Genomic DNA, 56,086 nt, shown 5'->3' with positions numbered 1-56,086 from the left:
TGGCCGGCGCCGGCAACGGCGCCGCCGCGCTGTCGGCCGCCGGCACGCCGTCCGTCACGGTGGCTGCGGTTTCAGGCATCGGTGATCTCTGCCCAGCAATTCGGGGTTTCATGCAGCACCAGCTTGTGCAGGTGCAGGCCGGTGCCGAAACGGTCCTTGTAGGCCGCCTTCAGGATGTCGAACGCGACCTGGGCCAGGTTCTCCACGGTCGGAATACGGTCGATCACCACCGTCTTGTGGTTGGGCAGCGTGGCCAGGAAGTCGCGCACGGCCGCATCCTTCTCGTAGACCAGGAAGGAGTGGTCCCACACGTCGACCAGGTGTTCCTTGGCCAGCGACTTGATGTCGGAGAAGTCCATGATCATGCCGTTGTCGGAATTGCCTTCGACGGAGATGACCTTGCCGGTCAGCGTGATTTCCAGCGTGTAGCGGTGGCCGTGCAGGTTGCGGCACTGGCTCTTGTGGTCGGGGATACGGTGGCCTGCGTCGAATTCGAGCTTGCGGGTAATGGTCAGCATTGTTATGGTATTTGTAAGAGTTTATGGGTTTGCAGGCTCAGTTTCCATTTCGGACGGCGCTTGCAGGTGTCAATCGCGAGCTTGGTGTTGAACTCGGCCAGCGGGCCATCCATGGGCTGCACGAAGAAGTGGTCGAACGCCAATCCTTCGTAGGCCGCCAGGTCCTGGTCCGTCTGCGGTATCACCACCTTGATTTCATTGCCCCGCTGCACGGCCAGCTGCGAGCCCATCTTGGGGCTGACGCAGATCCAGTCCACGCCCGGCGGCACCGGGATGGTGCCGTTGGTTTCGATGGCGATCTCGAATCCGGCCGCATGCATGGCGGCGATCAGCGGCCCGTCGAGCTGCAACAGCGGTTCGCCGCCCGTGAACACGACGTATTTGCTGGACGGATAGCTGGCCGGCCACAGGGCGTCAATGGCGCCGGCCAGGGCCGCCGGGGTGGCGAACTTGCCGCCGCCCTCGCCGTCCGTGCCCACGAAGTCCGTGTCGCAGAACTGGCACACGGCACTGGCCCGGTCGCTTTCGCGGCCCGTCCACAGGTTGCAGCCCGAAAAGCGGCAGAAAACGGCTGGCCGCCCCGCATGGGCGCCCTCGCCCTGCAGGGTATAAAAGATTTCTTTGATGCTGTAAGTCACAACGTTTCCTCGACTGACCGGCTGCGTACGGCGCGCAAACTCCGGTTGACAACCCTCCATTATAAGCGAGCCTGAGGCCGCGCAGGAATTTACCGGCACCACCCCTGATTTCGCTTTCCTCCCCGCAAGAATTTGACTTTTCACAACGCCCGCCGGCGACAGCCGCGATATGTTGTAGCGGTGCACCAGCCAAATCCCCGCTGCTACACCCGCATGGAGAATTGCACCCTATGAAATACGCTGCACAGTCCCTGCATGTAGACCTGATCGCCGCCGGCGCGGTCATGCTCACCCTCATCGCATTGGCCCTGCTATGGCGCCAGCAGCGCCAGCGCGCCACGCTGACCCGGCTGGAACAAGCCCTGGCGGCCGAACAGGGGGCGCGGGCCAGGGCCGACCAGGCCGCCTTCGAACAGCGCACCCGCGTATGCCAGTTGCTGGCCCAGCAGGACAGCGCGCTGGAGACGGAACGCCAGCGCATCGCCCGCGACATCCACGACGACCTGGGCCAGAACCTGCTGGCCCTGAAAATGGACATCGCCGTCCTCAGCCGCGGCCAGCCCCGCCTGCAAGCCCAGTTGCACCAGATCGAAGCCCACATCGGCGCCAGCATCCGCTCGCTGCGCACCATCATCCACGACTTGCGGCCCGAGGCGCTCGACGACGGCCTGCGCAGCGCCGTCGAAAGCCAGGTGACCCAGTTTTCGCGCCTGAGCGGCATCCAGTGCCGGCTCGACGCCGACCAGCAAGTCTACAACGCCGCGCCCGGCGCCAAGGTGGACGCCGTGCTGTACCGCGTCCTGCAGGAATCGCTGAGCAACATCGCCCGCCACGCCAACGCGACCCGGGTCGACATCGCCCTGTGCCGCCACCCCAGCAGCCTGACCCTGACCGTGTGCGACAACGGCATCGGCCTGCCCGCCAAGCCGCCCCGGGGCAGCAACGGCCTGAGCGGCATCGCCGACCGCGTGGCCCGGGCCGGCGGCAAGTTCCACGTGGCCAGCCGGCCCGGCCAGGGCACGGCGCTGTCCATGTCGTTCCCGCTCGCGCTTGTGCAGCATCAAACGGAAGACGCCGTACACGAAGCAAAATGACAACCCTCTTCACCGCGCCAGCCACCATGACAACATTACAGGCACACCCCGCACAAGGATCGCCCATGAACAACATCCAGAAAATCCAGCACGTCATGGAATTCCCGCAAGCCGACCAGCAGCACGGCTTTGCGCTCAAGCTGATGGAATTGCTGGTCATCCCCACCTTCGTGATCGACGCCAACTGCAAGGTGCTGATCTGGAACCGGGCCTGCGAACGGCTGACGGGCGTGCCGGCCTACGAAGTGCTGGGCACGTCCGACCACTGGCGCAGCTTCTACAACGAGCGCCGCCCCACACTGGCCGACCTGGTGATCCAGGGCCGCACGGGCGAAGTGCACACGCTGTACGACCAGCACGCCCACCGCAGCGAGGGTGGCGACAACCTGTGCGCGGAAAACTGGTGCGAAATGCCGCGCGTGGGCAAGCGGCGCTACCTGGCCGTGGACGCCAGCCCCATCTACGACGCCGAAGGCCGGCTGGTGGCCGTGGTGGAAACGTTGCGCGACATGACGGATGAAAAACGGGCCCAGGTGGCGCTGGAACAGCTGGCCACGCGCGACGGCCTGACGGGCCTGGCCAACCGCCGCTGCTTCGACGATACGCTCGCGGCCGAGTGGCAGCGCGCCCTGCGCCAGCAGCAGCCCTTGTCGCTGCTGATGGTCGACGTCGACAACTTCAAGCAATACAACGATGCCTACGGCCACCTGGGCGGCGACGAATGCCTGCAGCGCATCGCCAACGCGGTGGCCAGCGAAATGCGGGCCAACGACCTGGTGGCCCGCTACGGCGGCGAGGAATTCGCCGTGATCCTGCCCAACCAGGCCCTGAAGGGCGCGGCCATCGTGGCCGAGCGCATCCGCTGCCGGGTCGAGCAGCTGCACTTGCCCAACCTGGGCAGCGACGCCCACGTGGTCACCGTCAGCATCGGCGCGGCCACCGCCCTGCCCTCCGTGGACACCGACCCCAGCCAGCTGGTGGCGACGGCCGACTCGGCCCTGTACCGGGCCAAGCACATGGGTCGCAACCGCATCAGCCTGCCGCTGCAGGAGCAACAGGACCCGGCCGTGGGCCGGGCCTGATCAGCCGAAGGGGTTGGCGACCGTTTTCACGTCCGGCGGCGGCAAGCTGGCGGGCAAGTCCTGCGCCTCCAGCCGCGCCACGATGTCGCCCAGCAACTGGTGCAGGGCGCGCGCGTCGCGCAGGCCGGCCTGGTCGGCCGTCAGGTCCACGTCGCCGCTGAGGGTGATGCGGTCGAGCCGGTTTTCTATGCAGAGGTGGCCGATGTGCAGCACATCGGCTTCGTTGGCGTAGGGAACAAATTTAGGCATCACAGGCTCCAGTCTTCACGTTTATCCTTGCGCGGCTTGACCTTGGGCAGGCGCAGCATGGCTTCCTTCTCGCCGGCCGACAGCGAGGGCAGCAGGTTGATACCCACCCGTCTCTCCAGCTCGGCAATGGTCAGCGTCTCATAATCGTTGGTCGACGCGTTGGCAATGAAATAGGCCGCGCCGGCCCGCTGGCGCGGGCTGTAGACCAGCTTGTACAGGTGCGTAGGCACCAGCACGTTGCCGATCTTTTGCAGGTTACCACCGAGGAAGGCCGGGCCCGTAATCACGTACAGGTCGCCCTCCTTTTTCGCCATCTTGCGCACGGCGCCTTCGATACCTGCCCACACATGACGGTTATTGTCGCCGTTTTGCGGCACCATGTTCGCCAGCGTGAAGCTTTCGTGCTGGGTTTCGCGGTCCGGCATGTCGCCGTTGGGCGACATGTGGCCACGGTCGTAGCCGCTGCGCGCGTAGTCCGACAATTCGGCCCGCTGGCTGACGGGCAATTGCGGCTCGGCGTGGAAGGAATTCTCGCGCGACAGGCTCTGCGCGGCCGCGATATTGTCGGCCGTCAGGTGCTCGGCCGACCACAGCGGCGTACGCGTGAGGCCAGAATGCATGACGCCGAACACACCGTAGCACAGCTCGCGGGTGGCGGCGCCCATCTTTTCGTTGCGGATTTCCGGCAGCCGGCCATCGACATAGTGGGCGGGACAGGCGCCGGCCAAGGCGAAGCTGGCGGCGAAGGTGCCGCAAGCCAAAATGGCGGCGGCCAGGGTTTTCTGGAGCAGACTAGGGTGTTGCATGGTTCCTTCTGGAATGGGCGAAAAAGTTCAAGTTGCCGCATTCTATAAGACGGTGGCCATTTGCAACAAACGCCTGGCGTGCGCGGCCAATTCATCGCGCAGCCGGGGCGGATCGACGATCTCCAGGCCGAACGGCACGCCGGCCAGCTGGCGGGCCAGCCAGGCCAGGTCGTCGGACTGGTTATGCAGCAGCACGCCATCGGCACGCTGCTCGAAGAGGCCGATGGTTTCCATCAAGGCGCGGCGGGCCGTTGCCAGGTCCGTCTTCAACAACACGGTGGCCGAGAAGGCGCGCGGCAAGGAAGCGACGGACAGGCGCAAATGGGCCAGCGCATCGAAATCGGCGGGACGCTCGAACCGCCCCGGCGCCGGCACTGCCGCCAGGATGCGGTCGAGGCGGAAGGTGCGCATGCCGCCGCGCAGATGGCACCAGCCCACGGCATACCAGAAACCCAGGTAATAGGCCAGGCCATAGGTATCGACATCGCGCGCCGAGTCCGCGTCGCCGGACCGGTAGTGCAGGTGGACGCGCTGGCCGCGCTGGGCCGCTGCGCTCAGCACGACCAGCGCCCCGTTGTCGCGCGGGGCCATGCCGTCGGCCAGGTCGAGCCGCACCGTTTCGTCCAGCGCACTGACGCGCTGTTTGAGTCCATCGGGCATGATGCGGGCCAGCTTGGCCTGGGCGCTGGCCACGGCCGGTGCCGCTTCGGCCAGGCCCAGGCTGCGGGCCGCCAGCAGGCCCAGCGACAGTGCCAGGGCCTCGTCTTCCGTGAACATCATCGGCGGCAGCTTGAAACCGGGCACCAGCGCATAGCCGCCATGCCGGCCCCGTTCGCTGGTGATGGGGATGCCGATCTGCTCCAGCATCACGATGTAGCGGCGCAAGGTGCGGCCATCGACCTGCAGCCGGCGCGCCATGTCGGCGCCGCTGAGGCGGCCATGGGTTTGCAGCAGTTCCAGCACTGCCAGGACGCGGGTGGTGGGATGGTACATTTCACAAAGATAACAGATTATCAGGGCGGAATCTGTCCTATATGAGATTTACAGTGCCATATCGCCGTAGCGGACGGCCGAAATCTTTCATCGGGAGCAAAGACATGACGCAAACTGGCTATCTCTGGCTGTATTTTCTGGTCGTATTCGGCGTGGTCCTGTTGCCGGGGCTGGACATGGCCTTCGTCATGGGCAGCTCGCTGCTGGGCGGCAGGCGCAGCGGGATGGCGGCCGTGGGCGGCATCATCGCCGGGGGATTCTGCCATCTGTTGATGGGTGCGCTGGGTGTGGCCGTTGTGCTGCAATGGTGGCCTGGCCTGTTCCGCGCCATGCTGCTGGGCGGCGCCGTCTACATCGCCTGGATAGGCTGGACTTTACTGGGCAGCAACAGCATCCTGCTGCCGGCGGCGAACCAGGAGCGCGCGCCGGAACGCATCATATTCCGCCGCGCCATGGTCACCAGCCTGCTCAATCCCAAGGCCTACCTGTTCATGCTGGCCATCTTCCCCCAGTTCCTGCGCCCGGGGCTGGGGCCGCTTTGGGTGCAATCGGGCGTGCTGGGCGCGATCACGGCGCTGACCCAGGCCGGCGTGTACGGCGCCGTGGCGTTGGCGGCCAGCGGCGCCAGTGGCTGGTTCAACCGTCATCCGGCTGCCGCGATCGTGGTAGCCCGCGTCATGGGAATGCTACTGCTGGCGACGGCCATGCTCAGCGCCTACCAGGCCTGGCATACAGCTTAACGGCTCAAGAGCGAGGAAAAAAATGGGGACGTACCCCATTTTCCCCCAGCCTGACCCAAAAACCGTATTACGTCCCGGGTTTTGGAAAAAGGGGGACGTCCCCATTTTCACATGCGGTCTGACGGCTCACAAAGAATGGGGACGTACCCCATTTTTTCGAAAAGGGGTACGTCCCCATTTTTTTAATAAAAAAGGGCCGGACGCGAAGGATCGCGGCCGGCCCATACTTTTTTTATTATTGGGAGTGCAGGTGACGCCGGTCACGGGAACCGGGCCAACCTTTGTTTTTCTTGTTATGCGGTACAACGCTTTCCAGCTTGTAATAGAGCAAACAGCATTGGCTGGAGAACAAGTTATCGGAGTTAGTTTAGCGCGCTTTCGACCTGAACTGTAACGAATTCTCTCAGTTTGTTCCAAACAACAACAGTCGGCCGTGCGCCGCCCCCGGCGCTTATTTCCTGCGTTATAGGCAATCTTGCCTGTGGCGAAACGGCCATAAAGGAGGATAATGCGGGCACCCCCACTTCATTCACAACAAGCGGATAACCATGAAACACAACTATATCAACGGCGCATGGGTCGAAGGAGCGAGCTCTGCTGCCAACATCAATCCCTCCAACACGGACGACGTCATCGGCCATTATGCCCAGGCCGACGCCCAGCAGGCGCAGCTGGCCATCGCGGCCGCGGCGGCCGCAGCACCGGGCTGGGCCCTGTCCAACGTCCAGATGCGCGCCGATGCACTCGACAGGATAGGCAGTGAAATCCTGGCCCGCAAGGAGGAACTGGGCATCCTGCTGTCGCGCGAAGAAGGCAAGACCAAGCCCGAAGGCATAGGCGAGGCGGCCCGCGCCGGCGCCATCTTCAAGTTCTTCGCCCAGGAATGCCTGCGCCTGCGCGGCGACAAACTGCCGTCCGTACGCCCCAACCTGGAGGTGGAAGTCACGCGCGAACCGGTCGGCGTGGTCGGCATCATCGCCCCCTGGAATTTCCCCATCGCCATCCCCGCCTGGAAGATCGCGCCGGCCCTGGCCTATGGCAACTGCGTGCTGCTCAAGCCGGCCGAACTGGTGCCGGGCAGCGCCTGGGCCCTGGCCGAGATCATCAGCCGCGCCGGCTTGCCGCCTGGCGTATTCAACCTCGTGATGGGCCGCGGCAGCGTGGTCGGCCAGGCTTTCCTGAACGACCGGCGCGTCAACGCCATCAGTTTCACGGGCTCGGTGGCCACCGGCGCCAAGGTGGCCCAGGCCGCCATGACCCGCATGGCCAAGGTGCAGATTGAAATGGGCGGCAAGAATCCGCTTGTGGTGCTCAACGACGCCGACCTGGCCACGGCCGTCAACTGCGCCGTCCAGGGCTCGTTCTACTCCACGGGCCAGCGCTGCACCGCGTCGAGCCGCCTGATCGTGGAAAAAGGCATCTACCCGGCCTTCGTGGCGGCCGTGAAGGAAAAGCTGGCCGCCCTCACCATCGGCGACGCGCTGGCGGCCGGCACCGACATCGGCCCCGTGGTGGACGCCAGCCAGCTGGAACAGGACCTGGAATACATCCATATCGGCCAGGACGAAGGCGCCACCCTGGCCTTCGGCGGCGAGCGCGTGACGTGCGCCACCCCCGGCTTCTTCCTGCGCCCCGCCCTGTTCACGGACTGCAGCAACGACATGCGCATCAGCCGCGAGGAAATCTTCGGCCCCGTGGCCAGCGTGATCCCGGCCGACAGCTATGAACACGCACTGGCCCTGGCCAACGATACGGAGTTCGGCCTGTCGAGCGGTATCTGCACCACCTCGCTCAAGTATGCCACCCACTTCAAACGCCACGCGCAGGCCGGCATGGTGATGCTGAACGTCCCGACGGCCGGGGTGGACTACCACGTGCCGTTCGGCGGCACCAAGGGTTCCAGCTACGGTTCGCGCGAACAGGGCACGTACGCGGCCGAGTTCTTCACGACCGTCAAGACGACCTACTGCGGCGTATAAGACCGACACCGCATGCCATGGCGGCTGCGCCGCCATGGCTAACACATCCGTGCGGGACGCGTCGCCGAACAAGCTCCAGTGTTTGTTACATATGCTTACCCAGGAAACGTCTTTCCTACATCCCATTCTTGATTTCAACCGTTATTGGTTCAACAGCGCAAAGTCAGCGCCATACCGGAGAATGAAAATGGAAACCACCGCTACCCCGAATCGTATCCACCCACTGATGGCCACTGCCGCTGTGTCGTTGACCTTGGTCAGCCTGGTCGGCGCCGCCGCGATTGCGGGACTTTTACCTAACTCCCGCGGCGCCGTTGCAACCACTCCTGCAGCGGCAATGACGAACCTCGGTAGCGCCCCACTTGCGCAGCAGTCGACGCCCGCACCGGCCGTGCGGGAGGTGGTGCGATACAAAACCATCGTTCACCACGAATATCCCCGTCGTAGCCCAACAGCCTATGGCGACCGTCCGCAACTGGCTCAGGCTGAACATGCCCGCGACTATCGACCGGCACCCGCATATCCGCAGCCCGCTCCGGCCGCCCAGAACAGTCCTCTTGGCATCGGCATTGGCGCCCTGGTCGGCGGTCTGGTGGGCAGTCAAGTGGGTGGCGGCAACGGCCGCACCCTGGCAGCAATCGCAGGCGCCGTCGGTGGCGGCTACGTGGGCAACGAAATCGCCAAGCGTAACCAGGTCGTGGGCCAGCAATAACATCACCCGAATTCAGGGAGCACGTAAGGACCTTGGAAATGGCCACACTGCGGCGACTGCCGTTGGCGCACTAGCGGGCGCTATGCTCGGCGAACGTCTCTCGCTTCGGCCAGGCAACTACACGCATTGGCCGACGCCGATGTCTATCCGTCTCAACCCGGCGCCGACATCAAGAAATTTCCCATAAACTATCGGGACTATGACTCAACAAGACTGTACCGAAGTTCCGGAGAAGCCAAAGCCAACCTCCACGGGCGACGACTGTAACGCTGCCAGTGGAGGACCAAACCAGGCAGCCCAAAACATCGGGGCGCTACTGGATTACTATGCGCAGGAAGAAGGGAAAATTACCTGGCCACAGCATATCATCGAAGCCATTGGCAATTTCATCGGCCGGCCTGCTTTTCCATTCCTCATTCTCATCTTTGTCTTCTGCTGGATACTGGCCAACATGGCGTTGCGCTTCGCTGGCAAGCCGCCATTTGACCCTGCGCCTTTTTTTGAGCTACAAGGCTTACTCTGTCTTGGCGCGTTATTAACCAGCACGATTGTGCTTACCAAGCAAAACCGCATGGCAAAGCTTGCCGAGCAGCGTGCCCATCTCGATTTGCGCATCACACTACTGACCGAACAAAAGGCGGCCAAACTTATCGACTTACTCGAGGAGCTGCGCAGGGACTTGCCGAATGTGACGAATCGAGACGATCTTGAGGCCAGCGCATTGGGCCAGGCAATGAACCCCGAGGCAGTACGCGCAGCGTTGGATGAGCATAGGGAAACCGGCGCCGCAGTTGCACCTCATACCATCGACTGAAATGCCCCTGGCACGTGAAGAAGCCCCCGAACGCAACAGCTATCCCAGCCTGGCGTCGAGTTCTTCCAGTATCCCTTTGCGCTTCTTGTGCCGCGCCTCGTGCCGGCGCACGCGCCGCAACTCGGACAGCGACAGCTGGTCGAGCCGGCGCAGCACCTGCTCGGCCGTCAGTTCCTCGTAATTGGCGATGGGCAGGCTGCGTTCAGGGGCGGTGGCGCGATGCGCCTGCTCCTCCTCCGTCTCGCCGGACGCGGCCCGCTGCTTGTTGACGATGCGGGCCGCCACCTCCTCCTCCCGCCCGGCATAGCGGCCTTCCTGCTTGAACTTGCGCTCCAGTTCCTTGTATTCGCGTTCGCGCTTCGGACTAGCACCTTTAGGCATGATGCACCTCCACGATGTACCGGGAAATGCCCATGCTAGCGTATCGTCAAGCCGGCCGGCGCACACCTGGGCGCGCCGGCGCGGCGATCACAGCTGCCCTATCCAGGCCGCCAGCTGGGGTGCGCCGAAACTGGCGTCGGCCACGGTCAGCTGGCAGCGCAGCACGGAGCCGTCGGCCGTCAGCTGCATGGCATGGCCGCGCCGCCCCAGCCACAGCAGGCAGGCCAGCCAGTAGGCGTGGGCGGTGGACGGCGCGGCCTGGGTCGGCAGCGCCAGGAATTCCATCAGCATGGCCGGTTGCAGGAACATGCCGCCGGCGCCGCCGGTCGCCTCGAACGTGGGGCCGAAGTGCTCCGCCAGCAGCAGCAAGGCTTGCTCCGCTTCCTGGCCGGGACAGCGCTGCTCGATCCGGACCAGGTGGGCGCGCACGGCGTCGCCCAGGGCGGCGCAACGCATCACTTCCGATCCCGTCAGGTCGGCGTAGTCGTACATGAGCCAGTCCGGCTCCATCCCTTCCAGGCCGGCGCACATGGCCGCGCCCAGGCTGGCCTCGACCGCCACATGGGCGCCCCGCTCGCTCAGTCCCGAGCACAGCGTGTACAGCATGGCGGCCCGGTTGGCGATGGTCTGCTTTTGCCGCACCAGCAGCTTTTCGCGCAGCAGCTGGTTGTGGTCCTTGCGCAGCGAGGCCAGGTCCAGCGCCTGCTTGAGCTCCATGCGCAGGGCCGAAATATCCCATGGCTTCTGGATGTAGCGGTGGATCTGGCCCTGGTTGACCGCTTCCACCGTATGCTCGAGTTCCGAATACGCCGTGGTCAGGATGCGCACGATGTGCGGATGCCGGTCCCACGCATAGAACAGCAGCTCGTTGCCATTGGCGCCAGGCATGCGCTGGTCGGACACCAGCACGGCCAGCGTGTCGGCATGGGCGTCGAGCAGGCGCTTGCCCTCTTCCACCGACTCGGCCGTGATGACGTTGGCCAGCGCACCCAAGGCGCGCTGGAAATATTTGAGGGCGGTCGCTTCATCGTCGACATACAGAATGGTCGGTGCCTGCGCTGCGGGATCGCTCATACAAGTTCCTTTTCGATTGCTGGGAAGTTCAAAGTGACGGTGGTGTAGCGTCCGGGTTTGGATTGCACCATGATGTTGCCGCCAAACGACTGCATAATACGCTGGCAAAAGATCAAACCCCAACCATTACCGCCATTGTGGGCGTGCGTGGTGACGGGATCGACCAGCAGCCGCGCCAGGATGTCGGGCGGAATGCCGGGACCGTTGTCGCTGATGCTGATCTGGGGCGTGCCGTCCACCAGCACGGAAAAGCGCAGCGCGCCGTCGGCCTGGCCGTCGAGCGCGCGCAGCGCGTTGCTCATGATGGACGACAGCACCAGCGCCACGCAGTTGGGCAGGGCCCGCACGGCAAAGTCCTGCTGCACGTCGGTGCAGATCATCTGGCGCTGGCTGGCCGTGAGCGGATAGGCGTCCAGCAGCGCCGACAGCAATTGCTCGGCGCTGTGGCCGCTGCGCCCGGCCGGCTCGGGCAAGGTGCCGTGGGCCAGCTTGACCGATTCGACGAAGCTGCTCAGCACCGACAGGCAGTAGCGCGCATTGTCCTGCATCAGGGCGGCCGCGTGGCCGATCTCCTCGAGCTGCTGGACCGGGTCGGCGCCGGCCGCGCGGCGGGCAATGCCGCGCGCGAAGTTGCCTATCGTGGCCAGCGGCGTATTCAGTTCGTGGGCCAGGAAGGCCAGCGTCTCCTCGATCGCCAGCAGGTTGTCGCGCCGCGACTGGCGCTCGCGCGCCCGCTCGCTGGCCTGGCGCAGGGCCAGGCGCAGCTGGTACAGGTCGAGCGGCTTTTCCAGCACCCGGAACACTTCGGCCCCGTTGATGCTGTCGAGCAGAACTTCCTTGTCCGCGTACGCCGTCACCAGCAGGCACACCATGTGGGGAAAATGCTGGTTCACGTAGCGCAGCAGGATGCTGCCGACCCGGCCCGGCATGCGGTAGTCCGTCACCAGCACGCCGATGCCGTGGCCCGGTTCGGCCAGGATGGCCATGGCCTGGTCCACGCCGCCGGCCGTCACCACCTGGTAGTCGTCGGCCATGGCCCGTTCGAAATACTTGCAGGCCAGTTCCTCGTCGTCCACGTACAGCACGCTGGCGGCCGGATGGGGGGCTTGCCGCATCATCGCTTCTCCGTTTCTGCCCGCGGCAAGTCGAAGATCATCTTGGTCCACTCGCCGACCACGCTCTCGGCCAGCAGCACCCCGCCGTGCCGCTCGATCACGCGGTAGCTGATGCTCAGCCCCAGGCCCAGTCCCTGCCCCACTTCACGGGTGGTGAAGAACGGCTCGAACACACGCGCCAGCTGCTCGGCCGGGATGCCGGGGCCGTTGTCGCACACCGTCACCTGCAGGCGCTGGGCCTGCCAGAGGGCCGTGATCTTGAGCGCATAGGGCGTCTTGCCGGCCTTGCGCATGGCCAGGATGGCGTTGCTGAACAGGTTGATCAGCACGCCGATGATGGCCGCCTCGTCGCCGCGCACCAGGGTGTCGTCCGGCAGCTCGCGCTCCACCTGCACGTCCTTCAGTTCGTGGCCGATCAGGCGGATGGCCGAGCCGAGCGCCCGCTCGAACAGGAAGTGCGCGCTCAGCAGGTCGGTGCCGTGCTTGCGGTAGGCGAAGGTCTTCAGGTCCGATACGATGTGCTGCACCCGCTGCATGCCCTGGCGGGCGTCGGCCAGGCACTCCGAGAGCAGCGGACTGGCCTGCGCGACGGGATCCTCGGCCGCCAGGTCGATCGCCATCAGGCAGAAATTGACGGGATTGTTCACTTCGTGCATGAGGCCGGCGGCCAGCGTGCCCAGCGCCGCCATCTTTTCCTGCTGCAGCATCTGGCCCTTGATTTCAGCCAGGCTGCTGTTGGTCAGTTCCAGTTCGCGGTTCTTCTGCGCCACCTGGGCCTTGAGCTGGAACAGCAGGAAGCGGGCCCGCTCGTTGTAGACGGTGAACACGGCGCTGATGGTGGCCGACATCAGCAGGAACATGGAATTGACGACGAACGGCCCGTGCAGCTCGAAGCTGACGGGATGGTGCGCGCAGGCCAGTGCATACAGCAGGTAGCTGACGCCGCCGAACACGATGTTCTGCCACAGCCCGAAGGCCAGCACGATGCCCGACGAGTAGACGGCCAGCGTCAATCCCGCGTAATAGATGGAGGCGGCCCCTTCGGTGGCGGCGATCATGGCGGCGATCATCAGCTGGGGCAGCAACAGCCAGCCGAATGTGAGCCACTGGATGTTGCGCTGGCCCCAGGCCGTGCCCATCAGGCCCAGCATGGCGCCCATCAGGGCCGAGGCCAGCAGGCGCCAGCCGGCGAATGTGGCCTGCCATTCCGGATACATGGCGTGGTCCAGCCCCACCCCCAGCAACACCAGGATGATGCCGGTGCGCACCCCGGCCCGGCTGAATTCCAGGCGGAAGTGGCGCAGCGCCGTCTCGTAGCTCTCTTCGGGCGCCAGTATCACACCGTCCGGCAGGCGGGCCGTCATGCGATGCGCACTTCCGCGAACAGGTTCACGCCCGTGGCGTCGACATAGATCTTGCGCTCGCGCGCCTGGGGCGGCAGCAGTTTTTCCAGTCCCGCCTCGTTACGGTAGATCAAATGCCATTCCAGCAAATGCTCCATGCCGAACTTGCCGGGATTGTCGGAGTGGACGTTGGTCACCAGCAGCTTGCCGCCGGGACGGATACGGCTGGCGAAATGGGCCATCAGGCGCGCGCACACCTTGTCGGACAGGTAGTCGAACAGGCCGGCGCAGTAGACGGCGTCGAATTCGGCCGTGCGTTCGCCGGCCGGACCGGCGCGGCGCTTGAGCAGCTGGTGCACGGAATCCTGCACGTAGCTGATCTCCACCGGCCGGGCGCTGCGGGCGGCCCGCTGCGACAGCTGGGCGCGCGTCCAGTCCAGCGTCTCGGCGCTGAAGTCGAGCAGCTCGAATTGCAGCAGGTGGGGTTCCGGATAGCTGTCGAGGAAGCGCTGCACCTCGACGGCCGGGCCGCAACCGATGTTGAGGATGCGCACCGGCCGCCCCAGCTGGCGCGCCTCGTCGGCCAGCCCCTTGAGGAAGCCGACCAGGATATCGATGCGGTTGCGGTGGGCCGCCGCCACGGCCGCCTGCAGGAAGGCCGTATTGACGATCTGGAAATAGGTATTCGGGCCCTGGCGCGGGTCGTCCAGGATCTGGTTCACCATCTGGTAGTCGCCCGCGTAGCCGAGCGGCTTGGTGTAGGTGCGGAACACGAACGGCGCCCGCAGGATCAGCGGGTGCAGGGCCGACTGGGCGAAGGCGCGGTGCGCCGGCGCCAGTTCCGGCTCGATGATGGCGGCCTCGTTCTCCAGCCGTTCCAGGTAGGTCAGGGTCTTGTCCATGACCGGACTGGCCAGCTCGTAGAACAGATCTTCGCGCAGCATGCCGTCCACCTTGGGCAAGTTGCCGGCCAGGTCCACCTGGTCCACCCAGCGCGACACGTCCGACAAGAAGGCCCGCATCTCGTTGACCACGGCCTGGTAGTCGCGGCCGATGCGATAGCGTTCGCTCCATTCGCGCACGAAGCCGGCCGCCTCGGCGCCCACGGCGCCCGGCACCAGCATCAGGTCGCCCAGCTCGCACCATTCATCGACCAGCGTCAGCGAGACGACGGCCGTGAGGCCGGTATTGACCATGCTGACCACCAGCGCCCGGCCACAGTAGGCGGTACGGGTGCCGATGCGCACGGTCAGCTCGCTGAGCACCTCACTTACTTGCATGATGAAATCTGGATTGTAGATTTCCATCACCAGCGCCTTGCGCTGGACGTTGACGAGCGTGCCGCGCACGGCCTCGCCTTGCGAATTACGGAAACTGACCAACGGATCGATTTGCGATTGTGAATACACGGTTCGGCGTCTTCAAATGGCCGGCGGGCCGTAACGGCAAGCCAGCGGGGTTAAAGCCAGGCCGGCACCGGCAACGCCACCGGCCACCCGCCGCTCTTTTCTTTCGCGCACCTTAACACGCACTGCAAATGCACTGCGTGTCGAGTGTACATGGCAGTGAAATATTCGGCAACATTTCATTCCCACCAGATATGTTGTTTTTCTATCTTTTAGTACTGTGATTCTAATAAGAAATATTTCTCGATTCGCAAAGCAGTCGCTGCTACACTGCCCGCAGCCGGAGGAGACGCCGGCCTTGATCAACCGCACCCGACAGCGGACGTTCGCAGCCCGCCGCCGGGGACAGAAAACAAAAAAGACGGCCTATGAATATCGCAAACATCAAGATCGGCCATCGGCTGACGATAGCCTTTTCCCTCACCACCGTCATGCTGGCGGTGGTGGTTGCCCTGGGGGCCAGCGCACTGCGCACGACGGCGGCGGAAATCGAGCGCAGCGCCAACGAACGCCATGCCCAGATCGGCCTGCAGCAGCCGATCAAGGACGACGCGGCCCGCCAGGCCAGCGCCGACGCGGCGCACGACGCCCGCCTGGCCAGCAACATCATGATCGCCCTGGGCCTGGCCGGCGGCGTACTGAGCCTGCTGACGGCCTGGTACATCACGCGCGGCATCGTGGGACCGATCAATCACGCCGTCAAGGTGGCGCGCACGGTGGCCGGGGGCGACCTCAGCTCGCGCATCGACGTGCGCAGCACCGACGAGATCGGCCAGCTGTCGGCCGCGCTCAAGGAAATGAACCACAGCCTGGTCGGCATCGTGCAGGAAGTACGGGGCAGCACGGACGCCATCGCCACCGCCTCGGCCGAAATCGCGGCCGGCAACCTGGACCTGTCGGAGCGCACCGAGCGCCAGGCCGGCGCCCTGGAGGAGACGGCATCGTCGATGGAGCAGCTGACCTCCACCGTCAAGCAGAACGCCGACCACGCCCGGCAAGCCAACGCGCTGGCCCAGTCGGCCTCGGACGTGGCCGGCCAGGGCGGCGCCGTGGTGGCGCAGGTGGTCGACACCATGGCTTCGATCAACGAATCGGCCCGCAAGATCGTCGACATCATCAGCGTCATCGACAGCATCGCTTTCCAGACCAACATCCTGGCCCTGAACGCGGCCGTGGAAGCGGCCCGCGCCGGCGAACAGGGGCGCGGCTTTGCCGTGGTGGCCAACGAGGTGCGCAACCTGGCCCAGCGCTCGGCGGCGGCGGCGCGCGAGATCAAGGCCCTGATCGGCGACTCGGTCGGCAAGGTCGACGCCGGCGCCCGCCTGGTCGACGAGGCCGGCCACACCATGGGCGAGATCGTGGCCAGCGTGCGCCGCTTGACCGACATCATGCGCGACATCGCCGCCGCCAGCCAGGAACAGCTGGACGGCATCGAGCACATCAACGAAGCCGTCACCCAGATGGACCAGGGCACGCAGCAGAACGCGGCGCTGGTGGAGCAGGCTTCGGCGGCGGCGGCTACCATGCAGGAACGGGCGGCCCACCTGTCGGATGCCGTCGGCCTGTTCCGCCTGTCCGGCGCGGCGCCGGCCGGCACGGCCGCGCCCACGGCCAGCGTGCGCGCCATGCCGCGCCGGCGCGCGGCGCCCAAGCGCATCGCGGCGCCCCTGCCGCCCCCCGCCACGGGTGAAGCGACCAGCCGCAAGGTGGCCAACGGCGCCGACGAGGATCAGTGGATGGAGTTCTGAGCGGCGCTCAGGCGGACGGCGCCAGCAGCAATTCCAGCTCCGCCTGCAGCTGGGCCATGGTGTCGACCACGCGGTAGGCGCCGGGAAAACTGTGGTGGCGGGTGAGCGTATGGCGCAGCACGATGCAGCGGATGCCGGCCGCCACGGCGGCCTGCAGGCCCCGCGGCGAGTCCTCGACTACCACGCACTGATCCGCAGGCAAGCCCAGCCGTTCCAGGCCCAGCAGATACGGTTCGGGCGAAGGCTTGCTGTCGGCGTAGGATTCGCCCGTCAGCACGAAATCGAAATGGCGCAGCAGGTCGAGCCGGCCGTGAATGATGTGGAAATGGTCAGCATTGGAACTGGTCACCACGCCCATGCGCACGCGCGGCGCCAGCGCCGCCAGCAGCGCGGCCACGCCATCCATGGCGGGAATAGCCTCGTCGGCCAGGCGCCGCGCGTAGGCCCGGTTGCGCTCCTCGCGCAGCGCCGCGATCCGCTCGGGCCCGGGTACCGGGTCCATCAAGTGCCAGGCACCGCAATTATCGGCCAGATACCAGTCGAAGAAATGCTGCGCGTCCAGCGCCACGCCATGGCGCTGGAACAGGTCCCGGTTGGCCTCGTAAAACAGGCGCTCGGTATCGACCAGCACCCCGTCGTTGTCCCACAATATACCTTGTAACATGCTACCTCTGTCGCGATGCGGGCCCTCCCGCAGCGGCAATTGTACCCGGGCCGGGCCCGCCGCTTGGCCATGTATGTCCGTGTGTGCAATACTCTGCCTGTACCCCACCTCCGATGTCCTATGCCCGCCAACGTGCCCCTGATCCGCAGCCTCAAATTCCGCATGACGGCCGTGGTGGTGGCGCTCGTGCTGGCCGCCACGGTGATCGTCACGTCGCTGGCGCTGCTACTGGCCGAGCGCGACATGGAGGCCGTGATCGGCGACCAGCAATATGCGCTGCTGTCGGCCGCCGCCGCCAACATCGAATCGCAGCTCGAGGCCAAGCGTACGCTGCTGGCCAGCCTGGCCGACAGCCTGCCGCCCGAGGTGGGCGCCCATCCCGAGCGGATGCAGCAATTCGTCGAACACCATCCCACGGTGCGTGCGGCCTTCCTCAACCTGGTCACCTACGATCGCAACGGCGTGCTGCGCCACACGAGCCGCGACGGCATCGCCACCCTGCAGCTGTCCGAATGGGCCCACCAGTTCTTCGAGCAGGCCATGGCCAGCCGCGCCAGCATCATCTCGGAACCGTTCAAGAGCCGCGTCACCGACCTGCCGGTGGTGCTCATCACCCAACCGGTGCTGGACGATGAGGGCAAGGTGGCGATGGTACTGGCCGGCAGCATCGACCTGGCCAACGCTTCGTTCCTCACGCCGATCAACGCCCAAAAGCCCGGCAAGACCGGCTTCATGTACATCATGACCAGCAAGGGCATCCTGGTGAACCACCCCACCCGCTCCCGCCTGCTGCAGCACATCAATGCCCGGCCCGGCGTCAACCGCGCCACGCAAATGGCACTGCAGGGTTTCGAGGGCTGGACCACGGCCGCCAACAAGGATGGCAGCGAAGGCATCTACGCCTACAAACGGATTCCGGCCACCGACTGGATCGTGGGCGCCCGCTTCCCCACCGAAGAAGCGTTCGCGCCCATGATCGTGATGCGGCGCCATGCCGTGCTGGCCTCGACCCTGTTCGCGGCGCTGGCCGGCGCCATCGGCTGGGGCGCCATCCTGGCGTTGCTGCGCCCGCTAGGCCGCCTGCGCCGCCACATTGCCGACATCCGCAGCGGCAACGCTGGCATCGACGTGCTGCAGCGCCGCCGGCGCGACGAGATCGGCGAGCTCAGTTCCGCCTTCCACGTCCTGATGGCCGAGCGCGAGGCAGCCCAGGCCAGTACGCTCGACAGCGAATCGCTGGTGCGCAACATCCTGGAACAGGCCCCGGACGCCTTCATCAGCTGCACCGCCGGCGGCATCATCACGGAATGGAACGCCCAGGCCGAGAAGAGCTTCGGCTGGAGCCGCGCCGAGGCCGTGGGCCGCGACGTGGCCGAGCTCATTATTCCGCCCGCCATGCGCGACGAGCACCGGGCCGGCATGGCCCGCTTTGCCCTGGGCGGCGGCGGACCGGTACTCAATTCGCGGGTGCGGGTGGCCGCGTTGCACCGCGACGGCCACGAAGTGCCGGTCGAGCTGTCGGTGCGGGCCCTGCGCCACGGCAGCAACCACTACGCCACCGCCTTCCTGCACGACATCACGGAACGGCTGCTGTACGAGCGCCAGATCGCCGCCAGCGAGAAACGGGTGCGCATGATCGCCGATAACATGCCGGCCATGATCGCCTATGTGGACGACCAGCTGCACTACCGCTTCACCAACGAGCATTTCCGCCAACTGATGGGCATCGAACCGAACTCGCTGCTGGGCAAGACCTTCGGCGACACCTTCGGCAGCGAGTTCCGCCAGCGCCTGCGCCCCTACTACGAGGCGGCGCTGCGGGGCGAACGCGTGCATTACGAACGCGAGGGCCGCGAAACAGGCCGCGCCATCCAGCTGATGGTGGACATGATACCGGACCTGCGCAGCGACGGCAGCGTGGCCGGTTTCTACCTGATGGCGCTCGACATCACCGAGCGCAAGACCGCCGAACTGACGCAGGCCGCCAGCGAAAAGCGCCTCAAGCTGCTGACCGACAACCTGCCGGTGCTGATCTCGTATGCGGACCGCGAGCGCCGCATCCAGTTCGTCAACGCCACCTTCCAGCACTGGTTCGGCATCGCCCCGGAGCGCATGGTGGGCCACACCCTGGCCGAAAGCATAGGCCAGGACCACTACCGCAATGCCGAGCCGCACCTGGAGCGGGCCTACCAGGGCCATATCGTCACGTACGAACTGAAGGCGCGCATCAATGGCAGCATCCACACGCTGGAGACCACCTTCGTGCCCGAGGTGCAGGCCGACGGCAGCGTGGCCGGGGTCTATTCGCTCACCCACGACACCACGCGCATGAAGGAGATCGAGGAACGGCTGACCCACCTGGCCCGCATCGACACCCTGACCGGCATCGCCAACCGCCTCATGTTCGAGGAATTGCTGCAGCTGGCCATAGGCCGGGCGCGCCGCAACCGCCAGCCCATGGCGCTGGCCTACCTGGACGTGGACAACTTCAAGTCCATCAACGACAGCATGGGGCATGGCGGCGGCGACACCGTGCTCAAGGAATTTGCCGCGCGCCTGGTAGGCAACGTACGCGCCACCGACACCGTGGCCCGGCTGGCCGGCGACGAATTCGTCATCATCCTCGAGCAGGTCAACGACCCCGAGGAGGCGGGACGGCTGGCGGCCAAGATCGTCGAGGCGATCCGCCCCAGCTTCATGGTGGCTGGCCAGGCGCTGGAGGTCAGCACCAGCATCGGCGTGGCGCTGCACCAGTGCGGCGACCAGACGCCGGCCGAACTGGTGGCGCGCGCCGACGGCGCCCTGTATGCGGCCAAGCGGCGCGGGCGCGACCGCTACGTGGTGGCGCAGTAAGGACGCCGCGCGCCGTCAGCGCGCCATCGGATTGGGGGTCGGCTCGGCCACCTTGACCAGCAGGTTGCGGTCCATGTGGTGGAACGGTTCATCCTTGCCGCGGATCTGCATCACCGTATCCTCTTCGTAGCCCCAGGTCCCGTCGTCGTTGATGGTGACCTTGATGCGGTATTCCGTCGTCTTGAAACCGTATTCGAGGAAGGGGTTGGAGCAGATGCCGTAGGTATCCTGCTCGCGCTGCGCCACCAGTTCGAAACTGCGGTCGCCGGGGGCCGCCTTGCCCGATGCCATTGCAATCTGGCCGCGCGGGATGGCCAGGGTCTGGATCACGGTGCCGGTGGCCGGCTCCCACAACCAGTAGCCCACCTGCTCGTGGTAAGTCTTGACCTGTTCCGGCTTGGTGATGAGGATCAGGTAGCGCAGGCCGTAGAACAGCTGGGGGCCGTTGGTGACCGGGTCGATTGGCTGCAGCTCGATGCGTTCGACAAAGGCCTGCTTGCGCGGACCGTCCGCCTTGGGCTTGATGTCCAGCCCCCGTTTGCCTTCCCACACACCGGCCATGGGCCGCAACGGCCCCAGGTTTTCCAGCGTGCGGATGTCGATGTCGGATGGTTCGGTGTAGATATCCTGCGAAAATTCGCTCATGCCTCGTGCCTTTCAGTTGGTTGCCTGCTCGGTGAGGGATATTGTAGAGCAAGGATGGCCATCACTGGCGGATGCGCTCCATGAACCAGCGCCCGGCTGGCCCTGGCGGCGTGTCCTTACGGTACAGGGCGCGCATGGAAAAGCCCGCGCCGAACGCCGGCCCGCCCTCGATCTCCAGCGGCACGAGCGTGCCGCGCGCCAGGTCGTCCTCCACCATGTGGCGCGGCATGCTGCCCCAGCCCAGCCCCGCGCGCAGAAACGACAGCTTGGCGCCCAGATCGGCCAACCGCCACACCTGGGGCGACATGACGTTGAAGTCGCGCCCCTGCGTCATGCTGGATCGGTCGGTCAGCACCAGCTGCACGTGACGGGCCGCCTCCTCCAGCGGCGCCGGGGCCGCATGCATGGCCAGCGGATGGCCAGGCGCGGCCACCAGCAGGCCCGGCACGTCGAGCAGGAATTCGCGGGTGCATTCGGGCGGCACATCGGGAAACGATCCGACGATACCGAGCCGGCAACGGCCATCGAGCACCGGCTGCACCACGGCGCCAAGGGCTTCCACGTACAGCCGCAGCGGCGTGCGCGGAAACTGCTGGTGGAACGAGCGTACCGCCTCCGTCAGCGCGGCGATGGGGAACATGACGTCCACCACCACCGACAGCTCCGGCTCCAGCCCTTCGGCCAGCGTGCGGGCGCGGGCCTTGAAGCTGTCCATGCTGCTGGCCGTGGCCCGGGCGTCGTCCAGCAGGGCGGCGCCGGCCTCCGTCAGGCGCGGATAGCGCCCGCTGCGGTCGAACAGGGCAAAGCCGATCTGCTGCTCCAGGTTGGCCAGCGTCTGGCTGACCACGGATTGGGCGCGCCGCAGCTTGCGGCCGGCGGCGGAAAAACTGCCTTCGTCGGCGGCGGCGATGAAGGTGCGCAGCTGGTCCAGGGACATGGCGTCAAGCATGTATCGCTCCGGTAGATGGATTCCATCTAAATATATAGGCTTCCGCGATGGCAGTCCAGCACCTACCATGCAGTCATCGGATCGCACATCGCGCTCCACCACCAAAACCCAAGGAGCTATCATGAACAACGCCAACACCACCACCCTGCCCCTGATCGGCCGTCTGCTGATGGCCACCATCTTCGTTTTCAGCGGCCTGGGCAAGATCGCCGCGCCGGCCGCCACCATCGGCTACATCGGCGCCATGGGACTGCCCCTCCCCACGCTGGGGCTGATCGGAGCCATCGCAATTGAAGTGGGCGGCGGCCTGCTGCTGATTGCCGGCCTGCAGACGCGCGCCACGGCGCTGGTGCTGGCCGCGTTTTCGCTGGTGACGGGGATGATCTTCCACCACGCCATCGGCGACCAGAACCAGCTGATCCACCTGCTGAAAAATATCGCAATGGCCGGCGGCCTGCTGCAGATTGCCGCCTACGGCGCCGGTACATTCAGCCTGGACGCCCGCCAGCGCGGCACCCTGGTGCGCAGCGCGGCCTGAGATGGGGGCGGCCTACAGATCGATCTCCATCCCATCGTAGGCCGACACCACCTCCAGCGGCGCTTCGCCCGTCACTTCGGCGTAGCGCCGCGTCTCGTCCAGCACCCGTTCGATCTGGGTATCGCCCTGCACCGGCTCATGATGGAACAGGCAAAGCTTGTGCACGCCGGCCAGCTGGCATAGCTCCACCCCCACCACGTTGCTGGAATGGCCCCAGTCGGCCTTGACGGAAATGGCTTCGGCCAGCGAATACATGGCGTCGAAGATCACCAGGTCCGCATCGCGGAAGAATTCGACGAAGGCCAGGCGCTGGGCCGCATCGTCCAGCCGGTGTTCCGAATCGGTGCTGTAGACCACCGCATGCTGGCCGTGCTCGAGCCGGTAGCCGTAGGAATCGCCGCCGTGCAGCTGGCGCATGGCCGTCACCCGCAGGCCGTCGATCTCGACCGGGATGCCGGGCGCCATCGTGCGAAACTCGATATGCGCGGCCATCTGCTCGAAGCGGACCGGGAAGCTGATCGGTTCCTGCTGGCGCCGGAACGCCTGCTCCAGCTCCGCGTGGCAGCCGTAGATGATGATGCGGTTGCCGGGGATGTAGGCGGGCGTAAAGAACGGGAAGCCCATGATGTGGTCCCAGTGCAGGTGGGACATGAACACGTGGTAGGTCTGCGGATGGTCGCGCCCGTAGCGGGCCAGCTTGGCGCCGGCCAGCGCGCGCGCGCCCGAGCCCATGTCCAGGATCACATGCTGGTGGCTGACGGCCGGGTCCCATACCTGCACCTCCACGCAGCTTGAATTGCCGCCGTAGGTGCCGCGCACATCGAACGGCAGCTCGGTGTCGACGTAGGCGGCGACCTTGTCCGGCGTGTCGAGGCCGCGCCCGATGGCCCCTTCCAGCGCGGCCACCAGCTTGGCGCGCACCTGGGCATGGTTCAGCGCCACGGGCAGCGAGCCGCGCGCGCCCCATATCTTCGCCTTCATGCCGTCCCCTCCGGCCGGATGGCATATTGGAACCGCATTCGCTTCATGATCGACAAGCCTGGGTGTTGCGGGCGCATGCCGGTGCGCATGCTGTCTCCCCGATGAGGAAAGTGTAGCAAATGACGAGGGCACGCGGCCAGCGATTCGGCACCGGGCCGCCAACACGCGACTCTTGCGCAGTTGTCAATAATCCATTTTTGCCGTTGCCCCATCGTGCTATGCTCTCGCCCTCTGCGCCTGGTGCGCCTCCACAGACCACGACACGGAGACTATTGTGACCTTCCTGCAAAAATTCTTCAGGCTCAAAGAGAATGGCACCGACGTGCGCACCGAAGTGGTGGCCGGCGTGACGACCTTCCTGACCATGGCCTACATCATCTTCGTCAATCCCACCATCCTGGGCGATGCGGGCGTGCCGAAGGAAGCCGTGTTCGTGGCCACCTGCTTCGCCGCCGCGCTGGGCACCATCATCATGGGCGTGTATGCCAACTACCCGATCGCGCTGGCGCCGGGCATGGGGTTGAACGTCTACTTCGCCTACGCCGTCGTGCTGGGCATGGGCATACCATGGCAGTCGGCGCTGGGCGCCGTGTTCATCTCCGGCTGCCTGTTCGTGCTGGTGAGCGTATTCGGGATACGGGAACAGATCGTCAACGGCATCCCGCACTCGCTGCGCACCGCCATCACGGTCGGCATCGGCCTGTTCCTGGCCCTGATCGCGATGAAGAGCGCCGGCATCGTGGTGGCCAATCCGGCCACGCTGGTGGGCGTGGGCGACCTGCACAAACCGGCCGCCATCATGGCCATCTTCGGCTTCGTGCTGATCGTCACGCTCGACAGGCTCAAGGTGAAAGGCGCCATCCTGATCGGCATCGTCGCCGTGACGGTGCTCAGCTTCTTCCTGGGCGGGAATACCTTCCGCGGCCTGGTGTCGCTGCCGCCGTCCATCGCCCCCACGCTGTTCAAGCTGGACCTGCAGGGCGCCTTCTCCGTCGGCCTGCTCAATGTGGTGCTGGTGTTCTTCCTGGTCGAACTGTTCGACGCCACCGGCACCCTGATGGGCGTGGCCAGCCGCGCCGGCCTGCTCGTGAACGGCAGGATGGAGCGCCTGAACAAGGCCCTGCTGGCCGACAGCTGCGCCATCGTGGCCGGCTCCTTGCTGGGCACCTCCAGCACCACGGCCTATATCGAAAGCGCGGCCGGGGTGCAGGCCGGCGGCCGCACGGGGCTGACCGCCCTGGTGGTGGCGGCGCTGTTCCTGGCCAGCCTGTTCATCGCCCCCATCGCCGGCGTGGTGCCGGCCTATGCGACGGCGCCGGCCCTGCTGTACGTGGCCTGCCTGATGCTGCGCGACCTGGTCGAGGTGGACTGGAGCGATACCACCGAGAGCGTGCCGGCCGCCGTGACGGCCCTGCTGATTCCGTTCACCTATTCGATCGCACACGGCATCGCCTTCGGCTTCATCACCTACGCCGCGCTCAAGCTGGCCACGGGCCAGGCGCGCAAGGTCAAGCCCATCGTATGGCTGATCGCCGCCATCTTCCTGTTCAAGTACGCCTACCTGAAGGCCTGAGCCCCGCCACGGCCGTCCCCCTTGCCGGTTCAGGCCTGCCGCCTGAACCGGAGCTCACCGCCCACCGCCACCAGCATCGGCATTTCACGGATCGGCAGGATACCGATCACGTTGTGCAGGCGCTGGCGGCACAGCACCAGCGCATCCTCTTCCTCGGCGGCGATCCGCATCAGCACTTCCAGTCCGGCCGCCCCGCCCGTCGTGCGCAGGCTGCGCAGTTCCAGCCCCAGCCGCCGCACGATGGCCAGCGCGCCCTCCAGCGTGGCAATGGCGCCATCGGCTTCGATGCAGAAACGGAGGGTCTTTTGGTGGAGTCGGGTGCAGGTAGTCATGCGAGAACTATACCGTCCAGGGCCGGGAATAGGCTCCCGTAATGCGCCATGAATTGGGCATTATCTAGAAGATTCCTCCATGGATTGTTAGAATAGAAGAATCTTCATCCATCGCTTGGCAAAATCATGGAACACCACCACGAACTCGACGAAGTCGACCGCCGCATCCTGCGCGAACTGCGCCTCGATGGCCGCCTCAGTAACACCAGGCTGGCAGAAAAAGTGGGACTGTCCACCACGCCTTGCTGGAACCGGGTCCGGGCGCTCGAAGAACGGGGCGTGATCGAAGGCTACACCGCCCTGCTCAGCCAGCAATCGCTCGGCTATCCCGACACCGTCATCATCGAAGTGACGCTGGACCGCCACGACGACGAGATCTTCGAAAAATTCGGCCAGGCCCTGGCCGAGCTGCCGGAAGTGATGGAAGCTTACCTGCTGACGGGCGAATATGACTACCTGATCAAGGTGGCCGTGGCCGGCACGGCCGGCTACGAGGAATTCCTGCGCCGCAAACTGTACAAGCTGCCCGGCCTGCGCCACAGCCGCTCCACCTTCGTACTGCGCTGCCTGAAACGCAGCTATTCCGTCGAGCCGTAAACTGGTGGGGCCGCCATACAACAACCTGAGCCAGCCGCGCCCCCGAGTCGTGAAATGATAATTGATTGTCATTAAATGACAAGCGGCTACTGTCCTTGCCGGAACACAATGAATTTCAAGAAATCAAAAATAGATTTCATCCCGGCACAGAACGATCCACTCAGGAGACCCCCGCATGGCCAAGAATTTCTACCTGCGCTGCGCCGCAGCGCTAGGTAAGCTCAACATAGGATTGCGACTGACGATGGGCTTCGGCCTGACCATGGTGCTGCTGGTGGCCATCATCGGCGTCTCGCTGCTGGCCATGGCCGGCATGCAGCAGCGGGTGGACACCATCCTGCAAGACCAGTACCGCAAGGTGACCGATGCGAGCGAAGTGAAATACAACGTGGCCATCATCCACCAGCTGCTGCGCAGCGCCATCATCGCCGCCGAGTACCAGGGCGAAAACGCGGTGGCCCAGCAGATCAAGCCCGTGCGCGCGCGCAACGCGGCCCTGGTAACGGGCTTGCAGGCCAGCTTGCGCGAGCCGGCCGACAAGCGCGCGCTGGACGACATCATCAAGGCCAGCGAGGCCGACCAGGCCAACCAGAAGGAACTGTTCCAGCTGCTGAACGCCGGCAGCCTGACGGAAGCGAAGAGCATGCTCAACGCCACCATCCGCCTGTCCGAACAGGAGTACGTGACGGCCCTGCAAACGCTGGTCAAGCTGCAGTCCGAGCACATGGCGCGCGAATCGGCCCAGTCCAACGCCGGCTACGCCAACGCCCGCACCCAGTTGCTGCTGATGGGCGTGGCGGCCCTGGGCCTGGGCGGCATTGGCGCCTGGCTGCTGGTGCGCGGCCTGCTGCGCGAGCTGGGGTGCGAGCCGCGCGAAGCGAGCCGCATCGCCGGCCGTATCGCCGACGGCGACCTGTCGGTGCAGATCGCGCACCGCAGCCGTACGGAAGACAGCCTGCTGGCCGCGCTCGAAACCATGCGCGACAAGCTGGCCGACCTAGTCAGCCAGGTGCGCAGCGGCACCGAGCAGATCGCCACCAGTTCGTCGGAGATCGCCGGCGGCAACCAGGAACTGTCGCGCCGCACGGAACAGCAGGCCGGTTCGCTGGAGGAGACGGCCGCCTCGATCGAGGAACTGACGGGCACCGTCAAGCAAAACGCGGACAATGCCCGCACCGCCAACCAGCTGGCCATCAAGGCATCCTCGGTGGCGACCGACGGCGGCAACGTGGTGGGCCGCGTGGTGCAGACCATGACGGCCATTAACACCGCCTCGTCGCGGATCAGCGACATCATCGGCGTCATCGATGGCATCGCCTTCCAGACCAACATCCTGGCCCTGAACGCGGCCGTGGAAGCGGCCCGCGCCGGCGAACAGGGGCGCGGCTTTGCCGTCGTCGCCTCGGAAGTGCGCAACCTGGCCCAGCGCAGCGCCTCGGCCGCCCACGAGATCAAGGCCCTGATCAACGATTCCGTGACCCAGGTCCGGCTGGGCAGCACGCTGGTGGCCGACGCCGGCGTGACGATGACGGCCATTGTCGACAGCGTCAAGCACGTGACCGACATCATGGGCGAAATCATGGCGGCCAGCCAGGAGCAGACCTCCGGCATCGAGCAGGTCAACGCGGCCATCATGGATATCGATGGCGTGACCCAGCAAAACGCGGCGCTGGTGGAACAGGCCGCGGCGGCGGCGGCCTCGATGCAGGACCAGGCCAGCCGGCTGGCCGAGCTGGTAAGCATCTTCAAGCTGCCGGGCGCAACGGCGCACCGGCCGCGCGCGGCGGTGACGGCGCCCGTCCTGCGGCGCCAGCTGGCATGAGCAGCAATTGGGCGGCAATTGGGCGGCAAGCGCGCCGCAAATGCGCGGCCGGCTTGATCTGACGCCGGTTGCCCTGCCCGCGCGTGTGCATCAAACTTGATTTGACGTGGGTTCGGCGCCCGGGAACGGCTTTCAGATACCTCACAAAGTGATATAGTTTCCTCAACAGGGGCATGGCCACAGTCCCCTGCCGGTCACAAGCCAATCAACTCGAGGAGATGCGATATGAGCACGTTAGACTTTTTGAAGATGCCGTTTTCCGCCCACGGCGCCTGGGACAAACTAAGCCAGGTCCACCCCGCGATCTGGAAGACCCTGTTGTCGCTGGTGCTGCCGCTGTCGCTGATCCCGCCTGCCATGTTGATCTACGCCGGCAGCCACCATCCGGAGGTGTACTGGATGACGGCCTCGGCCCAGCGTTTCCAGATGATCGCCGTCCTGTTCCTGTTGGCCGAGTTGTGTACCGTACCGTTGATGGCGCAGGCCATCAAGACCATCGCCGAGGCGCACCAGGTGCGCGTTGAATTCCGCGACACGCTGCTGCTGGCGGCCATTTCGGCCGTGCCCATGTGGCTGTCGGCGCTGGCGCTGGCCATCCCCAGCCTGCTGCTGACGGTAGCCATCCTCGTGGTGGGCCTGCTGGCCGCGTTGATGCTGCTATTCCAGGGCAGCACCACCATCCTCAAGATCAGCAACGACATGGAAGCGCAGGAAATCTGCTCCCAGGCCTACGCCGTCGGCGCCCTCGTGTGGACGCTGCTGTGCGTATTCGTCAAGCTGAGCCTGATGTCCTGACCGGCATCCCCAAAAATGGGGACGTACCCCTTTTTCTAAAAAAGCCGACGGGTCGCAGTTGCGGCGCGTCGGCTTAATCAAAAATGGGGTACGTCCCCATTAAAAAATGGGGACGTACCCCTTTTTCTGTCAGAAGTGGTATTCGGCCCGCAGCATCGGCGTCTTGGCCACGTAACCCTGGCCGCCCGTGGTGGCCGAGGTGTTGCCGAACTTGTTGCGCCAGTACTGGTACTCGATGCCGACCTTGAACACGTTCTTGGCGTGGCCCATGGCGGCGCCCGCGTCCAGCATCAGCTGCAGGTCGATATTGGTTTCAGCGCCGGTGTCGTTGCCCACTTCGTCCTTGCCCTTGGCCGCGATGAAGTTGGCAAAGCCTTCGAACGAGACCAGCGAGGCGACCGGAATGGCCCAGTCGGCCGTCAGCATGGCATGGGTCTTGTAGGTGTAGCGGCCCGTGACGGTGGAGATCGGCGGGAAGGCGCCGCTCGGGGCGTTGCTTTCGTTGAGCAGCAGCAGGCTGGTGTTCAGGTGGCCCGGCACGTCCCACATCAGCGTGGGGCCCAGCACCAGCATGCGCTTGCGCGAGTTGTAGCCGACGTCGTTCTTGGTGTTGACGTCGAAACCGGCCGTCAGGCCCACGCTGTTGACGGGGCCGAACTTCATGCTGGTGCCGCTCACCTTGGCCAGGTCCAGCGTGTGGCGATACAGCACGTAGGCTTCCTGCGCGCCCGCGGTCTGGGTCAGCGAGGCCGGGTCGTTCTTGTCCGACACCAGGAAATCCACGTTGAAGAAGTTGGTGCCGTAGGCGTAACCGCTGACGCTGGTCAGGGCGAAGATGTTCTTCTTGATGTCGTTGGGATTGAACGGCTCGCGGTAATCGTTGCCGGTACGCCAGCTAATGGAGGTGTCGCTCCAGTTGGCGGCGTGGGCGGCAGTGCCGGCCAGGCACAGGCAGGCGATGGAAGTAATCTGTGGCAGCTGTCTCATTGTAGTTTTAATCATGTCGATACCAAAGTGATGGATGCGGTTCGCCCCGCCGGCGCCATCGCTGGCGCCGGCACGGCTGTACCGCAGGGGGAAAGTAAGTACGCCGCCTCAGCCTGCGCCGAGGTAGACGAACTTGAAGGTGAACACGCAGGCAATCGCCCAGATCACAGGGCGCACTTCGCGCACACGGCCGGTCAACAGCTTCAGCACCGCGTAGGAGATGAAGCCGAAAGCCACGCCCAGGGCGATCGAGTACGTGAACGGCATGGTCAGCGCCGCGATGGCGGCGGGCACGCTTTCGGTGGTGTCGCTCCAGTCGATGTCGACCAGTTCGCGCAGCATCAGGCAAGCCACGTATAGCAGGGCCGGTGCGGTGGCGTAAGCCGGCACCACGCCCGCCAGTGGCGAGATGAACAGGGCCGCCAGGAACAGCACGGCGACGGCCACGGCCGTCAGGCCGGTACGGCCACCGGCTTGCACGCCGGCCGCGCTTTCGATGTAGGCGGTGGTGCTCGAGGTGCCCAGCATGGAGCCGGCCACGATGGCGCAGCTGTCGGCCAGCAGGGCCTTGTTCAGGCGTTCCATCTTGCCGTTGACCAGCAGGCCGGCGCGGTTGGCCACACCCATCAGGGTGCCGGTGGCGTCGAACAGTTCAACCAGGAAGAACACCAGCACCACGTTCAGCAGGCCCACGGAGACGGCGCCCATGATGTCCAGCTTGAAGATGGTCGGTTCCAGCGAAGGCGGCGCCGATACGATGCCGTTGAACTGGTTGCCGCCAAAGAAGAAGCTCAGCACCGTCACGGCCAGGATACCGATCAGGATGGCGCCCTTCACTTGCAGCTTGTCCAGTGCCACGATCAGGAAGAAGCCGAGGATGGCCAGGATCACGGGCGCCGAGTGCAGGTTGCCCACGCCCACCAGGGTGGCGGGATTGGCGACCACGATGCCGGCGCTCTTCAGCGAGATCAGGCCCAGGAACAGGCCGATACCGACCGTGATGGCGGTGCGTATCGAGTGCGGTATGCCATTGACGATCATTTCGCGCAGCTTGAACACGCTGACGAACAGGAACAGGCAGCCCGAGATGAACACGGCGCCCAGCGCCATCTGCCACGGCATGCCCATGCCCTTGACGACGACATAGGCAAAGTAAGCGTTCAGCCCCATGCCCGGTGCCAATGCAATCGGATAGTTTGCATACAGGCCCATGACCAGGCAGCCCAATGCGGCCGCGACACAGGTGGCAACAAAGACGGCGCCTTTCGGCATGCCGGCATCGCCCAGGATGGAAGGATTGACGAAGATGATATACGCCATGGTCAGGAAAGTGGTCAGGCCGGCCACCAGTTCGGTGCGGACGTCCGTCCCGTTTTCCTTCAGTTTGAAGAATTTCTCGAGTAACAACATTTTTGTCTCCATGTTCTGTTTTAGTACTGCTGTAGCCATGCGCTGATTAAACAAGGGAACAACCAGCGCTGACTTGATGTGACCTTAGCCCACCTGCCGCCGCACCACGTGCGGATGACGGCATACTTGCTATCTGCTATTTCCCATAACAGCTGGGGCGCGCCGCATGGTGTGCGGCGCATGCCCCTTACTGCCCTCCTCTAATTTTGTAACCAGCCGGTTTATACGAATTGTCCAATCTGTGCTTCCACGGCCTTGCGTACCGAGCCCGTGGTGATGAAGGAGCGCGCCATGGTGATGTCGTCGTGGAACCAACGGTCACCATCGAGGCAGGCCGGAATCTGGCTGCGCACGGACGCGTAGGCGGCGGCCGTGCCCTTGCCCAGCACGAAACCGGGCAGCAAGTCTTCCGTCATGGTGAGCGCCTGGGCGGCCAATAACATTTCCACGCCGACGATGTATTGTGTATTTTCCACAACGGTGGCCGCCTTGCGGGCGCACCAGGTCGAGTTCGACACGTGGTCTTCGCTGTTGCCCTTGGCCGGAATCGAATCCACGCTGCCCGGCATGCACAGGGTGCGGTTCTCCATGACCAGCGAGCTCAGCGAGCACTGCACGACGGGATAGCCCGTGTTCACGCCCCGCACGCCCGACATCAGGTTGCGCGGCAAGCCCCAGGACAGCGTCGGGTCGATCAGGCGCGCCACGCGGCGCTCGACGATGCTGCCCAGGTCGGCCACGGCCATGGCCAGCAAGTCCATGGCCTGCGCCAGGTACTGGCCGTGGAAGTTACCGCCCGAGATGATCTCGAAGCCGCCCTCGTCCTTGCTGAAGATCAGCGGATTGTCGGTGGCCGAATTCACTTCCTTGGCTATGATGGTGTCGATGTAGTCGAGCGCATCGAACACGGGGCCGTAGACTTGCGGCGCGCAGCGCAGCGAGTACACGTCCTGGATGCGGGCCGTGTAGGGAATGTCGGTGCGGCGCAGCTCTTCGGGGAACTGCACGGCGCGCGCTTCGTGGGTGGTGCGGGTCGAGCCTTCCAGCAGGTGGCGCATGATGGCCGCCGTCTTGATCTGGCCGGCGTGCGGACGGGCCGTGTGGATGCGGGGGTCGAAGGCCGACATCTCGGCGCGCATCGCTTCCAGCGTCAGGCCCAGCGACAGGCAGGCGTCCGACAGCAGGTTGCGGGCATCGCTGGCCGCCAGCAGGGCCACGGCCAGCGACACGGTGCAACCGTTGATGAGGGCCGACGCATCCTTGGCCTTCAGTTCGAATTCCACCGGGCCCACGTTGGCGGCGCGGATCGCTTCCGGCGCCGACATGCGCTTGCCCCGGTAGATCACTTCGGCCTGCTCGAAACCGCAGATGGCGGCCGCCAGGTAGGACAGCGGCGCCAGGTCGCCCGAGGCGCCCACGGAACCCTTCTGCGGCATGATGGGGTGGATGCCGGCGTTGACGAAGGCCAGCAGGCGGTCCACCACTTCCACCCGCGGCGCCGAGTAGTTGCTGGCGAAGGCGTTGGCGCGCAGCAGCATGGTGGCGCGGCTCACCTCTTCCGGGAACGGCTCGCCCATGCCGGCCGCGTGGGCCCTGATCAGCTGGGTCTGGAACAGGTTGATGTCCTGCACCTTGACGCGGGTGTCCTTGAGCATGCCCACACCCGTGTTGAAGCTGTACATCATGGGCGCTTCATCGTGCATCCAGGTCGATTCGATGTAGTCGCGGCTTTCCTTCAGGGCCGCGCGGGAGGAGGCGGCCAGGTTCACTTCGATGCTGTGGTCGCGCGCCACGGCCACCACTTGGGCCGCCGTCAGGTTGAAACCGTTGATGGTTGTCGTTGTCATGATTGCTCTTTCGATTAGTTATAGGGCGCTCAGTTGGCGCCGGCCGCGAACCAGGCGCCGATTTCGGCGCGCTCTTCGGGCGTAATGTTGGTCATGTTGCCAATTGGCATAGCCTTCAGGACGACGGCCTGCTGGTTGACCTTGGTCGCGTTCTGGTGGATCAGCTCGGGGGTGTTGAGCATGATGCCGGCCGGTGCGGTGGCAAAGCCGGGCTGGGTCGGGGTGGCCGAGTGGCAGCTCACGCAACGCTGGTTGATGATGGCTTGCACACGGCCGAAGTCCGGCGCGGCCACGGCGGCGGCATGTTCCTCACCGCTGACACCAGCCTGGGCCGATGGGGCGGCCTGGGCGGCGGGACGGGGCGCGATCACGATGGCCACGGCCAGCAGGATGGCGACGCCGGCGGCGGGGAAGCCCCAGGCCGTGCGGCCATGGTGGCGCAGGTTGAAGAAGTGGCGGATCAGCACGCCGGCGGCGATGATGGCGCCCAGCAGCGCCCAGCTGTAGGCATGGCTGTAGGTCATGGCGTAGTGGTTGCTGATCATGATCAGCAGCACAGGCAGCGTGAAGTAGTTGTTGTGGACGGAACGTTGCTTGGCCTTCTTGCCGTGGATGGGATCGGGCGCTTCGCCCCGCTCCATCGCTTCCACCAGCTTGCGCTGGCCGGGGATGATCAGCATCAGCACGTTACCGACCATCATGGTGCCGATCATGGCGCCCACGTGGATGTAGGCCGCGCGGCCGCTGAGGAAGTGGGTCAGGACGAAGGCCATGGCGACGATGAACACGTACATGACGATGGCCAGCAAGCCTTCGCGCTTGCCCAATGGCGAGCGGCACAGGCCGTCGTAGACGATCCAGCCGAACAGCAGGCTGCCGAGGCCGACGGCGATCGATTGCCATTGGGTCAGGTCGGCCACGGACTTGTCGATCATCATGGCCGACGCGTTGAAGTAGTAGACGATGAACAGCAGCGAGAAGCCCGACAGCCAGGTGGCATACGCCTCCCATTTGAACCAGTGCAGGTCCGACGGCAGCTCGGCCGGCGACACCAGGTATTTCTGCGGGTTGTAGAAACCGCCGCCGTGGACGGCCCACAATTCGCCGGACACGCCCTTCTTGGCCAGGTCGGAACCGGGCTTGGGCGGACGGATGCTGTTGTCGAGCCAGACGAAGTAGAAGGACGCGCCGATCCACGCGATCCCCGTGATCAGGTGCAGCCAGCGCACCAATAAATTAAGCCAGTCCACGCCATATGCGAGCAGTTCCATGTCTTCCTCTTGATTGGATTTAAGCTCGTCTGCCACCGCGGGCGCTCCAGACGATTGGGACTTGGTCCCTGTTGGCCGCGAACTGTTGAAAGCTCCGCTGCGACCGTTTTTGAAGACCACGCACAGGCAGTGCGCGGCATGGACTGAACGATAAAACTAATTCTGGCCTTTCACATTGGAATCGACGTATATTAAAAATAGGAACGAAGTTATAGACATTGAAAGCCATGGCACAATTACCCGATCATTTAGACCTGCACCTGATACGCATCCTGTACCTGTTACTGTGCGAAAAGAACGTCTCGCGCGTCGCACTCAAGCTCGACCAGCCGCAACCCTCCATCTCCGCCTCGCTGCGCAAACTGCGTGAACTGACGGGCGATCCGCTGCTGGTAAGGGGTGGAAGGGGCATGGTGCCGACCCAGCACGGCGAGAGTTTGAAGAAGCCCGCCAAGCGCATCCTGGACGAAGTGGGCCAGCTGTTTTTGCACAAGACGCCGTTCGCCTCGATGGAAGAAAGCCGCACCTTCCGCATCGGCGCGCCGGACTACCTCGACATCCAGTTTTTACCGACGGTTGTGGCGCGCTTGCGACGCGAGTCGCCCAAAAGCCGCATCATCATCCACAGCCTGGGGCAGGAAGTGGACTCGATCCGCATGCTGTCGGACGGTGACCTGGACCTCATCATCGGCAACTGGGAAGAGCCGCCCGAGCATTTGCACCTGTCGCGCCTGTTCGAAGACCCCATCGTATGCGCCATGCGCGCCGACTCGCCCTACGCCAAGCGCACGGGTGCCAACGACATGACGGTGGACGACTACCTGAACCTGCCGCATGTGGCGCCCTCGCCCACGCTGCCCGGATTCCACGGCGTGATCGACAGCTTCCTGGCGCAGCAGGGTCTGGAGCGCAACGTGATGGTGGAATCGGCCTATTTCAGCCTGATCCCCCACATGCTGACCCAGACCGACCTGGTACTGACGACGGGCCGCCAATACCTGCGCTTCTACGAGCGCAACCTGCCGATCAAGGTCTACACGGTGCCGCTGCGTTTCCCGGCGATGCGCTTCTACCAGCTGTGGCATGAGCGCGTGCACCAGGCCCCCGAGCACAAATGGCTGCGCGACCAGATCACCCAAGCGGCCGCCGCCCTGAGCGGCAAATAGAATAAATTGGGACGTACCCCTTTTCTGTCCCCCTTTTCCGAAGAAGGGGAAACGCGAACAGAAATGGGGTACGTCCCCATTTTTAGGAAAAGGGGTACGTCCCTAGGAAAAGGGGTACGTCCCCATTTTTTGGTTGACGTTTTTTTGACGGCGCATTTGGACGGCTGGGGACGCGGGCGTGGTGGGCGGGCAACACTTGCCATATCCGCATGCTGAACTTCCCTATGCGCGGTGGCTTATATATAAGTGCTGCCGTGCCTATACTATTCTTCATATATCAAGGACGGCGCCAGGTCCCATGCGCCGGGCCACCTATACTGAGGAGACAGGCTGGTGGGGCCGCCTGCACAAAAAATGACGATCACTCTCGAACACCTGAACCAGTGCGGCGCCGATGAATTCACGCGGCTGTTGCATGGCTTGTATGAACACTCGCCGTGGATCCCCGAGCGCGCCGCCGCCGGCCGCCCCTACGCCACCGTGACCGCCCTCAAGCAGGCACTCGAGCGCGTGGTGCGCCAGGCCACCGTCGAGGAACAACTGGGCCTGGTCCGCGCCCACCCCGAGCTGGCCGGCAAGGCCGCCCTGGCCGGCACCCTGACGGCCGAGTCCACGGGCGAGCAGGCCAAGGCCGGCCTGACCCAGTGCAGCCCGGAGGAACTGGCTACCCTGCACCGCCTCAACGCTGAATACAACGCCCGCTTCGGCTTCCCCTTCATCCTGGCCGTCAAGGGCCCGACCGGCAACGGCCTGACCCGCCAGGAGATCATCGCCCACTTCACGCGCCGCCTGCGCGCTCAGCGCGACGATGAACTGGCCGAGTGCCTGCGCCAGATCGGCCGCATCGCCGCCATGCGCCTGAACCTGCTGATGGACTTGCCGTTCCGCTTCGGCCCCACCATCATGGCGTGGTCGGAAATCATCGGCGCGTGGAGCGACGATCCGGACAACCTGACCTGCGCCTACATGACGCCGGCCCACAAGAAAACGGCCGCCCAGCTGGCCGAGTGGATGACGGAAGCGGGTATGCAAGTGCATATCGACCCGGTCGGCAACGTGGTGGGCCGCTACCTGTCCGACCGCCCCGGCGCCAAGTCCCTGCTGACCGGCTCCCATTACGATACGGTGCGCAACGGCGGCAAGTACGATGGCCGCGAAGGCATCCTGCTGCCCATCGCCGTCGTCAAATATATGCACGAACGGGGCGAACGCCTGCCCTTCCACCTGGAGATCATCGGCTTTTCGGAAGAGGAAGGGGTGCGCTACCAGAGCACTTTCCTGGGCAGTAACGCCGTCATCGGCCAGTTCGACATGACGCTGCTGGACAAGGCCGACGCCCAGGGCATCACCATGCGCCAGGCGCTGACGGAAGCGGGCCACGACGTGAGCACGATCCCCACCGTCGGCCGCAAGCCGGAAGACGTGCTGGCCTTCGTCGAAGTCCACATCGAACAAGGCCCCGTGCTGCTGAACCGCGACCTGCCCGTGGGCGTGGTCACCTCCATCGCCGGCAGCTGCCGCTACCAGGTGGAGCTGACCGGCCTGGCCAGCCACGCCGGCACCACGCCCATGACCATGCGCAAGGACGCCGCCGCAGCAGCCGCCGAGATCGTGCTGTTCGTCGAACAGCGCGCCAGCCAGGCGCCGTCGCTGGTGGGCACCGTGGGCCAGTTGCAGGTGCCGGACGGTTCCGTCAACGTGATCCCGGGCGCCTGCAAGCTGTCGCTCGACATCCGCGCCGCCGACGATGCCACCCGCGATGCCGCCGTGACCGACATCCTGAACCAGGCCGAAGCCATCTGCGCCCGCCGCCAGGTGGAGATCAAGGTGACCAAGATCATGTCCGCCCCGGCCGCGCCGTGCGCGCCGTGGCTGGTCAGGCAGTTCGCCGCCGCCACCGAGCAGGCCGGCGTGGAAGTGTTCGAGCTGCCGTCCGGCGCCGGCCACGATGCCATGGCATTGGCCCGCATGACGGATGTGGCCATGCTGTTCACGCGCTGCGGCAACGGCGGCATCAGCCACAACCCGCTGGAAACCATGACGGCCGACGACGCCGAGGTGTCGGCCCAGGTGTTCCTGGACTTCCTGCGCAACTTCCAACCGAAATCCTGACGTAACGACACTGTTTTATCAGATTCAAACGATACAAAAGCAGATTTCTATAATCAATTGAGCATAGTAGCCATCGCAGCCCGGATATTGGTAGGTGGGCCGGTGGCTGCTAACCTGTGCAAACAGCATCAGTTCAACAGCGCGGAGCATCCAATGTCAGAACCAATTCGATTTTTCTACCGCGGCGAGGTCCACACCGTCGCGCAAGGCGCACCGACCCGTACCCTGCTCCAGCACCTGCGGGAAGACCTGCACTGCACCGGCACCAAGGAAGGCTGCGCCGAAGGCGATTGCGGCGCCTGCACCGTGGTCGTGGCCGAACTCCAGCCGAACGGCGAAGTGGCCATGCAGTCGGTGAACTCCTGCATCCAGTTCGTGCCCACCCTCGACGGCAAGGCCGTATTCACCGTGGAAGACCTGCAACAGGCCGACGGCGCCCTGCACCCGGTGCAGGAAGCGCTGGTCGAGTGCCACGGCTCGCAGTGCGGCTTCTGCACCCCCGGCTTCGCCATGTCGCTGTGGAGCCTCTACCTCAAGCAGGAAGGCCAGACGGCAGCGCCCTGCCGCAAGACCATCGACGAAACCCTGTCCGGTAACTTGTGCCGCTGCACCGGCTACCGCCCCATCATCGACGCCGCGCGCCGCATGGGCGAACTGCCTGCCGTGCAGTTCGACCGCGATGCGCTCAAGACGGCGCTGCAAGCCCTGCAGCGCGACGCCATGTTCAGCTACAGCCACGACGGCCAGACCTTCCATGCCCCCCGCACGCTGGCCGAACTGGCCACCCTGCGGGCCGAAAAACCCACCGCCACCATCGTGGCCGGCTCCACCGACGTGGGCCTGTGGGTCACCAAGCAGATGCGCGACCTGGGCGACATGATCTACGTCCGCATGGTCAAGGAACTGCACGAGATGGAAGTACGCAACGGCATGCTGCACATTGGCGCCGCCGTCAACCTGAACGACGCCTACGGCGCCGTCTGCGAGCACTACAAGGACGAGCTGACGGAAATGTGGCAGCGCTTCGCTTCCCAGCCGATCCGCAACACGGGCACCCTGGGCGGCAGCGTCGCCAACGGCTCGCCCATCGGCGACTCCGCACCGTGGATGATCGCGCTCGGTGCCGAGATCGTGCTGCGCAGCGAAAAAGGACAGCGCGTGCTGCTGCTCGAGAAGTTCTACCTCGATTACATGAAGAAGGACTGGGCGCCGGGCGAGTTCGTGGAAGCCGTGCGCATACCGCTGCCGCGCAAGGGTGTGCAGTTCCGCACCTACAAGCTGGCCAAGCGCTACGACCAGGACATTTCCGCCGTCTGCGGCGCCTACGCCATCACACTGGACGACGCCGGTATCGTGAGCGACGCCCACATTGCCTACGGCGGCATGGCCGCCACCTCGCGCCGCGCACCATTGGCCGAGGCGGCCCTGAACGGCAAGCCATGGAACGAAGAGAACCTGAAGCTGGCAATGGCCGCACTGGCCAGCGACTACACGCCGCTGACGGACATGCGCGCCAGCGCCGACTACCGCATGAAGACGGCCCAGAACCTGCTGCGCCGCTACTGGCTGGAGACGCGCCCGGACGGCGCCATGCCCATCCAGTCGATCAACGCATTCAACTACGCTGAAGGAGGCGCCGCAGCATGAACAGCAAAACGGAAGCTTTCCTGACCCAGCAGGTACCGATGGCCTGGGCCGAAGTGGGCAAGTCGCACAAACATGAATCGGCCGTGCTGCACGTGCTGGGCGAAGCCACCTACACCGACGATATCGCCGAAGCGCAAGGCACGCTGCACGCCGCGCTGGGCCTGTCGGCCAAGGCGCACGCCAACATCCTGTCCATGGACCTGGAGCCGGTGCGCCGCATGCCCGGCGTGGTGGCGGTCTACACCCACAAGGATATCCCGGGCACCAACGACTGCGGCCCCATCATCCACGACGACCCTATCCTGTCCGAGGGACTGGTGCAGTATGTCGGCCAGCCCATCTTCATCGTCGTCGCCAAGAGCCACGACCAGGCCCGCCGCGCCGCGCGCAAGGCCGTGATCGAATACGAGGAACTGCCGGCCATCCTGACCCCGCAGGCCGCCCGCGACGCGCAATCGTTCGTGGTGCCGCCCATGCATTTGGCACGCGGCGACGCGCAAGCGGCGTTCGAGCGTTCCACCCACCGCCTCAAGGGCGAACTGCACGTGGGCGGCCAGGAGCAGTTCTACCTGGAAGGCCAGATTTCGTACGCCGTACCGAAGGAAGGCGACGGCATGCACGTGTTCTGCTCGACCCAGCACCCCACCGAGATGCAGCACGTGGTGGCCCACGCCCTGCACCGCCATTCGCACGACATCGTGGTGGAATGCCGCCGCATGGGCGGTGGTTTCGGCGGCAAGGAATCGCAGTCCGCGCTGTGGGCCGCCTGCGCCGCCATCGCGGCCGCGCGCACCAAGCGCCCCGTCAAGCTGCGCGCCGACCGCGACGACGACATGATGGTGACCGGCAAGCGCCACTGCTTCTACTACGAGTACGAGATCGGCTACGGCGACGATGGCCGCATCAGCGCCGCCAAGGTGCAGATGGTGTCGCGCGCCGGCTACTCGGCCGACCTGTCGGCCCCGGTGGCCGCCCGCGCCGTGTGCCACTTCGACAACACCTACTATCTGGGCGACGTGGACATCCGCGCCATGTGCGGCAAGACCAACACCCAGTCCAACACGGCCTTCCGCGGCTTTGGCGGCCCGCAGGGCGCCATCGCCATCGAGTACATCGTGGACGAGATCGCGCGCAACCTGGGCATGGACGCGCTGGACGTGCGCAAGGTGAACTTCTACGGCCGCAACGACGAGGAAGGCCGCAACGTCACGCAGTACGGCCAGAAGATCGTCGACAACGTGATCCACGAACTGGTGGAACAGCTGGTCAGCGAGAGCGACTACCGCCAGCGCCGCGACGAGATCAACGCCTTCAACGCCACCAGCCCCGTGCTCAAGCGCGGCCTGGCGCTGACCCCGGTCAAGTTCGGCATCGCCTTCAACGTCACTCACTTCAACCAGGCCGGCGCGCTGGTGCACGTGTACACGGACGGCTCGGTGCTGGTCAACCACGGCGGCACGGAAATGGGCCAGGGCATCAACACCAAGGTGTGCCAGGTGGTGGCGCACGAACTGGGCATAGGCCTGGACATGGTGCGCGCCAGCGCCACCAACACCAGCAAGGTGGCCAACACCTCGGCCACGGCCGCATCGACGGGCGCTGACCTGAACGGCAAGGCCGCACAGGACGCCGCCAACACCATCCGCAAGCGCCTGGCCGATTTTGCCGCCAAGCGCCACGGTGGCGAAGCCGATGACGTACGCTTCGAATCGGGCCTGGTGCATGTCAACGGCGATACCGTGCCTTTCCCGGAACTGGTGCAGAAGGCCTACATGGCCCGCGTCCAGCTGTGGTCGGACGGCTTCTACGCCACCCCCGGCCTGCACTGGGATCCGAAAACCATGAGCGGCAACCCGTTCTCCTACTATGCCTACGGCGCCTCGGTGTCCGAAGTGGTGGTCGATACGCTGACGGGCGAATGGAAGCTGCTGAAAGTGAACGCCCTGTACGACGCAGGCCAGTCGCTCAACCCGGCCATCGACGTGGGCCAGGTGGAAGGCGCCTTCATCCAGGGCATGGGCTGGCTCACCACCGAGGAACTGTGGTGGAACGCGGGCGGCAAGCTGATGACGCATGCACCGTCGACCTACAAGATCCCCGGCGTATCGGACTGCCCGGAGGACTTCGACATCCGCCTGTTCAAGAACAGCAACGTGACCGACAGCATCCACCGCTCCAAGGCGGTCGGCGAACCGCCGCTGCTGCTGCCGTTCTCGGTGTTCCTGGCGATCCGCGACGCCTGCTCCAGCGTGGCGGACCACAAGTTCAATCCGCCGCTGCGCGCCCCGGCTACCAGCGAAGCGATCCTGAACGCCATCAGCGCGGTGCAGGAACTGGCCCAAGGCTGAACGACATGGCAAACGGAACGTCCTCTCCGACCAACGCACTGGTGGCGGCCGCCGCACTGGCCGAGCCGCGCATCCTGGTGACGGTGGCGCAGGTGGCCGGTTCGGCGCCGCGCGAACCGGGCGCCAAGATGCTCATCACCCGCGATGGCGCCTACGACACCATAGGCGGCGGCCACCTGGAAATGCGCGCCACCGACATCGCCCGCGAAATGCTGGCCATGCCGGCCGGCACGCTGCCGGCGGAGCGGCGGCTGGAACGCTTCCCGCTCGGCCCCAGCCTGGGCCAGTGCTGCGGCGGGGTCGTGCAGCTGGCGTTCGAGCGCATCATGCCCGAGGCCGACGCCCATTTCGCCACGCTGGTGCGGCGCAAGGGTGAAGGCCAGGACAGCTGGCGCCTGATCCCGCTGGGTTCCACGGAAGCGGCCAGCATCTACGACGCGGCCGGCCTGCGCCTGTCCGGCGCCGGCCCCGCGCTGCTGCCCCTGCCAGGCCCCGGCATCGACTGCAAACTGCGGCCCGATGACGAGGGACGCCAGTGGCTGGTCGATTCCTGCCTGCCCTACCGTCCCCGCCTGTACCTGTTCGGCGCCGGCCACGTGGGCGCGGCCATCGTGCGCGCGCTGGCGGAGCTGCCTTGCCAGGTGGTGTGGATAGATGAGCGGGAGGACATGTTCCCGTCCGCCCTGCCGGCCAACGTGCGCATCGAAGCGACCGATACGCCGGAAGCGGTGATCGAGGAAGCGCCGGCCGGCGCCTCCTTCCTGGTGCTCACGCACAGCCATGCGCTGGACCAGCAATTGTCCGAGCACATACTGCGCCGCACCGACTTTACCTGGTTCGGCCTGATCGGATCGGCCACCAAACGTGTACAATTCGAACGACGCCTGCGCGAACGGGGCATACCGGCCGAGCGCATGGCAGACATGACTTGCCCGATCGGCCTGCCCGGCATCCGCGACAAGGCGCCCGCCGTCATCGCCGTATCGGTGGCGGCGCAGCTGATGCAAGTATGGGAAGCCGCCGCCCTTGCCTCGCCGGCAGAAACGATAACGGCATTGGCCGATACGCCAGCCCAGGACCACACATGCACCGCCTGATTTCCTCTACATCGCCCGCAACACAGGCGCTCTCACTCTCCGGCAGCGCCGGGGCGGGAGCGCTGCATCGCTGTACATCCCACTAGCCAGCGCGCTAGCTTCAACACCATCAAGAAGGGACTGCCCGCGCACCTGCGTGCCGGCAGTCAGCGACCACCTGCGTCTCGCATCATCGGAATCAAGGAATCATCATGGCAAGTACACTCACGTCCGGCACTTTCCAGGCATACCGCGCCAGCCTGCTGCACTTTAACGACGACCCGGCCTACCACAGCAACGCCTACAGCTGGCACGAGGACGGCCTGCTGGTGGTCAACGACGGCAAGGTCCACCTGGCCGGCGACTACGCCCGGCTGGTGCACTTCCTGCCCGAAGGCACGCCCGTGCACGACTATCGCGGCAAGCTCATTACGCCCGGCTTCATCGACACCCACGTGCATTATCCGCAGACGGACATGATCGCCTCGCCCGCACCGGGCCTGCTGCCATGGCTGGAAAAGTACACCTTCCCCACCGAGCGCAAGTTCGCCGATCCGGAGCACGCCACCCAGGTCGCCAGCTTCTTCCTCGACGAACTGACCCGCTGCGGCACCACCACGGCCATGGTCTACTGCACCGTGCACCCGCAGTCGGTGGACGCCTTCTTCGGCGAAAGCGAGAAGCGCAACCTGCGCATGGTGGCCGGCAAGGTGCTGATGGACCGCAATTGCCCCGACTTCCTGCGCGATACGGCCGAATCGGGCGTGCGCGAAAGCGAAGAACTGATCAAGCGCTGGCACAAGCGGGGCCGCCAGCTGTACGCCATCACGCCGCGTTTCGCCCCCACCTCGACGGAAGCCCAGCTGGAACTGGCCGGCGCGCTGGCCAAGGCCTACCCGGACACCTTCCTGCAAACCCACGTGGCCGAGAACAAGGACGAAGTGGCCTGGGTCAAGTCGCTGTTCCCCAACGCGCGCAGCTACATGGACGTGTATGACCGCTACGGCATGCTGCGTCCGCGCTCGATGTACGCGCACTGCATCTGGCTGGACGACGCCGACCGCGCCCGCATGGCCGAAACCAAGTCGGCCATCTCGATCTGCCCCACCTCCAACCTGTTCCTGGGCAGCGGCCTGTTCGACTTCGAACGCGCCAATGCGCAGCAGGTGCCGCTGTCGCTGGCCACCGACGTGGGCGGCGGCACCTCGTTCTCCATGCTGCAGACGATGAACGAGGCCTACAAGGTGGCCCGCATGGGCGGCACCTACCTGCAAGCCATGCGCATGTTCTACCTGGCCACGCTGGGCGGCGCGCGCAGCATGCAGCTGGAAGGCACGATCGGCAATTTCGCGCCGGGCACGGAAGCGGACTTTGTCGTGCTCGACCCGAAGGCGACGCCACTACTGGCGCGCCGCACCGAGCGCACCGACAGCCTGGAGGAGCTGCTATTCGCCATCGCCATGCTGGGCGACGACCGCACCGTGGCCGCCACCTATGCCGCCGGCAAGGCCGTACACCTGCGCCAGGATTGAACATGGACCGCCTTTCCAACGAAGGCCGGGCCGCCCTGGCGCCGCCCGGCGTGACCAGCGCAGCCGAATGGCAGACGCGTGTCGACCTGGCCGCCTGCTACCGGCTGTGCGCACTGTATGGCTGGGACGATGTGATCTACACCCACATCACGGCCGCCGTGCCGGATCAGCCAGGGCATTACCTGATCAATCCGTTCGGGCTACGCTTCGATGAGGTGCGCGCGTCCAACCTGGTCAAGGTCGACCATGCGGGCAATATCGTTTGCCGCTCCGGGCATTCCATCAACCGCGCCGGCTTTGCGCTGCACGCCGCAGTACATGGCGCGCGGCCGGAACTGGGCTGCGTCATGCATCTGCATAACGGCAACGCCATCGCCGTCGGCGCGCAAGGACAAGGCTTGCTGCCGTTATCGTCGCACGCCTTGCGCTTCTACCAGCAGATCGGCTACCACGACTACGAGGGACTGGTGCTGACGGCGCCGGAGGCGGCGCGGCTGGTCAAACAGCTGGGGGACTTTCCCGCCCTGCTGCTGCGCAATCACGGCTCGCTCGTCTGCGGGCGCACCGTGGCCGAAGCGTTCGCGCGGATGGAGACGCTGGACAAGGCCTGCGGCTTCCAGCTCAAGGCGCAGGCGGGCGGCGCGCAGCTGCGCATGCCGCCGCATGACGTCTGCGTCCAGGCCCAGCGCGACCTGGAGGGCGGCGGCGCACTGGAAGGCGCGCTGGAATGGCCTGCCCTGCTGCGCAAGCTGGACCAGCTCAGCCCCGCCTACCGAAACTGAGTCATTTAAAAGAACGAGGAGAGATTATGCCCACCATTAACGTCCAGGTCTTCGAAGGCCGCACGCTGGAACAGAAGCGCGCCTTCGTCAAGGCCGTCACCGAAGCGACCGTCGCAACGCTGGGCGCCACGCCCGAATCGGTCGATATCATCATCCACGAGTTGAAGAAAGAAGACTGGGCGACCGCCGGCCGCCTGTGGTCCGACCGGCCCTGAGCCGCCCGGGCAGCTTTCGACTCAGGCAAATTCCAGTACATCGGCCAGCGGCTTGCGCGGCTTTTGCGGCCAGTTGCCGGGCGCCGCATAGCCTGCCGTGACGAGCATGACGGGCACTTCACGCTCCGTCAGCCCGAACTCCCGCGCCACGCCGGCGGCGTCGAAGCCACTGAGCGCGCTGGTGGCCAGGCCCATGCCTTCGGCCGCCAGCATCAGCGTCATGGCCGCCAGCGAAGCGGAGCGCAACGCCTCATCGCGCTGCAACTGGGGCTGTTCCGGATGGGTTGCGCGCGCCATACTCACCCAGCCGTCCGCGAACGCCTGGCCCATGATGCCCGCCTCCACCGACGGCTGGAGCGCCGCCGGCAAACCTTCATGCGCCGCCAGCGTGCCGCAAATGATGAAGGTGACGGCCGCATCGGACACCTTGCGCTGGCCGAACGCCAGCGCCTGCAGGCGCGCCTTGGCTGCCCCGGTCCGCACGGCGACGAACTTCCAGTTCTGGAAATTGTAGGCCGACGGCGCGCGCGTGGCGAGGCGGACCAGCTCTTCGATCTGCGGCGTCTCCAGCGTGCGGCTGGCATCGAAATGATTGGCCGAGATACGGTTCTCGATCAGTTGACGGATGGTGTGTGTGGCGTGTGGCATGACAATTCCTCTACAGTTAAAGAACAAAGACAATTCAGGCGCGTACAGTGACGGATAACTGTGCCGGTACGGCAGGCCGCATGCTCCACTGCACGGCAAGCACACTGCCCAACACAGCCAGGAAGCCCAGCATGGCACTGCCGCGCATGGTCTGGCCGAGAACGATCCAGCCCAGCACCACGGCAGTGAGGGGGCTGAGTAACCCAAGCGACGACACGGCCACGGGCGACAGCCTGGCAATGCCGCGGAACCACAGCGCGTAGGTGAGCAGCGTGCCGACCACGCCCAGATAGGCATAGGCCAGCAAGGCTGACGTGCCCAGGTGCGGCAACGGCGGCTCGGCAAACCACGACAACGGCGCCAGCATCAGCCCTCCGATCAGCAGTTGCCAACCCGTGAATGCGAGCACTGGCACTTCCGGTTTCCAGCGCCGCGCCAGGAAGCTGCCGGCGGCCATGCAAGTGGTGCCGGCCAGCGCGGCGGCGATCCCGATCGGATCCCACGCCGCGCCAGGCGCCAGCAGCAGCAAGGCCATGCCCGCCACCGCCACCAGCGACGCCACCACCGCCATCCGGGCCGGCGCACTGCGGTCGGCCACCCACGCGAAACCCATCACAAGCAAAGGCTGCACCGCCCCCATGACCGCCGCCAGCCCGCCGGGCAGGCGATATGCGGCCACGAACAGCAAGGCCTGGAAAATGCCGATATTCAGGGCAGACAGCACAAGCAGCTGCCCCCAGAACGCCCGTTGCGGCCACTGGCGCAACAGCAGCGCCAGCAAAATGCCGGCCGGCAGGGTGCGTACGGTGGCTGCCGTGAACGGCATGGCGGGCGGGAGAAATTGCGTCGTGACGATGTAGGTCGTGCCCCAGAACAGGGGCGCCAGCGCAGTCAGCGCCGTATCAAGCAAGCGGGTGTGGTTTTTTGGTCGCATTTTGATTTACCTTCAATTCAAGATAAATCAGTCTAGCATATAATCTTGAATTGAAGATAAATTGGACCAAAAAAATGAGAACTGACCGCAAGCGCAATGTCGCCGATGTCGCCGATGTCGCCGATGTCGCCGATGTCGCCGATGTCGGCGATGCCGTCGATACTGCCGATACCGTCGATGTCATCCTCGGCCAATGGCGCCGGGAGCGTCCGGATCTGGCGCCCGATTTAGGCGCAATGGGAACGATAGGCCGCATCAAGCGCTGCTCCATGCTGCTGCGTCCCCGGCTCGACGCCACGTTCGAACAGTTCAGATTAAATGGGTGGGAGTTCGACGTGCTGGCCACGCTGCGCCGTTCGGGCGCCCCCTACTGCCTGGCGCCGACAACGCTTTTTTCTGCCCTCATGATCACTTCGGGCACCATGACGCACCGGCTCAAGGGCCTGGAAAGCCGCTCCCTGATCGAGCGCGTGCCCAACAAGGAAGACGCCCGCAGCCTGCTGGTGCGTCTGTCGCCGGCCGGACTGGAACTGATAGACCGCGCCGTGACGGCTCACGTGGAAAACGAGCGTCAGATCCTGTCGCCTATCGGCACCGCGGACCTGAAGGCGCTGGATGTACAACTGAAGCGGCTACTGGCCGTACTGGAAGGTCCGCCCGCGAGGCCGGGCGCAGGCGCAGGCGCAGGTACTGATGACGCGGATGCGGATGCGCTGGACAACAAACGACACACCCCCAAGGAGGAGCAATGACCTGGCTGATCTTCAAGTATCTGCTGACATCGGCCGTAGTAGTAGCCGTTTCTGAATTCGCCAAGCGCAGCGACAAGCTAGGCGGTCTGGTGGCCGCCTTGCCGCTGGTGACCTTCCTGGCGCTGATCTGGTTGCACGTCGAGCACCAGCCGGAACAAAAAATCGCCAACCACGCCTGGTACACATTCTGGTACGTGGTGCCGACCTTGCCGATGTTCCTGGTCTTCCCTGCCCTGCTGTCGCGGATCGGCTTCTGGCCCTCGCTGATCGCATGTGCCCTGTTTACGGTCGCCTGCTTCGCCCTGTTTGCCGTCGTGATGCGCCGTTTCGGCGTCGATCTGCTGTAACGGCAGCACTGCACGAGGGCGGCATCAGCCCCACACGACCGCCCTTTGCTCGCCGTACCAGCTTGCCATGCGCTCCGACGCCTGCGCTTCGATCTGGCGGCGCTTGATCTTCATGGTGGGCGTCAGGCAGCCGTTCTCGATGGACCACGGATCGGGCGCCACCACCAGCATCTGCAAGCGCTCATAGCTCGGCAGCTGGGCGTTGACGTCCTTCAGCATCAGTTGCAGGTCCTGTTCCACCCGCATCCGCTCCGCCGGGTCGCCCAGCTGGCCGCGCAGATGCTCCGTCAGCACCACCAGTGCGTAGGCTGCGGGCTGGCCCACGCCGGTCACCATCGATTGCTCCACCATCGGATGGGCGTTGATCAGGTTCTCGATCGGCGCTGGGGCCACGTACTTGCCCTTGGCCGTCTTGAACACTTCCTTGAGCCGCCCGGTCAGCTTGAGCAGGCCGTCGTCGCGCCGTTCGCCCTGGTCGCCGGTGCGGAAAAAGCCGTCGGCGGTGAAGCTTTCGGCGTCCAGGTCGGGCCGCTTGTAATAGCCCACCATGCGCCCCGGCGACTTGATCAACACTTCATGGTCGTCGCTGATGCGCACTTCCACGCCGGGAAACGGAATGCCCACATAACCCGCCGCATGGTGCTCCGCCGTGGAGATATGTGACAGCGCGAAGTCTTCGCTCATGCCGTAGCCCTCCATCAGGTTCAGGCCCAGGCGGCGATACCACGCGATCAGTTCGGCCGGCGTGGGCGCCGAGCCGCTGCCGGCCAGGCGCACGTGGCCCAGCCCCAGTCCGGCCAGCACCTTGTGCCCGACCAGTTTGCCCACCAGCGGCACGCCAAGCAGGAAGTCCAGCACCCTGGCTGGAATTTTTTCGAACACGCCGAGCTGGAACTTGAGCCACAGCCGCGGCACCGACAGGAACAGCGTTGGCCGGGCGCGCTTGATGTCTTCGACAAAGGTGCTCAGGCTCTCGGCGAAGTACACATGGCAACCGGCCACCATGCTGCAGCATTCGATGTACGAGCGCTCGACCACGTGTGCCAGCGGCAGATAGGACAGGTAGCGGTCGCCGGGGCCGCAGGCAATGGCCTCGGTCATGATCTCGGCCGCCCGCGTGACGTTGGCGAAGCAGTGCATCACGCCCTTGGGCTGGCCGGTGGAGCCGGAGGTATAGATCAGCATCGCCAGCTCGTCGCCGCCGCGCGCCGGCTGGCCCGGCATGGGCGACTGGGCTGCCACCAGCGCATCCCAGCTGGAACCCGCATTGTCCGGCGCGAGCGGGAAGGCGATGCGCGGCATGGCCGCCGGCACGCCCGCGGCCTGGTGCTCCCAGCCATCGAGTTTGCCGACGAAGAGCAGCTTGCTTTCGCTGTGCTCCAGCACGAACCGTATCGTCTCCGGCCCTTCCGTGGGAAAGATCTCCACCGTGGCGCAGCCGGCCATCCAGATCGCCAGTTCGGCCATGAAGCAGTGGGCGCAGTTCTTCGACAGGATGGCGATGTGGCTGCCGGCCGGCAGGCCAAGCGATTGCAGGTGGGCGGCCATGCGCCGCGCCTGGTCCATGCACTGGGCCCAGGTGTAGTCGATCACCTGGCCGCCGCCGACGGGCTGCGTCAGATAGACCTTGTCCGGCATGGCCTGCTCGTGGGCATACACGTAGTCCAGCAGCGTCTTGGTGCGCGTTGCGTTCATGGGTTTTCGCTCCTCGGGCCTCGGCCGGTGTGACCGCCGCTCAATCGCGGCGCTGTGTAGTCATGCTGCCACGAAAAAATTGCCAAAGCAACAGCACCGTATCAAGCGGCAGACCTTATGCACCAAGCAATATCATTTTGCCCGGCTGGCGGCCAGCACCAGCCAGACGGACAGCACGAACGGCAGCGTATAAAAGGCCAGTCCCAGCGCGCCGCATGCCACGCACAGGGCGACGCTGGCCAGGCCGCCGGCGCAACGCCAGCGCCAGTCGCGCCCATGGACGGTCAATCCCAGCAAGGTCAAGGCGCAGTTGACGCCGATGCCCGTCGCCAGCGCGGCCATCGGCCATGCCGGCGCCACCAGCGGTGCGAGCGCCAGCGCACCCCAGGCCAGCGCAGCGCCGCCCAGCGTCCACACGCCCAGATGCCAGCGCCCGCGCGCCAGTGCGGTCCACAACAGCATCCCCAACGGGACGGCGGCCACAAAGCTGGCCTGGCCGACGGCACAGAACACATAAGCCAGCGGCGCCATGCTGCAGCCCGCCGCGGCGCCGGCCGGCTGCAACGCCATGCCCTGCGCCACGTTCGGGGCCAGCCCCGTCATCGGCCCCACCGCCCGGGCCAGCCACATGACGAGCACGAACAGGGAGGTCAGCGGCGGCAGGCCTCGGCCCGACATCGCGCGCGCCAGCATGGCCGTGGCCATCCCGGCCAGCGTGATCCAGCACAGCAGGGCGACATTGAAACTGTAGGCGGCGCACAGGCCCACCCCGCTCAACGCCCCGTTAAAACCGTACAAGCCGGCATGACGGGCGTCATCGGGAAAGTCCAGCGCCCAGGCCGTGCCGTTGGCGACGCATACGCCAAGCAGGCACCCGGCCGCCATGGCCGGCGCGGTGAGATAAAGACATCCGAGCAACAAGGCGCCGAACAGGGGCGATGACTGGAAGTAGATTTGGCCGATCCCGGCCAGCGGGGCTTGCAGCAGCGATGGCACGGCGGGTCGCCATGCGGGAACGGAGGGGCGGGATTGGAACTGCATGAAGAATATCGAAAGCTGGAAGGCTGGCGTTGCCCGAGGGGCTGCCGAAATCCGCCGTTCCCAGGTGCGCGGGAACGGCGGCGAATGAAGCGCTAGTACTGGATTAGACGTCAGGCGGCGGCCGCGTCCTCGGTCGGCCAGATCTGCGCGATGCGCAGCAGGTTGGTGCTGCCCGGCTGGCCGAACGGCACGCCGGCCGTGATGGCGATCTGGTCGCCCGGCTTGCCGAAACCTTCCGTCAGCGCAGCCTGGCAGGCCGCCGCCACCATGCGGTCCACATTGCGCACGTCAGGGCTGACGGTCGAATGCACACCCCACACCAGCGCCAGTCGGCGCGCCGTGGACAAGTTGGGCGTAATGCTCAGGATGGGCGCCATCGGCCGTTCGCGCGCCGCACGCATGCTGGTGTGGCCGGAGCTGGTGTAAGTCACCGTGGCGACAGCCCCCAGGATGCCGGTCACGTCGCGCAGGGCCGAACAGATCGCGTCGCCGCTGTTGGGCAGCGCCGTCTGGTTCTGTGCCTCGATCATCTGGCGGTACAGCGGATCCTTCTCCACTTCGCAGATGATGCGGTTCATGATGTTGACGGCGGCCGTAGGATAGGCGCCGCTGGCCGATTCGGCCGACAGCATCACGGCGTCGGCCCCGTCGTAGATGGCGCTGGCCACGTCGGACGCTTCGGCGCGGGTCGGCACGGGCGACGAAATCATGGACTCCAGCATCTGGGTGGCGATCACGATCGGCTTGCCGTGCTGGCGGCAGGCGCGCAGAATGCGCTTCTGCACGCCCGGCACGCGCTCGGGCGGCAGTTCCACGCCCAGGTCGCCGCGGGCCACCATGATGGCGTCCGAAGCGGCCACGATGGCATCCAGTCCGTCGAGCGCGGCCGGTTTTTCCAGCTTGGCCAGCAAGGCGGCGCGGTTGCCGATGATGGCGCGGGCCTGGTGCAGGTCTTCCGGCCGCTGCACGAACGACAGCGCCACCCAGTCCGCGCCCATTTCCAGCGCGAAGTCCAGGTCGCGCAGGTCCTTTTCCGTCAGGGCGGGAATCGGCAGCACCACGTCAGGCACGTTGACGCCCTTGCGGTCCGACAGCACGCCGCCCGTCACCACGCGGGTGCGGATGGAGCGCTTGTCGGCGCCGCGGCCCAGCACCGCCAGGCGCAGCTTGCCGTCGTCCAGCAGCAGCGACTGGCCGGCGTCGATCACTTCGAACAGCTCCGGGTGCGGCAGGCAGACGCGCTGGCTGTTGCCGGGCGTGGGATCGCGGTCCAGCGTGAACTCGGCCCCTTCGGCCAGCGTCACCTTGCCGTCGGCGAACTGGCCCACGCGCAGCTTGGGGCCCTGCAGGTCGGCCAGGATGGCGATGGGCCGCCCCAGGTTGCGCTCGATTTCGCGCACGATGTTGCAGCGGGCCTGGTGGTCCTGGTGGCTGCCGTGGCTGAAGTTGAAGCGGAATACGTCCGCTCCCGCTTCGAACAGGGCCTGGATCGCCTCTTTGGTACTGGTGGCTGGGCCCAGCGTGGCCACGATCTTGGCCTGGCGTTGTCGTCGCATGTTGTCTCCGTTATTTGTTTTGGTATGGCGTGGCCGGCTTACAGCACCAGCACGGCGCGGAAGTCGTTGACGTTGGTGCGGGTCGGGCCGCTCACCACCAGGTCGTCCAGCGCGCTGAAGAAGCCGTAGCCGTCGTTGTTTTCCAGCAGGGTGCGGGCGCGCAGGTTCTTCTCCGCCGCACGGGCCAGCGAATCCGGTGCGTACAGCGCGCCGGCGTTGTCTTCCGAGCCGTCGATGCCGTCCGTGTCGCAGGCCACGGCGTGGATGTCCGGGTGGCCATCGAGCGCCACCGCGAGGCTGAGCAGGAACTCGGCGTTGCGTCCGCCGCGCCCGGAACCGCGCACCGTCACCGTGGTCTCGCCGCCGGAGATGATGACGCAGGGACGCTGGAACGGCTGGCCGCGCGTGGCCACCTGTTTGGCCATTGCGGCGTGGACGATGGCCACGTCGCGCGATTCGCCTTCGATGCCGTCGGACAGGATATAGGGCGTGATGCCGGCCGCACGGGCATGCCCGGCCGCCGCTTCCAGCGCGTCCTGGGCGATGGCGATCACGTGGTGTTCGTTGCGGGCGAAGCGGGGATCGTCCGGCTTGGGCGTCTCGCCGACGCCCGTCTCCAGGTGTTCGCGCACGCTGCCGGGAATCTCGATGCCGTACTTGCGCAGCACGGCCAGCGCGTCGGCGCACGTGGTCGGGTCGGGCAAGGTGGGACCGCTGGCGATCACGCCAGGGTCGTCGCCGGGCACGTCGGAAATGAGCAGCGTGACCACACGCGCGGGCGCGCAGGCCAGCGCCAGCCGGCCGCCCTTGATGGCCGACAGGTGCTTGCGCACGCAGTTCATCTCGGAGATGGTGGCGCCGCTCTTGAGCAGTGCGCGGTTGACGGCCTGCTTCTGTTCCAGCGTGATGCCAGGCGCCGGCAGCGCCAGCAGCGACGAACCGCCGCCGGAGATCAGGCACAGCACCAGGTCGTTCTCGCTCAGGCCCTGCACCATCTCCATCATGCGGCCGGCCGCACGGCGGCCCGCTTCGTCGGGAACCGGATGGGCCGCTTCGATCACTTCAATACGCTGGCAGTCGACGCCATGCTCGTAGCGCGTGACGACCAGGCCGGAAATATCGCCCTTCCAGTGCTGCTCGACGGCGCGCGCCATGGCGGCCGCGCCCTTGCCGGCGCCGATCACCAGCGTGCGGCCGTTGGCGGGCGGTTCGGGCAGGAAGGCCGGCAGGCACTTGGCCGCGCTCACGGCGTCCACCGCGCTGCCGTACAGGTCCAGAAGGAATTGACGTGGATTAAAGGTACTCATCCGGGTACTTTCTAAAAAAAATGCGGCGGCCGTCAGGCACAGGGAGTCGCAGGCCGCCGCATGCAAGGGAACAGGACCAGAGCGATCAGGCTTCGGCGATCTGGTGGTTGGACATGATCTCGATGGCGCGGCACAGTGCCGAGTGGTCCATGCCGCCCAGGCCATTGGCGGCGCAGGCGTTCATCAGCTCCTGGGCCATGGCCGTATTGGGCAGCGACACGCCCATCGTCTTCGCGCCCTGCAGGGCCAGGTTCAGGTCCTTCTGGTGCAGTTCGATGCGGAAGCCGGGGTTGAAGGTGCGCTTGACCATGCGCTCGCCGTGCACTTCCAGGATGCGCGAGTTGGCAAAGCCGCCCATCAGTGCCTGGCGTACCTTGGCCGGATCGGCGCCAGCCTTGGAGGCGAACAGCAGCGCCTCGGCCACCGCCTGGATGTTGAGCGCCACGATGATCTGGTTGGCCACCTTGGTGGTCTGGCCGTCGCCGTTGCCGCCCACCAGGGTGATGTTCTTGCCCATCAGTTCAAACAGGGGCTTGACGATCTCGAACGCTGCTTCCGAGCCACCCACCATGATGGTCAGCGAGGCCGCCTTGGCGCCCACTTCGCCGCCCGAGACAGGCGCATCGAGGTACTCGCAGTCCAGCGCATTGATCTTCTTGGCGAATTTCTTGGTTTCGATGGGCGAGATCGAGCTCATGTCGACCACGATGGTGCGTGGACGCAGGCCCGATGCCACGCCGTTTTCACCGAACAGCGCCGCTTCCACGTGTGGGGTGTCGGGCACCATGACGATGATGATGTCCGACCGCATGGCCACTTCGGCGGCCGAGGTGCAGACCGTGGCGCCGCCTTCGATCAGGGCGAACGGCGGGTTCTTGATATCGTGCAGGAACAGCTTGTGGCCGCCGTTCAGCAGGTGTTGCGCCATTGGTGCGCCCATGATACCCAGACCGATAAATCCAACTCGAGACATGATGTTTTCCTTTGCTAGTGTGTTGTGTGGTTCGTTCCGTTACAGCCCATGGGCGGCGCGCCAGCCCAGTCCTTCCACCGTGGTGGTGCGTGGCTTGTATTCGCAGCCTATCCAGCCGTCGTAGCCGAACGCGGTCAGCTGGTCGAACAGGAAGCGGTAGTTGATCTCGCCCGTACCCGGTTCGTTGCGGCCGGGGTTGTCGGCCAGCTGCACGTGGCGGATCAGCGGCAGGTTGGCCTTGATGGTGTTGGCCAGCTCACCCTCCATGCGCTGCATGTGATAGATGTCGTACTGGATGAACAGGTTGTCCGAACCCGTTTCCTCGATGATGCGGGCCGCCTGGCTGGTGCGCGACAGGAAGAAGCCCGGAATGTCGAAGGTGTTGATCGGCTCGATCAGCAGGCGGATGCCCTCTTCCTTCATCGCGGCGGCGGCGAAGGTCAGGTTGGCCACCACGGTACGGTGGGCCGTTTCCTGGCTCACGCCGGGCGGCACGATGCCGACCAGGCAGTTCAGCTGCTTCACGCCCAGCTGCTTGGCGTAGCTGATGGCGGTCTGCACGCCGGCCCGGAATTCCTCCACCCGCTCCGGATGGCAGGCGATGCCGCGCTCGCCCGCTTCCCAGTTGCCGGCCGGGAGGTTGTGCAGCACCAGTTCCAGCTTGTTCGCGGCCAGGCGCTGGGCCAGGTCCTTCGCTTCGAAGGCGTACGGGAACAGGAACTCCACCCCCTGGAAGCCGGCCCTGGCGGCCGCCTCAAAACGGTCCAGGAACGGTACTTCGTTAAACAGCATGGTCAGATTGGCGGCCAGTTTGGTCATTTCGCTTCCTTTCGTATCGGGTGTGGATGGATCAGTCGAGCAGCGAGATGGCGGTCGGCGCATCCGCGCCTTTCAGCGCCAGCTCTTCGAACTCGTTGATGTTGTTGATGTCCACGCCCATCGAGATGTTCGTCACGCGCTCCAGGATCACCTCCACCACCACCGGCACCTTGAACTCTTCCATCCAGGCCTTCGCCTGGGTGAATGCGGCCGGCAGGTCGTCGGCATTGGTGACGCGGATGGCCTTGCAGCCCAGACCCTCGACCACGGCCACGTGATCGACGCCGTAGCCGTTCAGTTCCGGCGCGTTGATGTTCTCGAACGCCAGCTGCACGCAGTAGTCCATGTCGAAGCCGCGCTGCGACTGGCGGATCAGGCCCAGGTAGGAGTTATTCACCACCACGTGCAGGTAAGGCAGCTTGAACTGCGCGCCCACGGCCAGTTCCTCGATCATGAACTGGAAGTCGTAGTCGCCCGAAATGGCCACCACCTTGCGCTGCGGGTCGGCCGCGGCCACGCCCAGCGCTGCCGAAATGGTCCAGCCCAGCGGACCGGCCTGGCCGCAGTTGATCCAGTGACGGGCGTTGTACACGTGCAGGAACTGGGCGGCGGCGATCTGCGACAGGCCGATGGTGCTGACGTAGCATGTTTCGCGGCCGAAGGCCTTGTTCATCTCTTCGTACACGCGCTGTGGCTTGACCGGCACCTGCTCGAAGTGGGTCTTGCGCTGCATGGTGCGCTTGCGATCCTGGCACTGGGCCACCCAGGCGGAACGGTCTTTCAGCTTGCCGGCGGCCTTCCACTCGGTGGCCACTTCGATCATCAGCTTTAGCGCGGCGCCGGCGTCGGACACGATGCCGAAGTCCGGGCCGAATACGCGGCCGATCTGGGTCGGCTCGATATCGATGTGGACGAACTTGCGGTCCTTGGTGTACACCTCGATCGAGCCGGTGTGGCGGTTGGCCCAGCGGTTACCGATACCGAACACGAAGTCGGACGCCAGCAAGGTCGCATTGCCGTAGCGGTGGCTGGTCTGCAGGCCGACCATGCCCACCATCAGCTTGTGGTCGTCGGGGATGGAGCCCCATGCCATCAGGGTCGGGATCACGGGGATGCCCGTCAGCTCGGCGAACTGTACCAGCAGGTCGGAAGCGTTGGCGTTGATGACGCCACCGCCGGC

Annotated in this window: 52 protein-coding genes (2 of these 52 running past the window's edge); 23 read left to right on the top strand and 29 right to left on the bottom strand. The window is 65.4% G+C overall.

Translation table 11 applies throughout. The features are described 5' to 3' along the window. The 3 genes in view from tadA to queE are tightly spaced (at most 2 nt apart) and all read right to left on the bottom strand, a layout consistent with a single transcriptional unit that may run on beyond the window. Positions 1 to 79 carry the beginning of a tRNA adenosine(34) deaminase TadA gene (gene tadA, locus AC3WOS_RS08540; protein ID WP_492715475.1) on the bottom strand. It extends 500 nt beyond the left edge of the window, so 79 of the gene's 579 nt are visible here — the first part of the coding sequence; it begins with the start codon at positions 77 to 79; the stop codon falls past the left edge of the window. Beyond that, entirely contained in the window at positions 72 to 518 is a 447-nt protein-coding gene (queD, locus tag AC3WOS_RS08535) for a 6-carboxytetrahydropterin synthase QueD (protein ID WP_492715474.1), read from the bottom strand. The genes tadA and queD overlap by 8 nt, the downstream gene beginning before the upstream one ends. A 2-nt stretch (positions 519 to 520) precedes the next feature. Continuing rightward, positions 521 to 1,156: a 7-carboxy-7-deazaguanine synthase gene (gene queE, locus AC3WOS_RS08530; protein WP_492715472.1), complete on the bottom strand. Its 636-nt coding sequence runs from the start codon at positions 1,154 to 1,156 to the stop codon at positions 521 to 523. Between the two features lie 230 nt (positions 1,157 to 1,386). Here queE and AC3WOS_RS08525 point away from each other — a divergent pair, with 230 nt between their 5' ends. Further along, positions 1,387 to 2,250, top strand: a complete 864-nt coding sequence (locus tag AC3WOS_RS08525; RefSeq protein ID WP_492715471.1) for a sensor histidine kinase — start codon at positions 1,387 to 1,389, stop codon at positions 2,248 to 2,250. A 95-nt stretch (positions 2,251 to 2,345) separates the two neighbouring features. Continuing rightward, entirely contained in the window at positions 2,346 to 3,332 is a 987-nt protein-coding gene (locus tag AC3WOS_RS08520) for a sensor domain-containing diguanylate cyclase (RefSeq protein WP_492715495.1), read from the top strand. On the opposite strand, the gene AC3WOS_RS08515 is transcribed toward AC3WOS_RS08520, so the two are convergent. From AC3WOS_RS08515 to AC3WOS_RS08505, 3 genes are read right to left on the bottom strand one after another with little or no spacing between them, the layout of a single operon-like run. After that, entirely contained in the window at positions 3,333 to 3,581 is a 249-nt protein-coding gene (locus tag AC3WOS_RS08515) for a hypothetical protein (protein ID WP_492715470.1), read from the bottom strand. Beyond that, positions 3,581 to 4,387, bottom strand: a complete 807-nt coding sequence (locus tag AC3WOS_RS08510) for a DNA/RNA non-specific endonuclease (protein WP_492715469.1) — start codon at positions 4,385 to 4,387, stop codon at positions 3,581 to 3,583. Before AC3WOS_RS08510 ends, AC3WOS_RS08515 begins: the two co-directional genes overlap by 1 nt. A 42-nt stretch (positions 4,388 to 4,429) precedes the next feature. Beyond that, positions 4,430 to 5,380 (bottom strand): helix-turn-helix transcriptional regulator, encoded by a 951-nt coding sequence (locus AC3WOS_RS08505; protein ID WP_492715468.1) that lies wholly within the window; start codon positions 5,378 to 5,380, stop codon positions 4,430 to 4,432. A 104-nt stretch (positions 5,381 to 5,484) separates the two neighbouring features. Here AC3WOS_RS08505 and AC3WOS_RS08500 point away from each other — a divergent pair, with 104 nt between their 5' ends. From AC3WOS_RS08500 to AC3WOS_RS08485, 4 genes are all read left to right on the top strand, one after another. Then, the gene (locus AC3WOS_RS08500; RefSeq protein ID WP_492715466.1) at positions 5,485 to 6,120 is read left to right on the top strand and encodes a LysE family translocator; all 636 of its coding nucleotides are present in this window, start codon (positions 5,485 to 5,487) and stop codon (positions 6,118 to 6,120) included. Positions 6,121 to 6,668: 548 nt separating this feature from the next. Beyond that, on the top strand, positions 6,669 to 8,099 hold the full coding sequence (locus AC3WOS_RS08495; protein WP_492715465.1) for an aldehyde dehydrogenase family protein: 1,431 nt from the start codon (positions 6,669 to 6,671) through the stop codon (positions 8,097 to 8,099). A gap of 34 nt (positions 8,100 to 8,133) precedes the next feature. Continuing rightward, complete coding sequence (locus tag AC3WOS_RS08490; protein ID WP_492715464.1) at positions 8,134 to 8,811, top strand: glycine zipper 2TM domain-containing protein; 678 nt, start codon at positions 8,134 to 8,136, stop codon at positions 8,809 to 8,811. 199 nt (positions 8,812 to 9,010) lie between these two features. Further along, positions 9,011 to 9,625, top strand: a complete 615-nt coding sequence (locus AC3WOS_RS08485; RefSeq protein WP_492715463.1) for a DUF1003 domain-containing protein — start codon at positions 9,011 to 9,013, stop codon at positions 9,623 to 9,625. Between the two features lie 39 nt (positions 9,626 to 9,664). On the opposite strand, the gene AC3WOS_RS08480 is transcribed toward AC3WOS_RS08485, so the two are convergent. The 5 genes from AC3WOS_RS08480 to AC3WOS_RS08460 form a co-directional block, all read right to left on the bottom strand. Next, entirely contained in the window at positions 9,665 to 10,006 is a 342-nt protein-coding gene (locus tag AC3WOS_RS08480; protein ID WP_492715462.1) for a hypothetical protein, read from the bottom strand. 87 nt (positions 10,007 to 10,093) lie between these two features. Beyond that, positions 10,094 to 11,080: a response regulator gene (locus AC3WOS_RS08475; RefSeq protein WP_492715461.1), complete on the bottom strand. Its 987-nt coding sequence runs from the start codon at positions 11,078 to 11,080 to the stop codon at positions 10,094 to 10,096. After that, the gene (locus AC3WOS_RS08470; RefSeq protein ID WP_492715494.1) at positions 11,077 to 12,195 is read right to left on the bottom strand and encodes a hybrid sensor histidine kinase/response regulator; all 1,119 of its coding nucleotides are present in this window, start codon (positions 12,193 to 12,195) and stop codon (positions 11,077 to 11,079) included. Before AC3WOS_RS08470 ends, AC3WOS_RS08475 begins: the two co-directional genes overlap by 4 nt. Further along, the gene (locus tag AC3WOS_RS08465) at positions 12,195 to 13,559 is read right to left on the bottom strand and encodes a sensor histidine kinase (RefSeq protein WP_492715460.1); all 1,365 of its coding nucleotides are present in this window, start codon (positions 13,557 to 13,559) and stop codon (positions 12,195 to 12,197) included. The genes AC3WOS_RS08470 and AC3WOS_RS08465 overlap by 1 nt, the downstream gene beginning before the upstream one ends. Beyond that, on the bottom strand, positions 13,556 to 14,947 hold the full coding sequence (locus tag AC3WOS_RS08460; RefSeq protein ID WP_492715459.1) for a class I SAM-dependent methyltransferase: 1,392 nt from the start codon (positions 14,945 to 14,947) through the stop codon (positions 13,556 to 13,558). Before AC3WOS_RS08460 ends, AC3WOS_RS08465 begins: the two co-directional genes overlap by 4 nt. 365 nt (positions 14,948 to 15,312) lie before the next feature. Here AC3WOS_RS08460 and AC3WOS_RS08455 point away from each other — a divergent pair, with 365 nt between their 5' ends. Further along, positions 15,313 to 16,692: a methyl-accepting chemotaxis protein gene (locus AC3WOS_RS08455; RefSeq protein ID WP_492715458.1), complete on the top strand. Its 1,380-nt coding sequence runs from the start codon at positions 15,313 to 15,315 to the stop codon at positions 16,690 to 16,692. 7 nt (positions 16,693 to 16,699) lie between these two features. On the opposite strand, the gene AC3WOS_RS08450 is transcribed toward AC3WOS_RS08455, so the two are convergent. Further along, on the bottom strand, positions 16,700 to 17,356 hold the full coding sequence (locus AC3WOS_RS08450) for an HAD family hydrolase (protein ID WP_492715457.1): 657 nt from the start codon (positions 17,354 to 17,356) through the stop codon (positions 16,700 to 16,702). A 120-nt stretch (positions 17,357 to 17,476) separates the two neighbouring features. Between AC3WOS_RS08450 and AC3WOS_RS08445 the strand changes: the two genes are divergently transcribed. Then, positions 17,477 to 20,209 carry a sensor domain-containing diguanylate cyclase gene (locus AC3WOS_RS08445; RefSeq protein ID WP_492715456.1) on the top strand — a complete coding sequence of 911 codons (2,733 nt, stop codon included), beginning with the start codon at positions 17,477 to 17,479 and terminating at the stop codon, positions 20,207 to 20,209. A gap of 15 nt (positions 20,210 to 20,224) precedes the next feature. Here AC3WOS_RS08445 and AC3WOS_RS08440 read toward each other — a convergent pair whose 3' ends face one another. Together AC3WOS_RS08440 and AC3WOS_RS08435 are read right to left on the bottom strand one after the other, a co-directional pair. Further along, a complete protein-coding gene (locus AC3WOS_RS08440; protein ID WP_492715455.1) occupies positions 20,225 to 20,854 on the bottom strand; it encodes an FABP family protein in 630 nt (209 codons plus the stop codon). Positions 20,855 to 20,915: 61 nt separating this feature from the next. Beyond that, positions 20,916 to 21,803, bottom strand: a complete 888-nt coding sequence (locus tag AC3WOS_RS08435) for a LysR family transcriptional regulator (RefSeq protein ID WP_492715454.1) — start codon at positions 21,801 to 21,803, stop codon at positions 20,916 to 20,918. A 121-nt stretch (positions 21,804 to 21,924) separates the two neighbouring features. On the opposite strand from AC3WOS_RS08435, the gene AC3WOS_RS08430 reads away from it, so the two are divergent. Continuing rightward, complete coding sequence (locus AC3WOS_RS08430) at positions 21,925 to 22,341, top strand: DoxX family protein (protein ID WP_492715453.1); 417 nt, start codon at positions 21,925 to 21,927, stop codon at positions 22,339 to 22,341. A 12-nt stretch (positions 22,342 to 22,353) separates the two neighbouring features. On the opposite strand, the gene AC3WOS_RS08425 is transcribed toward AC3WOS_RS08430, so the two are convergent. Further along, positions 22,354 to 23,322 (bottom strand): MBL fold metallo-hydrolase, encoded by a 969-nt coding sequence (locus tag AC3WOS_RS08425; protein ID WP_492715452.1) that lies wholly within the window; start codon positions 23,320 to 23,322, stop codon positions 22,354 to 22,356. Positions 23,323 to 23,596: 274 nt separating this feature from the next. On the opposite strand from AC3WOS_RS08425, the gene AC3WOS_RS08420 reads away from it, so the two are divergent. After that, positions 23,597 to 24,895, top strand: coding sequence for an NCS2 family permease (locus tag AC3WOS_RS08420; protein WP_492715451.1), 1,299 nt, complete (start codon positions 23,597 to 23,599; stop codon positions 24,893 to 24,895). Positions 24,896 to 24,924: 29 nt separating this feature from the next. On the opposite strand, the gene AC3WOS_RS08415 is transcribed toward AC3WOS_RS08420, so the two are convergent. Further along, entirely contained in the window at positions 24,925 to 25,227 is a 303-nt protein-coding gene (locus tag AC3WOS_RS08415; RefSeq protein WP_492715450.1) for a hypothetical protein, read from the bottom strand. Positions 25,228 to 25,353: 126 nt separating this feature from the next. On the opposite strand from AC3WOS_RS08415, the gene AC3WOS_RS08410 reads away from it, so the two are divergent. The 3 genes from AC3WOS_RS08410 (at position 25,354) to AC3WOS_RS08400 (ending at position 28,441) form a co-directional block, all read left to right on the top strand. Next, complete coding sequence (locus AC3WOS_RS08410; RefSeq protein WP_492715449.1) at positions 25,354 to 25,824, top strand: Lrp/AsnC family transcriptional regulator; 471 nt, start codon at positions 25,354 to 25,356, stop codon at positions 25,822 to 25,824. Positions 25,825 to 25,999: 175 nt separating this feature from the next. Further along, complete coding sequence (locus tag AC3WOS_RS08405; protein ID WP_492715448.1) at positions 26,000 to 27,646, top strand: methyl-accepting chemotaxis protein; 1,647 nt, start codon at positions 26,000 to 26,002, stop codon at positions 27,644 to 27,646. Between the two features lie 225 nt (positions 27,647 to 27,871). Beyond that, a complete protein-coding gene (locus AC3WOS_RS08400) occupies positions 27,872 to 28,441 on the top strand; it encodes a Yip1 family protein (RefSeq protein ID WP_492715447.1) in 570 nt (189 codons plus the stop codon). Positions 28,442 to 28,570: 129 nt separating this feature from the next. Here the strand turns inward: AC3WOS_RS08400 and AC3WOS_RS08395 are convergent, their stop codons facing one another. From AC3WOS_RS08395 to AC3WOS_RS08380, 4 genes are all read right to left on the bottom strand, one after another. Beyond that, complete coding sequence (locus AC3WOS_RS08395) at positions 28,571 to 29,428, bottom strand: outer envelope protein (RefSeq protein WP_492715446.1); 858 nt, start codon at positions 29,426 to 29,428, stop codon at positions 28,571 to 28,573. Between the two features lie 108 nt (positions 29,429 to 29,536). Beyond that, positions 29,537 to 30,838: an NCS2 family permease gene (locus AC3WOS_RS08390; protein WP_492715445.1), complete on the bottom strand. Its 1,302-nt coding sequence runs from the start codon at positions 30,836 to 30,838 to the stop codon at positions 29,537 to 29,539. 221 nt (positions 30,839 to 31,059) lie between these two features. Next, the gene (locus AC3WOS_RS08385) at positions 31,060 to 32,685 is read right to left on the bottom strand and encodes an HAL/PAL/TAL family ammonia-lyase (protein ID WP_492715444.1); all 1,626 of its coding nucleotides are present in this window, start codon (positions 32,683 to 32,685) and stop codon (positions 31,060 to 31,062) included. Between the two features lie 29 nt (positions 32,686 to 32,714). After that, positions 32,715 to 33,956 carry a urate hydroxylase PuuD gene (locus AC3WOS_RS08380; protein ID WP_492715443.1) on the bottom strand — a complete coding sequence of 414 codons (1,242 nt, stop codon included), beginning with the start codon at positions 33,954 to 33,956 and terminating at the stop codon, positions 32,715 to 32,717. Positions 33,957 to 34,183: 227 nt separating this feature from the next. Here AC3WOS_RS08380 and AC3WOS_RS08375 point away from each other — a divergent pair, with 227 nt between their 5' ends. The 8 genes from AC3WOS_RS08375 to AC3WOS_RS08340 all read left to right on the top strand — a co-directional run bounded on the left by AC3WOS_RS08375 (position 34,184) and on the right by AC3WOS_RS08340 (position 44,834). Continuing rightward, positions 34,184 to 35,122: a LysR family transcriptional regulator gene (locus AC3WOS_RS08375; RefSeq protein WP_492715442.1), complete on the top strand. Its 939-nt coding sequence runs from the start codon at positions 34,184 to 34,186 to the stop codon at positions 35,120 to 35,122. 354 nt (positions 35,123 to 35,476) lie between these two features. Then, positions 35,477 to 37,234, top strand: a complete 1,758-nt coding sequence (locus tag AC3WOS_RS08370) for an allantoate amidohydrolase (protein WP_492715441.1) — start codon at positions 35,477 to 35,479, stop codon at positions 37,232 to 37,234. Positions 37,235 to 37,387: 153 nt separating this feature from the next. Further along, positions 37,388 to 38,881, top strand: a complete 1,494-nt coding sequence (gene xdhA, locus AC3WOS_RS08365) for a xanthine dehydrogenase small subunit (RefSeq protein ID WP_492715440.1) — start codon at positions 37,388 to 37,390, stop codon at positions 38,879 to 38,881. Next, positions 38,878 to 41,229, top strand: coding sequence for a xanthine dehydrogenase molybdopterin binding subunit (gene xdhB, locus AC3WOS_RS08360; protein ID WP_492715439.1), 2,352 nt, complete (start codon positions 38,878 to 38,880; stop codon positions 41,227 to 41,229). The genes xdhA and xdhB overlap by 4 nt, the downstream gene beginning before the upstream one ends. Positions 41,230 to 41,234: 5 nt before the next feature. Next, positions 41,235 to 42,326, top strand: coding sequence for a xanthine dehydrogenase accessory protein XdhC (gene xdhC / locus AC3WOS_RS08355; protein WP_492715438.1), 1,092 nt, complete (start codon positions 41,235 to 41,237; stop codon positions 42,324 to 42,326). Positions 42,327 to 42,517: 191 nt separating this feature from the next. Beyond that, positions 42,518 to 43,837, top strand: a complete 1,320-nt coding sequence (gene guaD, locus AC3WOS_RS08350) for a guanine deaminase (protein WP_492715437.1) — start codon at positions 42,518 to 42,520, stop codon at positions 43,835 to 43,837. Between the two features lie 2 nt (positions 43,838 to 43,839). Continuing rightward, on the top strand, positions 43,840 to 44,619 hold the full coding sequence (locus tag AC3WOS_RS08345; protein ID WP_492715436.1) for a class II aldolase/adducin family protein: 780 nt from the start codon (positions 43,840 to 43,842) through the stop codon (positions 44,617 to 44,619). Then, complete coding sequence (locus AC3WOS_RS08340) at positions 44,565 to 44,834, top strand: 4-oxalocrotonate tautomerase (protein ID WP_492715435.1); 270 nt, start codon at positions 44,565 to 44,567, stop codon at positions 44,832 to 44,834. The genes AC3WOS_RS08345 and AC3WOS_RS08340 overlap by 55 nt, the downstream gene beginning before the upstream one ends. Positions 44,835 to 44,855: 21 nt before the next feature. Here the strand turns inward: AC3WOS_RS08340 and AC3WOS_RS08335 are convergent, their stop codons facing one another. Together AC3WOS_RS08335 and AC3WOS_RS08330 are read right to left on the bottom strand one after the other, a co-directional pair. After that, on the bottom strand, positions 44,856 to 45,482 hold the full coding sequence (locus AC3WOS_RS08335; RefSeq protein WP_492715434.1) for a nitroreductase family protein: 627 nt from the start codon (positions 45,480 to 45,482) through the stop codon (positions 44,856 to 44,858). Positions 45,483 to 45,516: 34 nt separating this feature from the next. After that, positions 45,517 to 46,416 (bottom strand): EamA family transporter, encoded by a 900-nt coding sequence (locus AC3WOS_RS08330; RefSeq protein ID WP_492715433.1) that lies wholly within the window; start codon positions 46,414 to 46,416, stop codon positions 45,517 to 45,519. 74 nt (positions 46,417 to 46,490) lie between these two features. Here AC3WOS_RS08330 and AC3WOS_RS08325 point away from each other — a divergent pair, with 74 nt between their 5' ends. After that, on the top strand, positions 46,491 to 47,168 hold the full coding sequence (locus AC3WOS_RS08325; protein WP_492715432.1) for a MarR family winged helix-turn-helix transcriptional regulator: 678 nt from the start codon (positions 46,491 to 46,493) through the stop codon (positions 47,166 to 47,168). Next, positions 47,165 to 47,515, top strand: coding sequence for a DUF3147 family protein (locus AC3WOS_RS08320; protein ID WP_492715431.1), 351 nt, complete (start codon positions 47,165 to 47,167; stop codon positions 47,513 to 47,515). Before AC3WOS_RS08325 ends, AC3WOS_RS08320 begins: the two co-directional genes overlap by 4 nt. A 24-nt stretch (positions 47,516 to 47,539) precedes the next feature. Here the strand turns inward: AC3WOS_RS08320 and AC3WOS_RS08315 are convergent, their stop codons facing one another. The 7 genes from AC3WOS_RS08315 to gcl all read right to left on the bottom strand — a co-directional run. Further along, positions 47,540 to 49,210 (bottom strand): AMP-binding protein, encoded by a 1,671-nt coding sequence (locus AC3WOS_RS08315; RefSeq protein ID WP_492715430.1) that lies wholly within the window; start codon positions 49,208 to 49,210, stop codon positions 47,540 to 47,542. A gap of 132 nt (positions 49,211 to 49,342) precedes the next feature. After that, positions 49,343 to 50,206 carry an urea transporter gene (locus tag AC3WOS_RS08310; RefSeq protein WP_492715429.1) on the bottom strand — a complete coding sequence of 288 codons (864 nt, stop codon included), beginning with the start codon at positions 50,204 to 50,206 and terminating at the stop codon, positions 49,343 to 49,345. A gap of 155 nt (positions 50,207 to 50,361) precedes the next feature. Further along, on the bottom strand, positions 50,362 to 51,807 hold the full coding sequence (gene pyk / locus AC3WOS_RS08305; protein ID WP_492715428.1) for a pyruvate kinase: 1,446 nt from the start codon (positions 51,805 to 51,807) through the stop codon (positions 50,362 to 50,364). A 38-nt stretch (positions 51,808 to 51,845) separates the two neighbouring features. Further along, positions 51,846 to 53,114, bottom strand: coding sequence for a glycerate kinase type-2 family protein (locus AC3WOS_RS08300; RefSeq protein WP_492715427.1), 1,269 nt, complete (start codon positions 53,112 to 53,114; stop codon positions 51,846 to 51,848). A gap of 85 nt (positions 53,115 to 53,199) precedes the next feature. Next, positions 53,200 to 54,087, bottom strand: coding sequence for a 2-hydroxy-3-oxopropionate reductase (locus tag AC3WOS_RS08295; RefSeq protein WP_492715426.1), 888 nt, complete (start codon positions 54,085 to 54,087; stop codon positions 53,200 to 53,202). 39 nt (positions 54,088 to 54,126) lie between these two features. Further along, positions 54,127 to 54,906 (bottom strand): hydroxypyruvate isomerase, encoded by a 780-nt coding sequence (gene hyi, locus AC3WOS_RS08290; RefSeq protein ID WP_492715425.1) that lies wholly within the window; start codon positions 54,904 to 54,906, stop codon positions 54,127 to 54,129. 31 nt (positions 54,907 to 54,937) lie between these two features. After that, a protein-coding gene (gene gcl / locus AC3WOS_RS08285) for a glyoxylate carboligase (protein ID WP_492715424.1) crosses the window boundary here: on the bottom strand, positions 54,938 to 56,086 show its 3' portion. Its footprint extends 627 nt past the window's final position; the window shows 1,149 of its 1,776 coding nt (coding positions 628-1,776); its start codon lies beyond the right edge, outside the window — the gene reads right to left on this strand; it ends in the stop codon at positions 54,938 to 54,940.

It is taken from the genome of Rugamonas sp. FW305-51 (genome assembly GCF_058786935.1).
This window is presented reverse-complemented; position numbering and strand designations above follow the sequence as displayed.

Bases quoted from the DNA above. Each gene is read 5' to 3' on its own strand.
- queD (WP_492715474.1), bottom strand. From the start codon at position 518: ATGCTGACCATTACCCGCAAGCTCGAATTCGACGCAGGCCACCGTATC.
- AC3WOS_RS08405 (WP_492715448.1), top strand. From the start codon at position 26,000: ATGGCCAAGAATTTCTACCTGCGCTGCGCCGCAGCGCTAGGTAAGCTC.
- AC3WOS_RS08415 (WP_492715450.1), bottom strand. From the start codon at position 25,227: ATGACTACCTGCACCCGACTCCACCAAAAGACCCTCCGTTTCTGCATC.
- AC3WOS_RS08440 (WP_492715455.1), bottom strand. From the start codon at position 20,854: ATGAGCGAATTTTCGCAGGATATCTACACCGAACCATCCGACATCGAC.
- AC3WOS_RS08300 (WP_492715427.1), bottom strand. From the start codon at position 53,114: ATGAGTACCTTTAATCCACGTCAATTCCTTCTGGACCTGTACGGCAGC.
- AC3WOS_RS08330 (WP_492715433.1), bottom strand. From the start codon at position 46,416: ATGCGACCAAAAAACCACACCCGCTTGCTTGATACGGCGCTGACTGCG.
- AC3WOS_RS08295 (WP_492715426.1), bottom strand. From the start codon at position 54,087: ATGTCTCGAGTTGGATTTATCGGTCTGGGTATCATGGGCGCACCAATG.
- AC3WOS_RS08335 (WP_492715434.1), bottom strand. From the start codon at position 45,482: ATGCCACACGCCACACACACCATCCGTCAACTGATCGAGAACCGTATC.
- AC3WOS_RS08380 (WP_492715443.1), bottom strand. From the start codon at position 33,956: ATGGAACTGCTCGCATATGGCGTGGACTGGCTTAATTTATTGGTGCGC.
- AC3WOS_RS08410 (WP_492715449.1), top strand. From the start codon at position 25,354: ATGGAACACCACCACGAACTCGACGAAGTCGACCGCCGCATCCTGCGC.
- AC3WOS_RS08370 (WP_492715441.1), top strand. From the start codon at position 35,477: ATGACGATCACTCTCGAACACCTGAACCAGTGCGGCGCCGATGAATTC.
- AC3WOS_RS08345 (WP_492715436.1), top strand. From the start codon at position 43,840: ATGGACCGCCTTTCCAACGAAGGCCGGGCCGCCCTGGCGCCGCCCGGC.
- guaD (WP_492715437.1), top strand. From the start codon at position 42,518: ATGGCAAGTACACTCACGTCCGGCACTTTCCAGGCATACCGCGCCAGC.
- AC3WOS_RS08450 (WP_492715457.1), bottom strand. From the start codon at position 17,356: ATGTTACAAGGTATATTGTGGGACAACGACGGGGTGCTGGTCGATACC.
- AC3WOS_RS08490 (WP_492715464.1), top strand. From the start codon at position 8,134: ATGGCTAACACATCCGTGCGGGACGCGTCGCCGAACAAGCTCCAGTGT.
- hyi (WP_492715425.1), bottom strand. From the start codon at position 54,906: ATGACCAAACTGGCCGCCAATCTGACCATGCTGTTTAACGAAGTACCG.
- AC3WOS_RS08430 (WP_492715453.1), top strand. From the start codon at position 21,925: ATGAACAACGCCAACACCACCACCCTGCCCCTGATCGGCCGTCTGCTG.
- AC3WOS_RS08375 (WP_492715442.1), top strand. From the start codon at position 34,184: ATGGCACAATTACCCGATCATTTAGACCTGCACCTGATACGCATCCTG.
- AC3WOS_RS08340 (WP_492715435.1), top strand. From the start codon at position 44,565: ATGGCCTGCCCTGCTGCGCAAGCTGGACCAGCTCAGCCCCGCCTACCG.
- pyk (WP_492715428.1), bottom strand. From the start codon at position 51,807: ATGCGACGACAACGCCAGGCCAAGATCGTGGCCACGCTGGGCCCAGCC.
- xdhC (WP_492715438.1), top strand. From the start codon at position 41,235: ATGGCAAACGGAACGTCCTCTCCGACCAACGCACTGGTGGCGGCCGCC.
- AC3WOS_RS08435 (WP_492715454.1), bottom strand. From the start codon at position 21,803: ATGCTTGACGCCATGTCCCTGGACCAGCTGCGCACCTTCATCGCCGCC.
- AC3WOS_RS08320 (WP_492715431.1), top strand. From the start codon at position 47,165: ATGACCTGGCTGATCTTCAAGTATCTGCTGACATCGGCCGTAGTAGTA.
- AC3WOS_RS08390 (WP_492715445.1), bottom strand. From the start codon at position 30,838: ATGTTGTTACTCGAGAAATTCTTCAAACTGAAGGAAAACGGGACGGAC.
- AC3WOS_RS08400 (WP_492715447.1), top strand. From the start codon at position 27,872: ATGAGCACGTTAGACTTTTTGAAGATGCCGTTTTCCGCCCACGGCGCC.
- AC3WOS_RS08385 (WP_492715444.1), bottom strand. From the start codon at position 32,685: ATGACAACGACAACCATCAACGGTTTCAACCTGACGGCGGCCCAAGTG.
- AC3WOS_RS08525 (WP_492715471.1), top strand. From the start codon at position 1,387: ATGAAATACGCTGCACAGTCCCTGCATGTAGACCTGATCGCCGCCGGC.
- AC3WOS_RS08505 (WP_492715468.1), bottom strand. From the start codon at position 5,380: ATGTACCATCCCACCACCCGCGTCCTGGCAGTGCTGGAACTGCTGCAA.
- AC3WOS_RS08465 (WP_492715460.1), bottom strand. From the start codon at position 13,559: ATGACGGCCCGCCTGCCGGACGGTGTGATACTGGCGCCCGAAGAGAGC.
- AC3WOS_RS08475 (WP_492715461.1), bottom strand. From the start codon at position 11,080: ATGAGCGATCCCGCAGCGCAGGCACCGACCATTCTGTATGTCGACGAT.
- xdhB (WP_492715439.1), top strand. From the start codon at position 38,878: ATGAACAGCAAAACGGAAGCTTTCCTGACCCAGCAGGTACCGATGGCC.
- AC3WOS_RS08485 (WP_492715463.1), top strand. From the start codon at position 9,011: ATGACTCAACAAGACTGTACCGAAGTTCCGGAGAAGCCAAAGCCAACC.
- AC3WOS_RS08395 (WP_492715446.1), bottom strand. From the start codon at position 29,428: ATGAGACAGCTGCCACAGATTACTTCCATCGCCTGCCTGTGCCTGGCC.
- AC3WOS_RS08325 (WP_492715432.1), top strand. From the start codon at position 46,491: ATGAGAACTGACCGCAAGCGCAATGTCGCCGATGTCGCCGATGTCGCC.
- AC3WOS_RS08455 (WP_492715458.1), top strand. From the start codon at position 15,313: ATGAATATCGCAAACATCAAGATCGGCCATCGGCTGACGATAGCCTTT.
- xdhA (WP_492715440.1), top strand. From the start codon at position 37,388: ATGTCAGAACCAATTCGATTTTTCTACCGCGGCGAGGTCCACACCGTC.
- AC3WOS_RS08515 (WP_492715470.1), bottom strand. From the start codon at position 3,581: ATGCCTAAATTTGTTCCCTACGCCAACGAAGCCGATGTGCTGCACATC.
- AC3WOS_RS08425 (WP_492715452.1), bottom strand. From the start codon at position 23,322: ATGAAGGCGAAGATATGGGGCGCGCGCGGCTCGCTGCCCGTGGCGCTG.
- AC3WOS_RS08520 (WP_492715495.1), top strand. From the start codon at position 2,346: ATGGAATTCCCGCAAGCCGACCAGCAGCACGGCTTTGCGCTCAAGCTG.
- AC3WOS_RS08495 (WP_492715465.1), top strand. From the start codon at position 6,669: ATGAAACACAACTATATCAACGGCGCATGGGTCGAAGGAGCGAGCTCT.
- AC3WOS_RS08510 (WP_492715469.1), bottom strand. From the start codon at position 4,387: ATGCAACACCCTAGTCTGCTCCAGAAAACCCTGGCCGCCGCCATTTTG.
- AC3WOS_RS08480 (WP_492715462.1), bottom strand. From the start codon at position 10,006: ATGCCTAAAGGTGCTAGTCCGAAGCGCGAACGCGAATACAAGGAACTG.
- AC3WOS_RS08445 (WP_492715456.1), top strand. From the start codon at position 17,477: ATGCCCGCCAACGTGCCCCTGATCCGCAGCCTCAAATTCCGCATGACG.
- AC3WOS_RS08315 (WP_492715430.1), bottom strand. From the start codon at position 49,210: ATGAACGCAACGCGCACCAAGACGCTGCTGGACTACGTGTATGCCCAC.
- AC3WOS_RS08470 (WP_492715494.1), bottom strand. From the start codon at position 12,195: ATGCGGCAAGCCCCCCATCCGGCCGCCAGCGTGCTGTACGTGGACGAC.
- AC3WOS_RS08500 (WP_492715466.1), top strand. From the start codon at position 5,485: ATGACGCAAACTGGCTATCTCTGGCTGTATTTTCTGGTCGTATTCGGC.